Source organism: Pseudoalteromonas sp. A757 (assembly GCF_004103285.1).
Classification (GTDB): Bacteria; Pseudomonadota; Gammaproteobacteria; order Enterobacterales; family Alteromonadaceae; genus Pseudoalteromonas; species Pseudoalteromonas galatheae.
The window spans coordinates 57,672-114,873 of the sequence record NZ_QNQN01000059.1; the positions used below are offsets into that span (position 1 = coordinate 57,672).

Consider the following 57,202-nt stretch of genomic DNA (forward strand, 5'->3'; position numbering starts at 1 on the left):
CTTTCACAACAGTGGCATAAAGCGATGTTGCTGATCCACGCCATTGAAGCGCAGCTGGAGCCGCCTCAATCAAGTATTCAAAGCAGTGAACACAGCACCACAGCTTAACGCTGTGGTGTGATACTTTTAGTATTATTCGATAAAACTGAGTTCTTGAGATTCTAGCGAAAACTGTTCGCCGGTATCCAGTGAAATTTCAATATAAAATACATGGTTCTGCTTATAGGTGGGCTCACTATTCAGTGCAAACTGGATAAATTTGCTGGCTCTTTTCTCTTCAATATTTAAAAACTCGGATATTGAAAAGTAGTCTTTTTCGCCATTATCCAGCCCACGATAATCAACCTGATTTGAGTAATCAGAACCAATATAGACAATGTCAAACACCTCATTTAAGCTTGAACCTGCAGGTAACTCGTCACTAAACGCAGCGCTAGAGGTTATGTTTATATCCGTAATTTTTTCATCGGTATACGGAGGAACAGGTGAACAGGCATAAGCGGTGCTAATTAAAGAGAACTTAAAGCTCGGTGCGCTTAATTGCGCTACAGACTGCGTATCAGCTTTAAGTTGAAATACGAGTGTTTGATACGAAATAGGTTCAACGCCATCATACTCAGTGTCAACCCATTCATCCACCTTATCAGCGCTAAATTCGCCGAGGGTAAAGCCAGTTATATCAAACCTTGAGTTACCAACACCACCACATTGCCCCCCGCCATGTGGACCACTACTGTCGCTATTACACCCCACTAACCCTATCGCTAATACTGCGCTTACAAATATCAATTTTGTTTTCATTCTGGCTCCGTTTCCAGCGAGATAAAGTCTCTATTTTGAGTCCAAATCAGGGTAAAAATAAAGTCGATCATCTACTTTATTTGTTATTAAATGTTTTCGTAACAACGATTCAGTCTAAAGAGTTCGCTTTTCTTCAATATTTTATTGGGCAAGAAAATATAGTATAACCAACTGACAAGTATCTAGTACAGGGACAGCGAAATGCACAGTAACGCGCGCTTTCATTATATTGATAATATGCGAGGCTTAGCACTATTGCTTGGCGTTGTTTTTCATGCGGCCTTGGCGCACGGCCCTTATTTTCATAACCTTTGGATCAGTGTCGATCCAAACAAAAATGTCTTTTTTAACTACCTCGCCATGTGGACGCACCTATTCAGGATGCCACTATTTTTTATCATCGCCGGCTTTTGTGCCGCCCTGCTTATTCAAAAACGAGGTGGTAACGCTTATATTCAAAACAGGTTAAAACGGCTACTCATTCCCTTTATTATTTTTCTACCGCTCACCTTGTTGGTGTTATTACATGCGATGCATTGGGGCAGCAGCGTTGCCAGCGCCCCACCACCGTTATTTGATGTTATGCAGCAGATAAAAGAGCCTCAGGTGACAAGTATGCATCTATGGTTTTTATGGTATTTAAGCCAGTTCTGTGTGTTATTTTGGCTGCTACACAAGTTTCCACAGTTTTATCAACACATCCTTGATACCGTTGTTAAACCAATCTTTTTATGTGCCGTGTTACCGCTTATTGTCATCGTATCTATGGTCAATTTGATGGTGCCATTTCCAGCTCCTGATAAACTGCAACCTCATTGGTGGGCTTACGGGTTTTATGGCTCTTTGTTTTTGTTGGGTGCAGGACTATTTCATCATCATGGAGTGGTAACTCGCTACTCAAAGCAATTCAACTGGTTATTAATTATTGCCTGCACTTCATTGGTTGCATACTTTTACTTTTTGCCGCCACCACCGTCGCTTGAAAAAGTTATAATCGCGGTTAAAACAGGCGACGCAGCGCCTGAAAAAATCAATTTGATCAGCGTTGTAGTTCAAACCATCGCCATCCTCAGCTGGACAGCTGTCGCTTACTTAGCGGGGTTCAAATGGTTGAGTCGATTTAACAAACAAAGTCGCTATATCTCAGATGCCTCCTATTGGATTTATCTCATCCATATTCCTGTACTTATGTATATTCAATTTCCTCTTACGAACATGGAGGTATCTGCCTTCATCAAGTTTATTATTGCTTTATCTCTGACGGTGACGGTAGGCATTATTAGCTACCATTATTTGGTTAGAAATACGGTGATTGGTATTTTATTAAACGGCAGAAAAGCCAAGCCAAAAAATGAAAAAGCAGGCATATTGACGGAGTGATCTGTAGTAGAAGGAATCGTATGCAAAAGCCAGAGCAAAGCTCTGGCTTTTAAAAACGCTAACCATAGCTTCGTGCAGCTTGATATGCACCGCGAGCTTGCACTTTTTCAAGATAAGCTTTGATATTGCCACGCGTTGTGAGCAAACCGACTTTATCTGCAATTTCTAGCATCACCGTCATCATAATATCTGCGGCGGTAAAGTCGTTGCCAGCAAAATAGCTTTGCTTAGCAAGTGTGGCATCTATGTAAGAAAAGTCGACATTTACTTCTTTAGCAATATAGCCATCCATTGGTTTATCGCCTGTACGCTGCTCCATCTTCATCATCAAAGACGCGATCACCGGCAGCGCCAATGACCCCTCAGCAAAGTGCAACCATTCTTGATATTGATAGTACTCAGGTGTCCCCACATCTGGTCGCAAACTACTTTTTTCCGCCTTATCTAGCAGATATTCCATGATGGCTCCAGACTCACATAAGACTAGGCTGTCATCGACCAACACGGGGGCTTTTCCAAGTGGATGCACCTTTTTAAGACTTTCAGGCGCAAGGCGCGTTTCAGAGTTTCGCTCGTGCTCCACAAGCTCATAAGGCATGTTGAGTTCATGTAAAAGCCAAAGCACTCTTGTCGAGCGTGACTCGTTTAAGTGGTGAACAGTTAACATCGATTTATCCTTCCTAAAATTTAGTTATACCAGCTCGTCTGGACCTAAACGCACAACAAGCTTGCCAAAGTTTTTACCCTCTAGTAAGCCAATGAACGCCTCAACAGCATTATCCATACCCTCAACTAGATGCTCTTTGTATTTAATCTTGCCCGCGTTTAACCATGGTTGCATCGCTTCGCTAAACTCGTTGTATCTATGCCCATAATCATCGAATACAATAAAGCCTTGCATTTTCACTCGCTTAGTAAGCAGTGTCGCCATCAACATAGACATACGATCAGGTCCTGGTGGCAATTCAGTGGCATTATACTGAGAGATCAACCCACAAAGTGGGATCCGAGCACTTGAGTTAAGCAGTGGCATAACCGCATCGAACACCTTACCACCCACATTTTCAAAATAGACGTCGATACCAGATGGGCAAGCCTGAGCTAACTGCTCTGCGAGATCATCCTTACGATGATCAAGGCAGACATCAAAACCAAGTGCCTCAGTAGCGTAACTGCACTTTTCAGCGCCACCAGCAATACCTATTACTCTACAGCCTTGCAGTTTTGCTATTTGTCCAACAAGGCTCCCTACAGCACCTGTTGCTGCAGCAACCACTACAGTTTCTCCAGCTTTTGGCTGGCCGATATCCATCAATCCCATGTAGGCAGTAAGGCCTGGCATCCCTAAAACGCCCAAGCTATATGATGGGTTGGGTAAATTGTTATCTAACTTAAGTAAGCCCGTGCCATCCGAAACGCTATAGTCCTGCCAGCCACTCATCGCGAGTACCCAGTCACCTTGGGTAAATTTAGGGTTATTCGATTCTTCGACTCGGCATACCGTACCACCCACCATCACTTCGCCGATAGCAACCGGATCTGCATAGGATTTTGCGTCGCTCATACGGCCACGCATGTAAGGATCTAACGACAAAAAGACGGTACGAAGAAGCACCTCTCCCTCTTTTAGCGTTGGGATCTGTGCTTCTTCATAATTGAAATTTTCTTGCGTTGGTGCACCATGTGGGCGCGACGCCAAGGTAATGCGACGATTCGTTTGTGCGTTTTGAGCTTGGTTTATTGCGTTACTCATGATTTATTCCTTTTGATAAGCAGGTTACAGCTGGTTTAGGTACGTCAGCATTTTCTCAGCGACAAGTTCAGAGCTTGCTGGATTTTGTCCTGTAAACAGTAAGCCATCTCTAATGGCAAACACATTCCAGTCATCCACTTTTTGGAAATCTGCACCTCGTTTAACCAGCTCATCTTCTAATAAAAATGGCACGACATCAGTTAGCCCGACGGCCTCTTCTTCACTATTCGTAAAACCAGACACCACTTTACCTTTTACCAGATACTCACCCGATGTAGCTTTTACATCCATCAGCACAGCGGTTGCATGGCATACCGCACCAACTGGTTTATCTGCAGCTAAAAAGGAACTGATCAATTGGATTGAATTGGTATCTGTTGCTAAATCCCATAGAGGTCCGTGACCGCCTGGGTAAAATACGGCGTCAAAATCTGCCGCGTTCACCTCTGCTAGCGGCAGCGTATTTGCCACCAGTTCCTGCGTTTTTTGATCATCAAAATACCGTTTAGTACTGTCGGTTTGGAAATCAGGCTGTTCGCTTTTTGGGTCAATTGGCGGCTGACCACCTTTTGGTGAAGCAAGCGTTACTTCTACCCCTGCATCCACAAAGGCATAGTAAGGTGCAGCAAACTCTTCAATCCAAAACCCTGTCTTCTCACCTGTGTTGCCTAGTTCTGCATGTGACGTTAGCACCATTAAAATTTTCTTTGCTGTCATCAAAATTACCTCTCATTCTTTGTTCAAACTTCAGACTATTTAGCCTGCGGATAAATATAAAAGTATGAGCTTAAGACTAGTTAAACAATGCAGACAAAAGCTAACTCTTTGTTCAAACAATTGATACAATGAATTTATCAAAGTCGATGGAGTAGTGCGTGGATATTTCGTTTGAGCAACTCAAAAGCATGGTTGTCTTTGCCCAAGTTATCGAGCAAGGCACTTTAAGTGGTGCCGCTAGGCATTTAAATTTGTCTCGCGCAGTGGTGAGCTACCATGTTAAAAAACTGGAATCACAGTTAGGCATAAAATTGCTCAATCGCTCGACTCGCACCATTTCACTTACAGAGGCTGGTCGCGAATACTACCAGCGCTGCCGTGTGATTGCAGAGCAAGCCTTTGCCGCAAACCAGCAAATTGAGAATTTAAAGAAAGAGCCTATCGGTCTAATAAAGCTTACCTGCCCTGTTAATGTTGGCTTGCAAACCATAGTGCCTGCACTCAATGAATTTAGAGCTATGTATCCTAAGATCCAGCTCGATATCATGCTCACAGATGAAGTCGTCAATATCATCAAAGAAGGCATTGATCTGGCCATTCGAGGCGCCCCACTTCCCGATTCAGGTTTGCAAGCCAGTAAACTTTCGGTGCTAGAAACCTGTCTGTGCGCATCGCCAGATTATTTGCAAAAGTATGGCGTCCCCAAACACCCCACCGATCTCTACCAGCATCAATGGGTGATTTACAAGCTGACATCGGGGGCGCTCACATTGAGTAAAGGGGCTAGGGCCTATAGCATCACGATGAAAGGCGATATAAGCACCAACAATGCAGCGGCACGCACCGCTTTTGTGGAGGGTGGTCATGGTCTTGGACGAATTCCAACTTACGACGCGTTACCAAAAATACAAGCCGGAACTTTGGTTCCTGTATTAGAAGATTACACACTGCCAGACATACATGTTTATGGCGTTTTCCCTGAAGGCAATGCCAATTCTAAAAAAGTTCGCTTACTGCTCGATTTTTTAAAAGGGTATTTTCAGCGTCAATTGGTTGAAGCGTAAGCCTCAACCCATTGCATGTTTAGCCTAGTAACTTTCAGCGGGTTTAAGTCCGTAGCGCTTTCCCAATTTCGTGAGCCTGGGCTCTGCTACGCTTGGTTTTACCGTCAATACTTGGATAGGTAAATCATCTCCAACCTGCAACTTGTCATAAAAATCTTTGTTATCCAGAATAAACTCATCTTCACGGCTGCCCTGAAATTGATAGCTGTACTCAACGAAATAGAAAGTCTCCTGATGCTCCACTTCCCGGTCATACTCGTCTCGGTGAACATAAGTGTTAGATTCAATTCTTTTGTTAGTGATGGTGCCGAAAAGGTGTTTACCAAACTCTTTCGTCAATTCTTTTTCGTAGTAGTAGCGAATACTTGATGGCAGGGAAAAAGCGTACATTCCAAGAGGTATCAAGATAAATATAGCACCAAAAATAACAGCCCCAATACCTTCACCGTATTGCTCAGTTACCCCAATGTAAATGGCGAATCCACCAACAATACAAAACGGAATGCCAATGGAGATAAGGCCCAAATGCTTGCCAATTGCAGCAAACAAAAACTTCAGCTTTGTAGAAAGTGATAACGATTTTTCCTTGGTCATAACAGATTATGCTCCTTGCATAAGATTTACACAGCCATGATAATAAAATATTTAGCACTTATAGCAACGATCAGCATAAGTAATTTAGCGGCTGCACAAGGCGAAGTAGCAGCAAAGTGGCAACTGGGACAATACGCTGTATCCATTGGTGAAAAATGTGTCATTACCGTTTCAACCCCTGCCTCTAAGGAGATAATAGCAAACGGTTTCAATAACGATAAAGCCTGTAAAGTCGCCTATCTAGCCCAAACCAATATTCCCAACGCTTACGTGATAGGCGGTGGACATATTCTTATCGTCGAACAGCAAACTATCCAATCAAAAAGCTGCAGACGTGTATCAAAAGCGCTTTATTTACCAACCGATGGTCAAGCCGCATTGAGCACCGCTCAAATAGAAAGCGGCAACTGCGACGGCCATATAGAGCCAAACGGAGCGATGTATTTAATTTCATCTCTACAAAACCCAATTTAAAAGATCTACAGCACAGAAGTAATCCAACTACCGCTACCAAAACTTGCGCTGTCAGCACAGGAATTCGAAAAAAGCGGCTCAAAGTGAATTGAAAAAGCAATTCACTTTGAGCGTGCAACCACCAACAAAGTTGTTGATAGCCCAAAAGCTTGGGTATAATTAGGCTTTTGGCCTCTTACATCCATAGCATTATGAAAAAGCTCTCAAAAGTACAAGAAAAACAGCAAGCTTTGGTACTCACCATTGCAGACAAACTCGAAGAACAAGCTCGTGCAGAAATTCCCGGCATGGTGCAATGTTGGTTTGATGTGGAATATCACTTGTTCCCCGGCTCATTAATACTCTTTTTCCAATTTGAGAATGAACAGGCATTGGAAGTCGCAAAGCCGGATCTTCTAAAATGGCAAAAGCGTTTAAGCGCCGCCATGCTGAAAAAAGGAGTGATTTTAAAAGATATGCGTAAACATCTTACCTATACCCTACTCGGGCCTGAGGATTAGTTTATAAAGCAAAGATTTCAATAACTCACCAAAGCAGCTAACTTAATCTACTGCTGCGGTTTTTAGAACAATTGTATCGTGTTTTGGTTATTTTAATCTTGAAAAACCATGATTTGCCCTACATTATGGCGTACTTATTTTAGCTATTCGTTTTAGATACATGACACCACCAAACAACGTAATGTCAAAACTAACTGCACTCGTAGAGGCTAAACTGTTTCAGAACTTTCTGATTGCAGTAATTTTGTTTAATGCTGTGACACTGGGCCTAGAAACGACTCAGTTTGGCAAAAACAATGCAGCTCTACTGCACAAGATTGACTTTGTCATATTGATGATTTTTACCCTTGAACTCTTGTTGAAGCTGATTGTTTATCGTCTGAAATTTTTCAAGTCCGGTTGGAACATCTTTGACTTCGTTATTGTCGCTATCTCATGGGCACCTTCAACTGGAGCCTTGTCGGTGCTACGGGCGTTTAGAATTTTAAGGGTCTTAAGACTATTTTCTGTTGTTCCTCAGATGCGTCGGGTTATTGGTGCCCTTGGACACTCACTACCGGGTATGGCTTCAGTAATTGGCGTACTTGGCATTGTGTTTTATGTGTCTGCAGTACTCACAACAAAATTATTTGGCCAACACCCAGATCCCAACATGCAAGAGTGGTTTGGCTCCATTGGCGCCTCAGCTTACACACTGTTTCAGGTAATGACGCTAGAGAGCTGGTCAATGGGAATTGTCCGTCCGACTATGGAACTATTTCCGCAGTCTTGGTTGTTCTTTGTACCCTTTATCATTATCACCAGCTTTGCGGTACTTAATCTTTTTATCGGTATTATCGTCGATGCGATGCAAGTAATGCATGAAGAAGAGCAAGGCAAACCTGATCAAGTTTTAGCGACCAAAGAAGATATTTTGCGGGTTGAAGAGAAGCTCAATGAGCTTTTAAAAAGCAAAAACCGCTAGCGTCTAGAATAGCGCAGAAAACGCAGTTGATTTACGTTTTCTGCGCGCCTATTACATCAGAGCAGCCGTTTTGCTACAGCATCATTCAGGCATATATCCAATCCCACCTACAATGATCAACACACCATTAAGCCATTTGATAATATCGCTATGTATACTTCTAATAGTTGGAGAATTTACTCAATTGGTATAAGCTGCCAGAGTTCCAGATAAACCCGAAAAAGAGGAATATACCTTGGATAAAAGAATTGAGCCTGAGCTACCAAGTATTACGCCCGATTTAGATCAGGTTGAAGCGTTTAAAGACTCTCTCAATCAAGCGAATAATAAGGTATCTACGTCGAACACCTCCTCCGAATCAAAAGCAATAAAAACCCAAAAAACAGGTGTCATAAACTGGATAAGCATTGCTGCCATTATTGCTCTGGCCGCATCAGTATTTGGGCTATATGGGCAGCTTTCAGCAACACAAACGCAATTACTCGAATCAACAAAACGCATTGCCGAGCTTGAGCATACCCTCACTGCCACAGATGAAGAGATGGATTTGTCTGCAGGTGCAATGCAAGCAAAGTTGAACACACTTACCGAGCGCACAGACGAGCTTTGGTCACAGATGGATAAACTGTGGGCGTCAGCGTGGCGACGAAACCAATCAGAAATCAAAAAGCTTGAGGAACAAGCAAGTAATAATGCTAAAAGCCAAACCAGTACAACTACTAGGGTGGAAGCACTATCTCAGAGCCAAACGGAGCTTGCTTTAAAACTCTCGCTACTAGAAGAGCAACAGCAAGCAGCTAACGTACTCAAAAACCAAATTGCCGCAATTAATGATGACGTTGATCAGTTAAAGTCTCAAACGCAAAGCCGAGACTCAAAACAAATTGAGATCGGAGGAAGCCTTGCCCAAATAGAAATGACGCAAACTGCACTGGCAGAAAAGCTAGAGCGCTTGGAGCGTAGATTGGCGGCCACGACCGTAACGCAACCTAGCACGAATTAACCCGTCATAATCAACAACTACTTTAGTAATATGAGTTGGCTGCGAACTCACGCAACCAACTCAGCTTTTATTCTCTTCGGCATTCACAAAGTCCCTCGCCAGCTCATAAAATATAACGTAAAATACTCTACTACATTTCTGTATTTATTCGAGTGTAAGCTTTACGCTTAAATCAATACACATTACCTACTCAGGCATACTGTTTTGCCGATTGAGTATTTTTTGCTTGAAGGCAACTATGAAAAAGACATTTGAACTAATTCACCCGAAAATCAAACTTGAAAGACGCGTTGATGCGGTTAAGCATGAGCTTAAAAAATACCTAAAGCGCGAGCGCAACAAAACTCTGCCTGCAGGCGCTGATTATTGGGATTTTGATTGTAAGTTTGGTAATACAGAAGCAGAAGCCGAGCCGGTGCACCTATCACAACTAAACAAATTGATTGATAAAACGCAAACTGAAAACCTCACTTCCTTTTATGTTGAGATTTTAGCAAAGCCAGGCTATAGAAAATCAAACGATTTATCTGACGATGAGTTAGAAGACTACTAAACCCACTTCTGAAGGTCGAGCTTTAGCTCGACAACATCTGCTCTATCCCGAAAACGCAGATTGCTCGACCCCAGCAAAAACGTAGGTCGAGCTTTAGCCCGACAACACCAGCCCTACTCCTACAATACCAACTGGCACAAAATCAAGCACATGATATAATCGCTCGTCGAATTTTTGCTGGCACTACTGCCAGTATAGTGAGAATTAAAAAGTATGAGCGAGTCATTTATAGCAATCGGATTAGTAAACCCTAAATCACCAACCAACGTGGGTGGCGTATTACGGGCCGCAGGTTGTTATGATGCACAAGCCATCTACTTTAGCGGCAATCGTTACGCAAGGGCTGCAAAGTATCATACGGATACAAAAAACGTTGCCGACAATATTCCCATCAAACAAGTTGATGATTTCATCAGTTTAAAAGTAGCAGGCCGTGCGCTTGTCTGTGTTGAGCTGGTAGAGGGCGCAACCCCACTGCCACAGTTTACTCACCCCGACAATGCGTTATACATTTTTGGTCCTGAAGATGGCAGTCTGCCACAAGAAATCGTCGATGCCGCCGATGCCGTGGTGTATGTACCAACCATAGGCTGCATGAACTTAGCCGCGACAGTCAATGTGTTGTTATATGATCGCATGGCAAAACGTTCAACCGGGTTTGATGCCTCGCAGATACTCACCAGTCGCGATATCAATAACCGCCTAACGGTTGAATAAGCTTTTGCAGTAAACAGCTTTTTATTTTTGACTAACCTGTACTTTGACCGAGTAGTGATTTGCATTTTTTAAGCTTTGTAAGTCATCAAAATGCACGCCATGCTGGGCCATAACCGGACGTATTTTTTTACTTATTAATTGTCGAATATAAAATGGCTGATTAGGCACAAAGTGGTGGATCGTGTGCGTGCGGCCAAAATCAAAACAAAATAACTGAAATGGTAAAAACCAGCAACTGGTGATCACATGGGTCTGCTCTAACACATTATTCACCCCACCATAATAATGCATTGAAGATGTGACAAGGTTTAAAGATGCTGAACGGATCATATTAGGTATAATCAATACCACCATAAAGAACTCAGCAACCGCTAGTAACTCTGCTCCCCATTTAGGTAATTCAAATGGTTGTATAAATTGCAGCACGTAATAAGCAATCACACCATATAAAGTCGCAAAATAAGCCGTAGCAAGCGGAAAGCCAGCATTAAAGACCTGCAAAAACGTAAAACCCTTGATTTCTCGATTAAACCGCTTGGCATTCAATAATAAACCTAGCAATCCATCTGTAACCACCACAGCTCGCAACCAAGGAGATTGGATACCATTACCCACCAAGCGCTCTTCTAGGTCTTGTTCAGTGCCAGACACTTTATGATGATGTAAATGAATTTGCCTGCGATACCAAGGATTCACTGTATTAGGTCGCATCATCCACACTACTAACATCATAAAATGATATACGAATGGACGGTCACTAAAATACTGCTTGTGGATCAAATCGTGTTCAAGTTCATGAGAAATAGAGGTAATAAAAGCCGCCAACAGAATGCACAGCCATGCAGGAATAGCGGCAAAATAGTAAAGCAAGGCAACGCCAATTAACGCACTTAACGACAACAGCAATATCACCATCGCAATGCTGTTTTGCCAGTTTAAAATAGGATAACGCGTTCGAAGCGACTGCTCTTCGGCTTGGATAGCAGTCACTATCGCTTTGATATTCTGCCTAGCGGTTAATGTTGGCATTTGTCGCTTTACTCACCTTTTGGTATCAAAATCATCGCGCAATCTCGTATTAGCTTAGCAGCGGCTTTATGCCGCGACAGCTTTAAAACAGCAACGAAACACCCAAGCTCAGTGATTCTATTGACTATCGTCCATCTCGTATTGCTTCAATATAGCCAGCATATTCTCTGGAATTGGCGATTTTTTCCCTGTTTTCATATTAAACATCACCACATTCGCATACCCCGTTGTACATACTGCTTGTTGCGATTCACTAAAAGCCTCGTAGCGCATGGTAAAACGATCTTCTTTGATATCAGTGATATATGAACCAATATGCAAGGTATCTGGAAAAGTGATGGGTCGTTTATATTGCGCGTACGTATCACGCAAAACCGGACTATGGGTAGGCTCTGATAATACCGAAAGTAAGCCCGTTTGAGTCAAAAAATCGATTCGCGCAGTTTCAAAGTAGCGAAAATACGACACGTTATTCACATGCCCCAACGCATCCATTTCTCCCCATACCACATTCACTTTGGTGGTGATTGCAAACTTTTCTAAAAACTCCTGCATGATATTGCCTTTAATTTTGTTTATTGAACTTGAGAGTAACAACTCATCGTACCAGCAACAAGGTTAACGAGATAATTTAAAGACAACTTGTCAAAACAAAGAAAGCAAAGCCAACATTTCACAGCACAACCTTACGCCTCTCGCGTAGGTCGCCATTGATGCGACAAATAATACACCCACTCCCTTTGATTTCGACACAACGGTAAACATAAGCGCAACCCCTATCATTCAATCTCACAAAAAATTGACGCCTTTTGTGGGAGCAACACCCAAGACAAATCACTAATAATTTTTCTCAATACTTTCAATACATAAGAAAACAGCGGAGCGATATTTATTAGCTTGGTTTAAAAAATGCATATGAAATCAAAATCATAATTCAGCCAAAAAACATTACCAATATGAACAAAAGCACAAATACAGTTTATGTGTTGAGCGGTTACGCTAAATGCGCCATCACTCAGCAAGGAAAATACAAACTCGGCAATAAACACTCCATCGGCCTGCTGACTACAGATGAAAACTATGAAGATAACATCAGCAAGCTTAAGACCTTTATTAAAGATTTAGGTTGGGAGTCCATTACGTTTTGCATGGTCGAAACCGTTAACGACATCAGCACCCTACCCAACGATATTTTGGTAGCAAGCTTTCTTCGTGCTCAGCAAAATGGCCAATCATTAGTGGTAAACGATCTCCCTATTACCGTCCATTAAGGCGATAAGTACACGCCGCGATCTTTTATGGTTTCCGTCGGTGGCTACAAACAATTTGTAGCCGCGGCTCTATATCACAGCTTTTTTTTATCCAGTCTTCAACTTTGCTTTTATATCGCCTTGCCGACCAGAAGCAGCGGGCTATTCTACACTGACAAGAAGTAGATCGGGTAGGAGCGGCTTCACGCCGCGATCTTTTATGGTTTCGGTCTGTGGCTACAAACAACGTGCAGCTATGACTCTTTTAAATCCAATCTTCAACTTTGCCGAACTGCTCGTTAGCCAAGCTTTATACGAAAAAGCTCGTTGATAGGCTTATCTACAAAATACTCCCATACATGTTTAAACACTGCATGTTGCGCTGGAAAAGGTGCGAGCTTCAAAGCTTCTTCTAAATTGCACCATTCAAAGTCAGTATGTTCATCGTTTAGAATCACTTCTTGATTGGCTGGACACTTGACTACAAATACAGGAATAACCTCAATAACGTTGGAATAGGATGCATAAAACTGCTCTAAAAATTGGCCATTGTACAGGTCCGTTACTTCTATCTGAGTTTCTTCATAAAACTCTCGAACAATGGTTTGCCAAGGTAATTCACCTTCTTCCATTGAGCCTGCGACATGACACCAGAAGCTACCTTTCGTTCGCTTCATCAATAGCATTTTTGTTTCGCCATTTATTTCCGACAATGCTACTCCGGAAACAATTGAATTATTTATTGGAATCATTTTTACACCTTATAAATCGCGATACTCGCAAACACCACGCGCAATGTGAGAAAAGCCGACAATCTAACCTAAGCTTTTATGTCGCAGCAACTAATCTGAGCGCTAAGTGCTGAGAACTAGCCTTGAGAGTACCTTTTATCGCTACTTGCTTTCAACAGCGAGTCAAAACATTCAGCCCGCTTGAGTTTGTTATACAAAAATTCAATTATTTACCGTGGTTGCTATTTAAGGCTACGAACAATTCGTTGCAGCGACTTTATGTCGTGACTTGTTTTTGAATCCAGTTCTAAACTTTACCTCATGTCGCTTCGGCGATGACAAGCAACGGACTAATCTATTCAACGCCGAGCTGAATTTGATCGGGTGGGAGCGGCTTCACGCCGCGATCTTTAGATGATTACCATCTACAGCTACGAACAATTCGTAGCAGCGACTTTATGTCGCGAATTATTTTTTGAATCCAGTCTTCAACTTTGCCTGATATCACTTCACCAGCGAGGCAAAACCAAAGAGATACATTATTAGTCGCCATAAATGGCGACCTACGTAGAGATTTAGTGTGAAATCGCAGTTATGCGTCGTTATAAGAGATCGCGGCGTAAAGCCGCCCTTTTTACAAAGGGCGGCTTTTCAAAATTTGCTAAGTCGCGCTAAAGCGCGACCTACAAACCCTTACGCGTCGCGATAGGTATCAACCGCTGGGCAAGAACAAATTAGGTTACGGTCGCCGTATACGTCGTCGATACGGGTTACCGTTGGCCAGAACTTGTCTTTTGCTACGCTTGGTACTGGGAATGCAGCTGCGAGGCGATCATATGCACGGTTCCAGTCGTTGCTTAGTACGTCAGCTTGCGTGTGTGGTGCAAATACTAATGGGTTATCTTCGATAGACCACTCGCCTGATGCAATCTTGTCGATTTCACCTTTGATAGAAACCATAGCTTCGATAAAGCGGTCGATTTCTACCTTAGACTCAGATTCCGTTGGCTCAACCATAAGTGTGCCCGCTACTGGGAACGACATTGTTGGTGAGTGGAAGCCGTAGTCTTGTAGACGCTTAGCAACGTCCATTTCGGTAATGCCTGTCGCTTCTTTCAGTGGGCGAAGGTCAACAATACATTCGTGGGCAACACGGTCGTTACGGCCACGGTATAGAATTGGGAAGTGCTCGCTCAACTTAGCCGTTAGGTAGTTAGCGTTTACGATTGCCATTTCTGTTGCTTGTTTTAGACCTTCGCTGCCCATCATCGCGATGTATGCCCACGAGATAGGCAGGATAGCAGCAGAGCCGTAAGGTGCCGCAGAAACCGCGCCGTTACCTACGTTTGTGCCTTCTACGTTGATCACGCTGTGGTTAGGCATAAATGGCGCTAGGTGCGATTTAACACCGATAGGACCAACACCTGGGCCACCGCCACCGTGTGGAATACAGAATGTTTTGTGTAGGTTTAAGTGTGATACGTCAGAGCCGATTGAACCTGGGCTAGTTACCCCAACCTGCGCGTTCATGTTTGCGCCGTCCATGTATACTTGGCCGCCGTGCTGGTGCACGATGTCACATACTTCACGGATAGACTCTTCGTATACACCGTGTGTCGACGGGTAAGTGACCATGATGCACGATAGGTTTTCAGCTACGTCTGCGGCTTTCGCGCGTAGGTCTTCCATATCGATGTTACCGTTTTTATCACAGTCAACCACAACCACTTTCATGCTTGCCATTTGTGCAGACGCTGGGTTTGTACCGTGCGCTGAACTTGGGATCAAACAGATGTTACGGTGACCTTCACCGCGAGACTCATGGTACTTACGGATCGCGATAAGACCTGCGTATTCACCTTGTGCACCTGAGTTTGGCTGTAGTGATACTGCGTCGTAACCTGTGATGTTCACAAGCCAGTCGTGCAGCTCAGTCATCATGATCTTGTAACCCTCTGCTTGGTCGATTGGGCAGAACGGGTGTAGCTCTGCAAACTCAGGCCAAGTCACTGGGATCATTTCAGCGGTTGCGTTTAGCTTCATGGTACACGAGCCCAATGAGATCATTGAGTGGTTTAGTGCTAAATCTTTGTTTTCAAGACGCTTGATATAACGCAGCATCTCGGTTTCGCTGTGATAGCTGTTGAAGTTTGCGTGCGTTAAAATTTCGTCGTCGCGCACTAGGCTTGCAGGAATACCTGTGATGTTCTCGCCTGACACTTGTGCGTCTAGCGCATCTACATTTAGGCCGTGGTCGTCGCCTAAAATGATGTCGAATAGCTCAGCTACGTCTGCACGCGTTGTGGTTTCGTTTACTGCAATTGAGTATTCGCCGTTGTGGTTAAGGGCAAAGTTCACGCCTTTTGCTATTGCACGCGCCACAACCGCTTGCTTGTCAGCGTCGTCCGCTTTAACGGTAATGGTGTCAAACCACGTATCGTGCTTAAGTGCCACGCCTTTTGCTTTAAGACCCGTTGCGAGAATGCTTGCAAGACGGTTAATGCGCTCTGCGATGATCTTAAGACCTTGAGGACCATGGTAAACCGCGTAAAACGCAGCCATGTTCGCAAGTAGCACCTGTGCAGTACAAATGTTTGAGTTGGCTTTTTCACGGCGGATGTGCTGTTCACGAGTTTGCATCGCCATACGTAGCGCGTCGTTACCTAAACGGTCTTTAGACACACCAATAATACGGCCTGGTAGTGAACGCTTGTAAGCATCACGCGTGGCAAAGAATGCCGCGTGTGGACCGCCGTAACCCATTGGTACACCAAAACGCTGTGCAGAACCAAGCACTACGTCTGCGCCTAGTTTGCCTGGTGCTTTAAGCAGCATTAAGCTCATGATATCTGCAGCAACACAGGCAATCGCTTTTTTGTCTTGTACTTGTGCGATTAGGTCAGTAACGTCAACCACTTCACCTGATGTTGTTGGATACTGGAATAGCGCACCAAAAATCTCGTGGTTAGCAGCGTCGCTAGCAGGACCTACTACTACTTCAAAGCCAAACTGTTCAGCACGCGTAGATACTACGTCGATAGTTTGTACGTGTACGTCGTCTGCAATAAAGAAGATGTTTGCTTTTTTCGCTTTAGATACACGTTTTGCAAGCGCCATTGCTTCTGCCGCTGCGGTTGATTCGTCAAGTAGTGATGCACTGGCTAAGTCTAGGCCGGTAATGTCCATAGTCAGCGTTTGGAAGTTAAGTAGTGATTCCAAGCGACCTTGCGCAATCTCTGGCTGATAAGGGGTGTAAGCCGTGTACCAACCCGGATTCTCAAGTACGTTACGTAAAATAACATTAGGTACGTGAGTTGGGTGGTAGCCTTGACCGATGTAAGATTTGAAAACCTTGTTTTTGCTTGCTACTGATTTAAGGTAGCTTAGGGTTTCCACTTCTGTGCGGCTTTCACCGATCTGTAAGCCCTCTTCTAAACGAATTGAAGCAGGTACAGTTTGACCGATCAGCTCTTCAACACTAGATACTCCAAGAGCGCTTAGCATCTCGCTCACCTGTGCTGGGCTTGGCCCGATATGGCGGCGGATAAAATCTTGCTTTTGCTCTAACTGTTCAAGAGATTTGGCGTTTGACATTAGTCCAGGTTCCTATGATCCAAATGAAAAAGGTGAATACTGTTTTTATCTAAATGAGATACCTTGGTAACGGCAGTATTCTAAAAACGTTGGCATGAGCTCGTCATACCCTGAGCAAGCACCCTTGCCCAAAAAGCAACAATAAAAGCCCCTAAAAAGGGGCTTTTATTACTATCAACAAATTAGTCTTCGTCGATTGAATTTGCGTAGCCTTCAGCGTCTAGTAGGTTATCTAGCTCAGACTCATCAGACGCTTTAATACGGAACAACCAACCGTCACCGTAAGCATCGTTGTTTACAGTTTCAGGCGCATCTTCTAGGTCTTCGTTTACCGCAATGATAGTACCGCCGATTGGTGCGTAGATGTCTGATGCTGCTTTTACAGACTCAGCAACCGCGCAGTCTTCACCCGCGTCAACTTCATCGTCTACTTCTGGTAATTCAACAAATACCATGTCGCCTAGAAGTTCTTGTGCGTGCTCAGTGATACCTACTGTGTACTCGCCATTGCCTTCAGCGCGAACCCACTCGTGTGAAGTAGCGTACTTTAACTCGCTAGGAATGTTGCTCATTTTTTTGTTCCTTTGGTCGGTTGCGATGTCACCACGCGAGCGACATCAATGTTATTCTATTTATTATCTATAAAAACTAGATAATTGACTTGCCGTTACGAACGAAGCTTGGCTTAACTACTTTAACATCAACTAGCTTCTTACGCATTTCAACTTGTGCAGTCTCGCCAATTGAACGAGGTACACGCGCAAGCGCTACACTGAAGCCTAAAGTTGGTGAGAATGTACCAGAAGTAATAACACCTTCGCCACCTTCTACGATAACTTTAGAACCACCACGTAATACGCCTTTGCTTTCTAGGACTAAACCTACCAGCTTATCCGTGCTTTGCTCAGCACGTTGTTTAGTGATAGCTGCACGACCGATAAAGTCACGCTCCTCTGGCTCCCATGCAATTGTCCATGCCATGTTCGCTGCAAGTGGAGACACCGTCTCGTCCATGTCTGAGCCGTAAAGGTTCATGCCCGCTTCTAAACGTAGCGTATCACGTGCACCTAGGCCAGCAGGACGCACACCTGCGTCTAATAATTTTTGCCATAAGTCCGCCGCACCGTCGTTGTGTACTACGATCTCATAACCCTCTTCACCAGTGTAGCCAGTCGTTGCGATAAATAGGTCGCCAGCTTGCACACCAAAGAATGGCTTCATGCCTTCAACAGCCGCTTGTTGTTGTTCGTCTAGGATAGTTGCTGTTTTTGCTTTTGCATTTGGACCTTGTACCGCAATCATCGCGTACTCAGGACGCTCTGTTACTGCCACATCAAAATCTGCAGCTACTGCACCGATATGCGCAAGGTCTTTTTCGCGTGTTGCAGAGTTAACGACTAGGCGATATTGCGTTTCAGTGAAGAAGTAAATGATAAGGTCGTCAATTACACCGCCCTGCTCGTTTAGCATGCCTGTGTATAGCGCCTTACCAGCCACAGTAAGCTTAGCTACATCGTTTGCAACTAGCTTTTGTAAAAATGCCTTTGCGTCTACACCTTCGATATCAACAATCGTCATGTGTGAAACGTCAAACATGCCCGCATCTTGACGCACCGCATGGTGTTCTTCAATTTGTGAGCCATAATTGATTGGCATTTCCCAACCGTGGAAGTCTACCATTTTCGCGCCAGCTTCTAGGTGCTTCGCGTGTAGTACTGTTTTAGAAGTCATACTTATCCTTCACTTTTTTACTCAGCCGCCATCGGTTGGCGCTGAGGGGGTTATTGTTATCGCGCTTGCGATAACTGCACGGAATTTATGAAACGAGTTTAAAACCAGCGTCAGTGAGCGTCGTTTGCCACTTATCTAACACAGCAGCTTGCGCAATCAACTGATACTGTTGCTGTTCGTCCACCAGCAAGGTCGTAATAAATACTTCACCGCTTTGCTTGCCATAGCAGGCATTTTTATCTGAGATCCTAAGGCCAGGCGTTAACGTAAAGTCACTGACTAAACGCTCAAACGCAAGCTCACCGCTTATGGTGGCGGCAACTAAATCATGACGGCGAACCAGTTCAATATCGAACTCGTCGGCATGGCTATCAATCAGTGTTGCCAGCTCAGCGGCTGCGCTTTCACTTACAACAAAACGGTAAGCCGTTTCACTAAAATAGTACACGGCGAAATTTTCGCCACTGTCTAGTTTGCCTTGAAAACCTAAGCCAGGTGCCATTAACTTATTCAAGTTAAGTGCAAGAATTTGGCTTAAGAAAGGCGTGGTCTCAAAGCCGCTGAAATCGAGTACAACAACAGCATCAGTTGGCATGTAATGGTTTTGCGCCGGAACACTGCCCTGACGGTGCTTTGCAAAGATAATTGGCGTGACGCTCATGGCACTACCTTAGTGAAATTTCGATGAGCAAAAGTATAAGGATGCACAAACTCAACAACAAATTGTATTTACTTATCAATTGATAAATAATATTAATGTACTTGGGTTTTATAAATTGCATTTCCTTATATGAAAAACTTATCAATTGATGGATTAAGAACGCTGGTCACTGTGGTTGATGTCGGTGGCTTTGCCAAGGCCGGGGAGTTGCTTGGCTTATCTCAGCCAGCTGTTAGCTTGCAAATCAAACGTTTAGAAGACATGCTCGGTTGCAAGCTGTTTAAAAAGCAAGGCCAAAGGCAGGTGTTGAATCAATATGGTGAGCTACTTTTGCCCCTAGCCAAACAAATGCTGCAGCAGAACGATGCAATTATACAGCAATTTACCTCTGAGAGCGTGACGGGCCGAGTGCGTTTAGGCATTCCCAGCGAATTTGCAGCACGGATCTTACCCTCAATTATTGGCGATTTCGTTTCTTTATATCCTGATGTTGCATTAGAAGTTAAATCAAGACTGAGTAAACACTTACTTTCCGTGGTAAGGCAAGACCAGTTTGATTTGGTGCTAGCGCTTAATGAGGAGCTGAGCTCGTCCAAATACCCAGTGTTTATGCAAGACCAACTAGTTTGGGTTGGCGATTTATCGCTTGCGCAGCATTCTGTTGTCACTTTAGTCACCGCGCCGGAGGGCTGTATTTATCGCCGCCGTGCTATCGAAGCGCTGCAACAAGCTGGATTACAATACCGGATTGTATATAGCAACGCCGACTTAACCGGCCTTACCGCCGCTTTAAAAGAGGGACTCGGGATCACTGTGCTGGCCAAAAGCACTGTGCCAGCAGAGCTGCCTTATCAGACCCAAACTCAAATATTACCCGAACTCGGTCAAATCGGTATCAGCCTTGTCAAAAACACCCAAGAATCCGCCCACGCGGTTGATAAACTCGCTGAGTTTATTGCATTGAGATTAGGTTAAAAGATCGCGGGGTAAACCCGCTCCTACCAGTAACATAAAACCTCTGTGGGAGCCGCTTTACACGGTGAGATTGTTGAAATGATCGAGGGGTGAACCCTCTCCCACCAACAGCGCAAAACCTATGTGGGAGCCGCTTTACGCGGCGAGATTGTTGAAATGATCGCGGGGTGAACCCGCTCCTACCAGCAACATAAAACCTCCGTGGGAGCCGCTTTACGCGGCGAAATTGTTGAAATGATCGCGGGGTGAACCCGCTCCTACCAGCAACATAAAACCTCCGTGGGGGCCGCTTTACGCGACGATACTGATTTAGGAAAAGATCGCGGTGTAAAATCGCTCCTACCAGCAACATAAAACCTCTGTGGGAGGCGCTTTACGCAGCGATCTTGTCCTATACTTACATGAGCACTTATTAATGAACTCAAGGAGAGAGTCATGCCACATAGCTGCCGTTTAAGGAAGGGCCGAGTTTCATCGGCTGGTCAATATTATGCAATCACTATTTGCTGTAAAAACAAAACAGCTGTTTTTAATAACCTCGCAGTCAATCAAGTTGTTATTCGCGAAATTTACCACCTTGAGCAGGATAACTTTATCAAATTAATTGCCTACACACTGATGCCAGATCATTTACATCTCCTGTTTCAACTAAAGGATGTGTGTTCCTTGTCTGATGCCATTAAGTCTTTAAAGGGAAGAACGGCAACTAAGCTAAGAACAATGAACATTCGGCAGCTATGGCAAAGAGATTTTTATGACACCTGTATTTTGCATAATACCATGTTAAGAAACCAAGCAAGATACATAGTTGCAAGTCCGCTTCGGGCAGGGTTGGTAAAACAGATTGGTGATTATCCTTATTGGAATTGTATTTATTTAAGCAATGGGATTGGGGAGTTATAAAGTTGGTGATGCCTGTTTTAGGAAAAGATCGCGGGGTAAACCCGCTCCTACCAGCAGCATAAAATCTCTGTAGGAGCCGCTTTACGCGGCGATTTTTTTTATTTACCGCCTATCGCTTCTTTGGCGAACAGGTGCTTGATTAGGCCGAGGTTGTCGACCAAGCTCAGGCCCACACCACGTACTAGCTTTTTAAGCGGATGATTGCCTTCAAACAGCTCTTTAAGCCCTTGCATCATGGCAATATGCTTTTGAGCATCTGCTTTTCTGCTGCGCTCATATTGGCGCAGTATCCGAGTGCTGGCAAATTGCTCTTGCGGTGCTGATAACAAGGTGATCAAATAGGCAGCATCTTTTAGCCCTAAATTCATGCCAAGACCTGCAAGTGGGTGAATGGTATGTGCCGCATCGCCCATTAAAACGATCCGCCCTTGCACCCATTGTTTTGCATAACGCATGGTTAAAGGAAAAACATGTCTTTCGCTAATCAATTCACACACGCCACACTGCATATCAATTGCTGCACTTAGTACTTTATTAAACGCCTCGGCCGGCATGGCTTGTAGTTGCTTTGCTTTATCCGGTGCGGTAGACCATACAATTGAATGAGTATATGGGTCATCAAGCGGCAAAAAGGCCAGCGGTCCATCAGGGAGGAACACTTGCCTTGCCGTTGCATCATGAGGTGCTGCAGTTTTTATCGTTGCAACCAGCGCATGGTGGTCATAATCCCAATAAGTGATTGGCATATTAAACTGCTGACGAATCGCCGAACGTGCACCGTCAGCTGCTACCACCAGCTTTGCCATCACCGGCTCACCAGTAGCCAACGTTAGCAACACATCGGTGTCTGTTTGATGCAAGCTTTGGTACTTTGTGTTCCACATCAGTTTGGCCGATTGCTGTGCTTCGAGTGCTGTTAACAACGCATAGCGAATGGCATCGTTTTCAATGATGTGACCAAGCTCAGGTAAGTCTAGCGATTCGTTGTCAAAGGCGATTTTACCAAAGCTGTCTTTATCACGGACATCCATGCGAGTATATGCAGCGGCGCGCTGCGCTTTAATATCAGGCCAAACGCCCAAGCGCTCAAATAAAGCCTGACTTGCTGCGCTTATTGCGCTTACGCGTGCGCTGTATTCTTGTGCCAATGGCGTTGGTTTTTCACCACTGTCTAGCACTAATACCGAGATATTTTGCTGCGCAAGCCCTAGCGCCAGCGTTAAACCAACACATCCACCACCAACAATACAAACTTGAACTTGTTGCATGCCAACTCCTTTATCCTTTATATCCCATCAATTGCTTGGCCAGCGGCGCTCTTGCTGTTTTGGACAGCGCCATGGTGAGTAGACCTAAACTACGGCCTAAAGCTAAGGTTCTTGATGAGTTTGAAAATAGTCGAACGAGCGCATCGGTTAATGTCATCACCGTATTAATATCTTGCGCTCGCGCCAGTTGATAAGCACGCGTAAATTGAAAACTTCCCCACTCTTCAAGCCTATATGTCTGACATTGTGAGGCAAGTACTTGAATATCTCGTAGACCTAAATTAAAGCCTTGCCCTGCAATGGGATGAATAGCATGCGCCGCATTGCCAATCACCACCACCCGATGATGAGTGAGTTGCTCTACTCGCCCAAGCACCAGCGGATAACTTGCTCTCATACCCACTTGCACAAAGCGCCCAGCGCGATATCCAAAGGCTTGCTGCAATGCAGCTAAAAACTCATGTGCTGCCATCGCTTCAAACTCGCTAAGGTGCTCATTTGGCATACACCACACCAGCGAATAACGATTATCACTCATTGGCAGCAGCGCCATTGGTCCATGCTCAGTAAAGCGTTCAAATGCCTGACCACGATGTGCCGTGTCGATTTGCACATTGGCAATCAATGCACCTTGCTCGTAGCCTATGCTATCAAAGCCAATATTGAGCTTAGCCCGCGTAGGAGATTGTGCGCCATCCGCAACAACCAGTAATCGACTTTGTAATTGCTCACCATTATCAAGGGTCAGTTCAACCTGTTCTGGTTGTTGATGTATATGCGCCACTTGGTTTGGGCAAAACAGTGCAATATCAAGGCTGTTCAACTGCTCGTGTAAAAAGCTGCCATAGGGATTGACTTCAACCACATAGCCTAACGCTTTCTGGTTATAGTCTTGAGGGTTTATCCACGCTTTACCAAAGTGACCTCTGTCAGAAACATTCACTTGTGTGATTGGCTCAACGTATTGCCACTCGGGATTAAATAGATTTAGCGCGCCCAAAAATGCGACCGACTGCGCAGCAAGCGCAATACTACGGTCGTCAAAACTTGGATGCTGCTTGCCTTTTGGCGCAAAGGCTTCAATAACCGCAATCTTTGCCTGCGGAGAGACTTTTTTTATGGCGATGGCGGCGCTGGCTCCCGCCATACCCCCACCAACCACGACGACATCAAACTGTTGCACGCAAAGTGTCCACTAGTTATTCATTAATGCTTCTATTTCTGAGATGGTTTTTGGAACCAGTTCGGTTAAGTTTTCATAACCGGAGTCTGTAACCAACAAATCATCTTCGATACGAATGCCAATTCCTTTATACTCATCAGGAACTTGCGCATCTTCGTCAAAATACAGGCCCGGCTCAATGGTAAGTACCATACCTGGTTCAAATGGGCGATCTGCTTCATCTAACTTGTATTCACCGACATCGTGAACATCAAGACCCAGCCAATGACCTAAACCATGCATATAAAATGCTTTACATGCCTGCGCTTCTGCGAGTTCGTTAACGTCGCCCGCAAGAATGCCTAAATCCACTAGCCCTTGAGTCAATACAGTCATCGCCACTTGATTGGCTTTGACTAATGTACCACCCGGTTTTACTTCACCAAAGGCCGCATTTTGCGCCGCCAATACCAACTCATAAATCTTGCGCTGCGCATCAGTAAACTGGCCATTTACTGGGAAAGTACGAGTTATATCAGCCGCATAGCCTTCCAGTTCACAACCCGAATCAATCAGTACCAAGTCGCCGTCTTGTAGCGCGTCACAGTTGTCGGTGTAGTGTAAAATCGTTGCATTGATACCGCTACCAACAATGGTGCCGTAGGCTGGGTGACGCGCACCGTTCATTGCATAATGATGATGAATTTCGGCTTCAAGCTGATATTCAGTCGCGCCCGGCTTTGCAAACTGCATGGCCCGTTTGTGCGCCTCAGCACTAATTCTGCCCGCTTCGCGCATGATGGCGATTTCAGCATCCGACTTAAATAAGCGCATTTCATGGACGAGTGAACGAATATCTTTGATGATCTCAGGGGCACGATAGCCCTTTTTCGGTGCGCCACGTAATGTACTCAGTAACTGCCAAACCTTATCATCAAAGGCGCTGTACGTGCCTTGGCCGTAGAATAATACCTTGCGACCATTCACGAGATTTAATAGCTCGTCGTCTAAGTCACTCAGCGCAAAGGTCTGGTCGAGTTCAAGTTGCGACTTAGCTTGCTCATAGCCCATACGGCGACCATGCCAAATCTCAGCAACCTTATCTTTATTACGACAGAACAACGTAGACTGACCATTACCCTCACGGTCTTTTGTTAATACTAAAACCGCATCAGGCTCTTTAAAGCCGGTGAGATAAAAAAAGTCACTATCTTGACGAAACGGAAACTCGGTATCGCGGCTACGGGTTAATTCAACAGCCGCAGGAATAATTGCGACAGCATTATTATCAAGTGCCGCAATAAGACGCGCACGGCGTGCTACAAACTCGCTGTTTTTTATCATAATTAATGTATCGTCTTTGATGTGCTAACGGACTGGGGTTCTTTACCCATCTCGGCAAAGCATAACAGTGTAGAAACACGCACATATTCTACCACTTCGAGCAGTGCTTCTTTATCGTCATTGCTGTCTTCAAAACCAGTATCAAGCTTGGTTATTTCGCTAAAGTCGTTAATTACTTCTTTAACATCTGCAGATAACTTGCCATAGTCCTTTTGCTTTAAACCAAAGCCTAATAAAAAGCCGGATACCCAAGCAATCAGTGCGTTAGCTTGGTCGTGTAATGATTCGTCTTCCGGCGGTAAATATAATTCAAACTGGAACTCACCGTCGTTGAAGTGCTCGGCAACTTGCTTATATAAATCGATGCAAAACTCTCTAATTGGCGCTGAAAATTTTTGACCGTCGTTAAATACGTCGCTCAATAGACCCAAATACTCTGAATCTTCGATATTTAGACCACAGGCCAATAGCCCAGAAATGGTGCCGTGAACTTCGGCAGGGGCAATAAATAATTCGTGTTTTTCTAATAGCAATTGAGCTTGCTGGTAGTCTTTGAATTCGCTCATAAATACATTCCCAAGCAATTGATACTCCAATGCTACCACCGCAGCCTTTGCAACTCCAACGAATTGTATGATCAACCTCAAGGCTGCTTTAGATTTCACCAACTTGGTAAAAATAATATTGCGAATGAATGGGTTTATGAGAGATGGAGGGATTGAGGAGCAAGTCCACAACCCCGTTAAACTAGCTGGATTGACTTTATTTACCGCTCGCCTTGATTTCGATAAGTTCAGACAGTGTCTCTGGATTTTGCGCCATAGACATAGATAATTGCTGCCCCAGGGTCATCATACTTTGACTTTGTGGTACCGAAACAGATATCGCAAGTGACTCCACTCCATTAGCAAAGTCATTTACAGCCGTTTGAATTTCAGCAGGTAACATCATCATTTGCAGTTGCTGGGCAACAATCGCCTGAAAGTCAGCCTTGCTCATACCCTGCTGAGCAATTTCAGACTCAAGTAATTGAGGTAAGCCGCCTGCATTATCAATATTAATGCTAAGGGACTTTAACTCAAGAGACTGCATTGCCGTCATCATCTGCGACTGTGCTTGAAGCTCTTGCTCAAGATTCGGTGTATCACCTTGAATTTTTGATGCTGCCAATGAAGCATCCATAAAAGCCTTACTGTTTCCAAACGCAGCATTAAAAGAAGTCTTCACAATGCCTTCTGCAGAAGATGCGAATGTAAACTCACTGGCGCCAGATGCTTCATCATAGGCGAGACTTGTATTCAAATGGTACGTTGCATTCACCAGCTCCGGCGACATCCCTTGGGTAAACTCTTCAGCTTCTTTTGCTAATTTCAAACCAACTAGATCAAGCTCGGTATAAGGGCTAATTTTGTCCTGCTCGTAACCTACAACATTGAGCTTATCGATGGTAAATAGTGCTATATTTTCATCGGGTTGTGAAATTATTAAGTCGGTGATTTCTACTCCACGGGTAAATAAATCAACAGAGCTGTTTGCAAAACTCACCGTAAGGCCACTGTCTTGTTCGAAGCTTTCTATTTGCTTGGTGATTTCTTGTTTCACTTGCTCATTTACATAGTAGTTGGCACCAACATACCCTGCGCCCGCTAGTACCACAACGGCAACTGCTAATGTGGACTTATTCATATTTCACTCCATTATTTAAAAAAGTGCCTCAAGCGCTTCGCTGAGGCTAGAGACGGCAACAATTTCCATCCCCTCAATATTCTCTTTTGGTTTATTTGCTTTTGGTACAATCGCTCTTGTAAATCCATGTTTGGACGCTTCACGCAATCGCTCTTGCCCACTAGGCACCGGTCGGATCTCACCACCAAGACCCACCTCGCCAAATACCACCAGCTGCCTGTCTAAGGTTTGGTTTTTAAAGCTTGAAACCAGTGCAGCTATCAAGGCTAAATCGGCACTGGTTTCAGTCACTTTGACGCCACCTACAACGTTTACAAACACATCTTGATCCGACACCTGTAAACCGCCGTGACGATGCAATACCGCAAGTAGCATGGCCAAACGATTTTGCTCCAAACCAACAGTGACGCGACGCGGGTTAGCGAGCTGTGAATAGTCTACTAGCGCTTGGACTTCCACAAGGAGTGGCCGTGTGCCCTCCCAAATAACCATGACTAATGAGCCTGGTGTTTGCGCTTCGCCACGGTTTAAGAAAATAGCCGAAGGATTGTTTACTTCCTTTAAGCCTTGGCTTGTCATAGCAAACACACCCAATTCGTTTACAGCACCAAAACGGTTTTTATTGCCACGTAAGGTTCTAAAACGGCTGTCCGCACTGCCTTCTAGCAAAATAGAGCAATCTATACAGTGCTCCAGCACCTTAGGGCCGGCCAGTGTACCATCTTTAGTTACATGCCCCACCATAATAATGGCAACTTGGTTGGTTTTGGCAAAACGCGTCAAATAAGCAGCGCTTTCACGCACTTGAGAAACCGACCCCGGTGCCGATTGGATATCACTCATGTGCATAACTTGAATTGAATCAATAACCATGATGCTTGGCTTTTCACGAAGCGCGAGCTGGCAAATTGTTTCAACGTTGGTTTCTGCGAGTGTTTTAAGCTTATTTGTCGGTAGCCCCAATCGTGTGGCACGCATGGCAACTTGTTGCAGCGACTCCTCACCTGTGACATACAAAGTGTTCATGGTTTCAGCAAGGCGACACATGGTTTGCAGCAGCACCGTACTCTTACCAGCCCCGGGACTACCACCGATTAATATTGCACTTCCCGGCACAACACCGCCACCAAGGACACGGTCAAACTCTTTAAATCCCGTTGAAAATCGCGGTAACTGCTCTAGGTTAACTTCATCTAAGGTTTGTACTTTAGCTTCAACCAGCCCAGCATAACCTGACGTTGAACCACCTTGAGGAACTGACTTTGCTGACGGAACGCGAAATTCCGTTACCGTATTCCACGCCTTACACTCCGAACACTGACCTTGCCAACGCGCGAACTCGGCACCACAATCGCTACATACAAATGCTGTTTTCTTTTTTGCCATAAATTACAGGTATATATCTTGCTTAAACACAATAATAGGTTAAGAATAAACTAATAAAGCGCCAATGTTGACATAATATTGGCGGTGACCCAACTGGTCACATAAAATGAGCGCGTGTAAAACTGTTTATGCCTGAAGATAGATTACAAAAATATCAAAGCTTAATTGAGGATTTAAAACTGGATCTTGGCGATCCGGCTTTTGATCGCATATTTAAGCAACGAACTGCGGACTTATCTAAGCCAGACCAATTTCTGTTAAAAATGGAAATGTCGCGGCTGTCTCAGCCCGTGGCACGATTTATTGACCTCAGAGGACAAGTCGCAGGCCAAGTTAAGCCTTACGAATACGAAGGCAAACAGCACTTTATGGACGACTTGGCAATCGAAGTATTCGAACGGGAAGTCGCTAAACACGGGGGTTATACTCTTGCAGTTTACGAGTCTGTAATGAGTACCGACAATAATTATAAGGTCATGCAAAAGCAGGCCCAAGCGCGCGAAGAAGAGGTAGAGAAGGACGCGGAGAATCATAACTACACTAAACTCGTTCGTTTCGCGTCATACGAAAGTCGCTCCGAAGAGCGCATGAATTACTCCATTAAAATAACGGTGGAATTGGCAAAAAATCGCCCTAAGGTTTCCGCCACGACCTCCGATATTTCCCTCAGCGGCGCTAAAATAAAATTACCGACCAATCAGCAAGTCGACCCTGGACAAATTATTTCGATCCGCTTAGTGGGTCTCGAGCAAGACTTTGAGCTTGGCTTGAAAGAAGGTATTCAGTATGAAGTCGTCGCCGTAGAACCGGGTACGATTGAATATAATCAAGTTCGCTTAAAACGTACATTTATCGAGAAAAACCAAGGGTTTGATGACTTTTTGAATAGCTTTATTCACGGTAACAAGCGCCGTTATAAAATAAATCTCGACAACACTCTGGATGCCGTTGTTTGTAAGGGCTATGAACAATACTATCTACCACGGGTCTGCTCTTTGTTTGTTTTCATCAGTGAGAAACAAAAACAACTTTATCCAAGTATGGTGCTCACCAACGAAAATAACGCTTACATCAATTACTACTTTGAGGACGAAAGAAAGCAATCAAGCCTTTATTCCGTCTTCAACCAAAAACGAATTCAGCGACTGCTCGCGCTTTCTGGCGCGGTAAAAGAAGCGGTATGCCATGTGTTTACTCACTCTAGTCAAGGTAAAATGTACTTTTACTCAGCCTTTGACTTTGAACTGGAAGAAATGCAGCAACTAAACGATCTGTTTTTTGCCTTTGGCAGTCAAAAAGACAGCTGGCGCACGTTTAAAGTACAGCTGATGCCAAGCCATCATGAAGATGCGTTTATCCCGCTTTCGCTTCCTGCCAGTGCAGGAAAAAATATCGAGAAACTAAATAAGCGCCCGACACCAAGGGTTCAAGGCTTTATTCAAGATGTAAAATATCTCATGTTGCTAACAGATATTGGCAATCCATCTATTAATGAGCGATTTCAACGACTAAGTTATGAACAAAACTTAGTTAATCAATTAAAAAAGTTTGGCCACGGCAAGTCAGCTAGCCCCCCTCCCCTTGAAGTGGTTGCCTTAGAGTACGTTAACTTGCGTGCGCATAGGCGCTACCTTTATAAAACCAGTGCCGTCGTTCACATTGACGGTCAAGGGAGTTTCAACTGTGTAACCCGCGACTTTTCAGTAATGGGCTTACAAGTAGAGTGCGGCCAAGAAATGCCGCTGAATAAGGGCGACTCCATACACTTAGACTTGGTCGATTTACAAAAATTGACGAAACAGCATAATTTAACCAACTTACGCTATGAAGTGATGATGGTAAATAAAACCAAAACTATCATTAACCTAAAAGTACAAAAGATAGGTCAGTTGGACCACTCTGCAATGAACTTCTTCAAAGCGTTGATAGAAAACAACAAAGACAAGTTAGTCGCTTGTGATGAAACACCAAAGGTACCGGGATTGTCTCTTGCACTGCGTAATATGGTTACGAAATCGGTTTGTCAGTTCCCTCTTTATTTACACAAAGAAACCTCACATAATGCAGTTGGAGCGATTGGGCAAGGACTCTACCCAACATCCCTCCATCACTTATTGCACTCATTTAGCGATAACGATGACAATACTTTAGACGCTAAGGCTGTTTTCCCCGAGCGCTTTGTCGAAGAGAAGCTAACAGAAATTCTAAAAGCAAAATCAAGACAAGATAAACCACTTAAATATTTGGTGTTTATTAAATTTGACCCAAAGCAAAGCAGTCAACACGAAGCGGTAAGCGCGCAAGTTATTGCCCACGAAGAAGCGCTTGATAGCCTGTATTTATATGCTAAAAAGGCGCTACGCAACGACTTACTTTTTGTCTATCAGCTTTACGTGTCAAAAACCGGCCGCCCAGATATGGACTATCTGGCTAATGAGTTACGTTACGTAAGCCATTACGCAATCCACAAAGCAAAAGACCTTGAAGAGGCACTATGGTCCATCACAGGTGTCTGTGATTTGGTTGACGTCACTGATTATGTGGTTCGAAACATGGGCTTTGATGCGCCGCTTATTTCTAAGATGGAAGAGCTGAAAAAGCGCTGGTTAGAGGCCAACTTCAAGCACTGATGTCAACAGCTCCATATACACTGACGGTATATGGAGCATTGTTATATAAAGGTGTGCTTTGCAGCTTAGGTTACTTACTCAACCCACCCAAATAAAGTCAGCACAGCAATAATCACGAGATAAAACAGAATATTACGCTTCACAAGACGCATCATACAGCTTGCTTCAAAGGTACAGCCTAAAAACTGCTGTTCAATTTGCTCGGCCGCAAGTGCAGTGCTTGTGACAATTTGACGATTCGTGGTTTTAAAATCTAGCACATACTTCAACCAACTTGATGTACCTTTACTAAAGTTACCTATAATCAAAAAACCGAAGCTTGCGATCCGAGCAGGGATCCAATTTAACCAGTAAAATAACCGGCAAAACTGCTCAAACACGTGGTCTAGCGGTGGATTTTCTTGCTCATGATGCCAATGCACAATTTGTCTTACCATCGCATATAGCACAGCGCCCGGCGCGCCCAGTGCCACAAACCAAAAAATAACTCCGCAGTAGTGCTGAAAGTTGATCCACGAAAGCGTCTGACCAAACGTCTCTCCGCCTGGCTCGTCTTCTAATTTGTCTTGCCCCATTTGCAACGCATAAAGCGTAGCGGCTTCGTTATCACCTCTGGTCAGTGCATTCAAATAGCCCTTATAGAGCTTGCGATATTTAGCACAACCAAAACAGACCAAGAGCACACAGATATTGATTGCAAACTGCCAAAATACAAAGTCACTTAAGCTGTATATAAAAGCAACGACGCATGCAGGAATAACTAACCAAAGCATCACACCGAAATGCGAGCCCAACATGGCACTTGGCTGAGTCCAAGATTTGGTTTTCGCGTAGTAACTTTGCAGGTAATAGTCGACTTGCCAGTAATCCGCCCGCGCGCCAAGTCGTTCAATAATAAGCGCGATGATGATAGAAATTAAGATCATGCTTGCCTAGCTCTCTTGGTTATTTAACAAGGTAAAATAATGCTGCCAATCAAATGCAGCTCCCGGATCTGTCTTTCGTCCTGGAGCAATATCATTGTGCCCTACAATACGATCATTCGTCAGTTTTGGATAGTGCTGTTGCAGCCAACGCGTTGTTTTTACTAAACTCGCATATTGCGCTTCGGTATATGGCGTGGTGTCTGTTCCCTCCATTTCAATACCAATTGCAAAGTCATTGCAGCGAGTTCGACCTTGCCACTGCGACACGCCCGCATGCCATGCCCGCTCAACAAAGGGAACGTATTGGGTGACGCTACCGTCACGACGTATAACACAGTGCGCCGACACCCTAACTCCCTCTAAGTCAGAAAAAGTCGGATGCGCACCACAGTCCAGCGTACCCATAAATAAGTCTTCCACATACGGCGTGCCAAAGTCCCCTGCGGGCAGCGAGATATTATGAATAACCAGTAAATCTATCTCACACGCTTGCGGTCTTGCATCGTAATGTGGGGATTGCTTGTGTTTAGCAAAAGGTAGCCAATTCAAAGTATTAGTTCCAAGCCTTGGTTTAGATTCGATTATAAAGACAAAATAAGACAAAAGGTAGGGATGGACCTAGGTGTAATTTAACAATAGTGTCGCGATGTAAATTCACAGTAGCAAACAACGCATGACCGTAGCAGCGGATTTACCTCGCGAAATAAAAATCGCGCCGTCAAATTCCATGAATTCTTCTCCATCAATTGTACTCCTAGACAAACGCGCGTAAAATTCGGCCATTACAGAAAAATGAAAAGACAACCTATGATTGACCAAAATCTTATCAGCCAATTGGTAAAGCAGGCGCTAGACGAAGACCTTAATTATCAAACACCAAACCAAGGTGATATTACCGCAGCCCTTATCCCAGAAACACAGCAAGCAAATGCCTATGTGATCACGAGGGAAGATTGTGTGTTCGTTGGCAAGGCGTTAATCGAGGAGGTTTTTCAGCAAGTCGACCCAAGTGTTAGCGTCAATGTACTTGTGAACGACGGCGACCTTGTCACCGCTAATACCCGTTTGTTTACCGCAAGTGGTTCAGCAAGAGCGATCCTAACCGCAGAGCGCACGGCACTTAATTTTGTACAAACACTGTCGGGCACAGCAACTACCACAGCAAAATATGTTGAGATGCTGAGCGGTACGCAAACTAAACTGCTGGATACACGTAAAACCATCCCAGGATTAAGAGCACTACAAAAATACGCAGTTAAATGTGGTGGTGGAAAAAATCATAGAATCGGTCTATTTGATGCGTATCTTATTAAAGAAAACCACATTGCAGCCTGTGGTAGTATCACCAAAGCCGTTGCGACCGCGCGCAATAATCATCCGGACAAGCCAGTAGAAGTTGAAGTAGAAAATTTGGGCGAATTACAACAAGCCTTGGATGCGGGCAGCGATATTATTATGTTAGATAATTTCAGCGTAAGTGAGATTCAACAAGCAGTTGAAATCACACAAGGCAAAGCCAAGCTGGAAGTCTCTGGTAATATGACCATTGAAATTTTGACGACTTACGCACAAGCTGGTGTTGATTTTATTTCAAGCGGCGCACTGACCAAGCATGTACAAAGTATCGATCTTTCGATGCGCTTTGAATAACCAGCTTGCGCTAAATTTCAAAAAACATTCATACAGGGCTCATTGCTGGGCCCTATCCCCTTTTTATAGTGCTATCAAGTAACCTGTAGTTCGCTCACTGTAGCTGATTTTCCAACCCGTGTGAGCTCAGATTTTTCATTTTTAAAAGAATACCACTACGTAACAGCAAAGTGTGCACTCACCCTGTAATCCTGCGTAATAGGAAAAGTTTTCTATTTCGTTGACAAACCTACTTAAAACTCGTTAAATACGACAAAAGAACTAGAGTGTAACAAGATCTTAATGTTCGGTAACGATTGATTCCGCTTATTTTTTGAACCGATATTAGGAAAGTTTGCGCTACCGCAAGAGAATCAATAATTTATTATTAAAATTTGATTGTAGGGATCAGCGTTTACTATTAAAGTAAATGTTAATTGTGATCGCTGAAGCTAAATCGGTGCTACACTTCTAGTTGATTAGGGAACGGTCACAAACTTAACGGGTTTAGTTTTCAAGATGTTTGAATGATAAACTTGCTTCACCTTCTTGGGCGCCGTTAAGTCAATTTGAGCACACCAGTTTGTTGATTCGATGGATTGGTATTTATTGCAAAGGTTTTAATAAACGCTTAACTTAAACCTATTATGGTTAAGTCACTTAAAATTTAGGAGACACATCATGACTCAAAAACAACAGGGTGGTTTTACCCTAATCGAACTAATGATTGTAGTAGCAATCATCGGTATTCTAGCTGCAGTAGCTTTGCCTGCTTATCAAGATTATGTAATTCGTGCTAAGATTGCAGAGGGTTTCTCACTAGCTTCAGCTGCTAAAGTTGCAGTTGCAGAAAATGCAGTCAATGGAAGTGCGGATTTGAGCACTGGTTGGACAGCGCCTACAGCGACCGATGCTGTGGGAGGCGTTGCCGTAGCAGCGGCGACTGGTCAGATAACAATTACCTACACTGCTGCAGCTGGTGACGGTACTATAATTCTAGAGCCTACTTCAGGTGGTAATGCGCTTGCTGCGGGGGTTGTACCAACAGGTTCAATCGATTGGTCATGTGATGGTGGCACACTTGCTCAAGCATATAGACCTGCAGACTGCAGATAACTTCTAGTACTGCAGATAACTTCTAGTATTGTTAAAAGGGTCAACATTGACCCTTTGTAATTGTATGAAACAAGAAAACAATAAGCACGATACGTTTACCTGGAGTGGTGTAAACAGCCGAGGTAAAAAGCTACAAGGTGAAATGACGGGACAGAGCGTTGCTTTGGTTAAAGCTCAGCTCAGAAAGCAAGGGATCACCCCATCAAAAGTAAAGCGTAAACCAAAGCCTTTATTTGGATTATCGGCGGGTAAACAGAAAATTACCTCAGCCGATATAGCAACAACTACACGCCAAATAGCCACTATGCTAATGGCTGGTGTTTCTTTAGTACAAACATTAGATATGCTTGCTCGTGGCATCAAAAATAAAAGCTTATCTAAGCTAATTGCCCATATAGCTGATGAAGTAAAAGCAGGCCAACCTCTTGCGAAATCTTTAAGAGCTTACCCAAGATATTTTGATGAGCTTTATTGTGACCTTGTCCATTCAGGGGAACAGTCTGGTGCGCTTGATACCATATTTGACCGCATAGCACTTTATAAAGAAAAAACAGAAGCACTAAAGTCCAAAATCAAAAAGGCGCTTTTCTATCCTATTGCGGTAATTGTCGTCGCACTAATAGTAACCACTATCCTTTTGATATTTGTTGTACCTCAATTTCAAGATATCTTTGCCGGTTTTGGTGCTGAACTCCCTGCTTTTACGCTTATGGTTATCGCGATTTCCGAATTTATGCAGGAATACTGGTGGGTATTTGTGCTTGGTATTGGCCTTTTTGCCTACACCTATAAAGAAATGCTGATCCGCAGCCCTGCAGTAAAGCACTTTAACGACCGTATGATTTTACGTATTCCAGTGATTGGCGAAATCCTTAAAAAAGCTGCGGTAGCCCGTTATGCCCGCACGCTTTCGACTACCTTTGCAGCAGGTGTACCGCTTGGTGATGCACTCGATTCTGCTGCAGGTGCTTCTGGTAATATTATTTATAAAAATGCAATTACTGAGATTAAGGCTGAGGTTAACTCGGGTAACCAAATGCACTGGGCAATGCATAACACCAAGGTCTTCCCTGATATGGTGGTGCAAATGGTGTCTATTGGTGAAGAATCAGGTTCGCTGGACGGTATGCTAGCAAAAGTTGCGAACATTTATGAGCAAGAAGTCGATGATGCGGTAGATGGTCTTTCTAGCCTATTAGAACCACTCATTATGGTGGTACTCGGCGTACTGATCGGAGGCCTTATCATTGCCATGTATTTACCGATATTCCAACTAGGCTCTGTTATTTAATTTTGTTCACAAAATTACACCATTTAGAGGTGCAGTGTTGTGCCTCTAAATAGTGCTGTGTGGTAAACTGCAAAAACCGATACCGAGCATGCCTCGAAAATTTAAACAAAAAATATAAGCAAGCGCACAACCTATGCAAGATATTATCAACTTGATGCAAACCCAGTTATGGTATTGGTTACTTACAGTCGGACTCGTTAGTCTTTGCATCGGAAGCTTTCTCAATGTGGTTATTCTTCGCTTACCTAAAATGATGAAGCAGAGCTGGCAGTCAGAATGTCGCGTATTGCTCGCTGATGAGCTACCAAAACAAACCGCTGAAGCCCCAGTGTTTAATCTAGTAAAACCAAACTCTCATTGCCCAAGCTGCAAAACACCAATTAAAGCGTGGCAAAACATTCCCCTGATCAGCTGGCTGTTATTAAAAGGCAAATGTAACCACTGCAACGCGTCAATCTCGGTACGCTATCCTTTGATAGAGCTAACAACCGCCCTACTTTCCACATGGGTTGCGTGGCATTTTGGTGCCACTTTAGAAGCCACTCTGTACATTTTGATTACTTGGGTATTAGTTGCACTTACCGTCATTGATATCGACGAAATGTTGCTGCCCGATCAACTGACGCTACCTACTTTATGGTTAGTACTGGTTGCCAGTTGTTTTGGCGTTGGCATCGAACCCAATAGCGCCATTATTGGTGCAGCAGTTGGATATTTAAGTTTATGGAGTGTGTATTGGCTCTTTAAATTACTCACAGGTAAAGAAGGCATGGGCTATGGCGACTTTAAACTGTTAGCTATATTTGGTGCATTGATGGGCTGGGAAGCAATTCTAACTATAGTGCTACTTTCAAGCCTAGTCGGCTCAATTATTGGTAGCATCCAATTAAGTGTTCAAGGCCGAGATAAAGCTACACCTATTCCGTTTGGTCCTTACTTAGCCATTGCAGGCTGGATCACCCTAATGTATGGCGAGCAGCTGCAGCTGTGGTACGTAAACCTAATAACGTAAAGTAAGACAATGCTAAAAACGAAGAATTGGATTTTAGGAGTAACTGGCGGTATTGGAGCGGGTAAAACGGCGATCACTAATCACTTACAGCAAAAAGGGGTAGTGGTTGTTGACGCAGATATCGTTGCACGAGAAGTAGTCGCGCTAGGCAGCACTGGGCTGCAAGCGATTGCTGATGAGTTTGGCAGTGCCATTTTACAGCCTGACGGCAATTTAGACAGGGCCAAGTTAAGAGCCATTATTTTTGCTGATGCAGCTAAAAAACAGTGGCTTAATGACCTACTTCACCCGTTAATCCGTAACGAAATACTCGCGCAGTTAAACTCAGCACAAAGCGATTACGTGGTTTTAGCGGCGCCTTTGCTGTTCGAAAATGGCTTAGAGCGCTATTGCGATGCCACTTTACTTGTCGATGTCGCTGTTGATACGCAAATCGCGAGAACAACCAGCCGAGATTCGGTAGATGCCGCGCAAGTAAGCCGTATTATCGAGTCGCAGTTACCGCGCTCAGAAAAACAAGCAAAGGCGGATTACATACTAGACAACGACCGGCCACTACTTGAAAGCCTGCAACAGGTAGATAGGTTACACAACGAATTTCTTAAACTAGCACAAGTGAAAATAAGTCTAAATAATTAGGCTAGACTTGGCTGTAAAACTTAATCTACACTCATTGTGAAAACTTGGCATTTTTCCAACTTAATGATAAATATTGAATATGCATTCAATGTGAAGGCAAAGAGGTACTATGGAACATCATTCCCCGCTACTGCGTAAATTTATTACCCTAGGGCGAGTCACTGCTGAGCAAATAAAGTCTCGCCAGTCAGAAGCAAACACCACTGCCGAGTTGATTTGCTTAAGTTCAGGAATGAGCTCCAAAGAGCTAGCTGAAGAATGCCTAGACTTATTCAAGGTGCCATTTTTTAATCTTGATCACTTTAACGTTAGTGAAATTCCGCCGGCGCTAGTCAAAGAAAAGCTGATCCGTAAGCACCATATTTTACCACTGGTACAAAAAGGTAGAAAACTCTACGTAGCGGCTTCCGATCCGACTGATTTTGGCGCATTTGAAAATTTTGAGTTTAGTACTGGATTACAGTGTGAAGTACTGGTAGCCGACTACAAAAAACTCGAAGCAAAGATTGATCAGCTGTTTGATGCAACGGGCGGCCTCTCGATTTCTGAAGAGGAGTTTAAAGAATTTGCCGATTTAGAAGTCGATGACGAGCCTAAACAGCAAACCACCAACGAAGATAAAGACGATGCGCCAATCATCGTTTATATCAATAAAATTTTAATGGATGCGATAAAAAAAGGTGCGTCGGATCTGCACTTTGAGCCTTACGAAAAAAAATACCGCGTGCGCTTTCGTATCGACGGCCTATTGCATGAAATGGCAAGCCCACCAAACACACTCGCGACGCGCCTCGCCGCCCGTATTAAAGTGATGGCGCACTTAGACATAGCGGAAAAACGTAAACCACAAGATGGTCGCATTAAACTAAAAATTTCCGAACGCAAAAGTATCGATTTCCGTGTGAGTACACTGCCTACCATGTGGGGCGAGAAGATCGTAATGCGTATTCTAGATTCGTCCAGTGCCATGCTCGGCATTGACGTGCTAGGTTATGAGCCTGAGCAAAAGCAACTTTACCTCGACGCACTAGAGCAGCCTCAAGGCATGATTTTGGTAACCGGCCCAACGGGCTCTGGTAAAACCGTGTCACTTTACACTGGCTTGAATATTCTTAATCAGCCAGAGCGCAATATCAGCACCGCGGAAGACCCTGTAGAAATAAACCTTGAGGGTATTAACCAAGTACAAATCAATACCAAAGCGGATATGACTTTCGCCAATGCCTTGAGAGCATTCTTGCGTCAGGATCCGGATGTAGTGATGGTTGGTGAGATCCGTGACCTTGAAACTGCTGAGATCTCAATAAAAGCTGCCCAAACCGGTCACTTAGTATTGAGTACGCTGCACACCAACTCTGCCCCTGAAACGCTTACTCGTCTATTAAACATGGGCGTGCCAGCGTACAACGTAGCAAGCTCGGTGAGTCTGATTATCGCCCAGCGTCTTGCAAGACGCCTTTGCCCTAAGTGTAAAACACCCGAAACGCTGCCGGAAGAAGCCTTGTTAGGGCAAGGCTTTACTGCCGAGCAAATTAAAGAGATTACCCTTTTTGCGCCTAAAGGCTGTGAACACTGCACCGATGGTTACAAAGGCCGTGTGGGTATTTATGAAGTGGTAAAAATCACGCCGGAGCTTTCGCATCTGATCATGGAAGGGGGTAATTCTCTTGAGATTGCCGAAAAAGCGGAGCAGTTAGGTTTTGATAACCTACGTAAGTCTGGCCTGAAAAAAGCCGCCGCAGGGGTGACATCGCTTACAGAAATCAACCGTGTAACGAGTTATTAAGACAGATTGATTAAAACAAAAAGATCGCGATGTGAAATCGCTCCTACAACTGAGCTAGCCACTGTGTAGGTACCCTTTACGCGGCGAGCTTGATAAAAAATATCGCGATGTGAAACCGCTCCTATAAATAAGCGAACATCTGTGTGGGAGCCACTTTATACGGCGAGCTTGATAAAAAAGATCGCGATGTGAAACCGCTCCTACAACTAAGCTAACCCCTGTGTGGGAGCCGCTTTATGCGGCGAGCTTGATGAAAAAATCGCGATGTGAAACCGCTCCTACAAAAAGCTCCCCCCAGTGTGGGAGCCGCTTTACGCGGCGAGCTTGATGAAAAAGATCGCGATGTGAAATCGCTCCTACAACTGAGCTAACTCCCGTGTGGGAGCCGCTTTACGCGGCGAGCTTTATAAAAAGATCGCGATGTAAAACCGCTCCTATAAATAAGCGAACATCTGTGTAGGAGCCGCTTTATGCGGCGAGCTTGATGAAAAAGATCGCAATGTGAAATCGCTCATACAACTAAGCTCCCCCGTGTGGGAGCCGCTTTACGCGGCGAAGTTGATAAAAAATATCGCGATGTAAAATCGCTCCTACAACTAAGCTAACACCCGTGTGGGAGCCGCTTTACGCGGCGATCTTAATAAAAAAGATCGCGATGTGAAATCGCTCCTACAACTAAGCTAACTCCCGTGTGGGAGCCGCTTTACGCGGCGAGCTTGATGAAAAACTCGCGATGTAAAATCACTCCTACAACTAAGCTAACCACCGTGTGGGAGCCGCTTTATGCGGCGAGCTTGATGAAAAATATCGCGATGTGAAATCGCTCCTACAACTAAGCTAACTCCCGTGTAAGAATCGCTTTATGCGGCGAGCTTGATGAAAAATATCGCGATGTGAAATCGCTCCTACAAATCAGCTGTACAAATTTTGCGGCACTTTAAGCACATTAATATGTACCGTGACTTCCTCACGGTCATGATATAGGTGCTTTGCTTGGATCTCATAATCTACATTGTACTTTTGCAGCTCTTCATGGATAAGCGTAAGACATTCATACACACTGTCGAAGCGTTTTTTCATCGGTAGCTTTAAGTTAAAGATCAGCTCTCGAGCAAACGCATTCACCACCCAGTCCACCATTAAATCAGCAACACGCGTTGGCTTTTCGACCATATCACACACCAACCAATCAATATTGCGTTTTTCTGGGCGGTACTTGAATCCATCTTCACGATAGTGCTTCACTTGTCCCGTTTCCATCAGGTCATCATTCATCGGGCCATTATCGATTGAGGCTACGAACATGCCACGGCGTACGAGTTGGTATGTCCAACCACCTGGGCAAGCACCTAAATCAACGGCTCGCATCCCCGCACGTACACGTGTCTCTTGCTGGTCTTTAGGTACAAAGACATGGAATGCCTCGTCTAATTTTAGCGTCGAGCGACTTGGTGCGTCCGACGGCATTCTCAGACGCGGGATCCCCATAAAAAATGGCGAATTGTTATCACTAAACGAATAACCAACATAAGCGGTGTTATTAGCAAGGAACAATACATGTAATACAGGCTTGGCAGGTTTTACCTCACGAGTCAGCTTGTTTTGCTTCTCGAGTGCCTTAGACAATGGCGTTGAAAACTTTTTACAGAATTTAGAAAGTTCTTTTCCTTCATTAGTATCTGGCGTTTCAACGCGCAGCTCACCACACAAAGGAAAGCCTTCCACAGCCGCTTTTATCACGCTCACCCTGTCTTCAATCGGCATATGGGTATGTAAAGTGCCAACAAACCACTGCCTTGCAAACACCAGTTTCTTAAAGTCGATTTTCTTCGCTAAGGTCTCAGCATCATTTGGCGAAAAGCACTCAAATGTTACAAAAGCAGTATTCGGCTTAGCCTTTACGTAGCCAGCAATTCCATGCTTTGCAGCATAGTGATTAATTTCGGCTGCGGCGTCACTTTCAAAACCACCGCGACAATAGATAACGATACTCGACATTAGATTCTCTAGATTAAAAGGAAGATTTAGCAGCTTGAACTATCAATAAAATCCAAGCAATTAAAAAACAGGTACCACCGATTGGGGTGATTGGCCCTAGCCATTTCATGCCCGTTAAAGCTAGTAAGTACAGACTACCACTAAATAGCAGTACACCAGCAATAAAGAAACCACCAGCAATTTGCACCTTGAGGCCCCATTTGATTAAAAACGCGGTGGCAATAATGGCAAGGCCGTGAGTCATTTGGTACTGTGCAGCCGTATTAAAAATACCAATGGCATAGTCGCTCAAACGTCCTTTGAGACCGTGAGCGGCAAACGCGCCGAGTGCCACAGACAATAAACAAAACACGCTGCCAATAATCAAGTAGAGCTTAGCCATGACAGCGCTCCTTAATAAAATTCGCCGCTATCGCGGCGGCATTCGCGCGGCTCTCTGATTCGCTTACACCACTCACCTTACGTGGTTTGAGTGAATGGTCACCATCTTTGAGCCACTTCACCATAACTTGTTCGGGAAAGCACATGGCATCAACCTCTGTGCGATTGCCAAAGGTATCGCGTTCGCCTTGTAAAATGAGCAGCGGGCATTTCAACTCAGGAAAATGATCCACTCTGAGCTTTTCCGGCTTACCAGGCGGATGGAATGGATAGCCAAACGCAAGTACTCCTTCCACCTTTACAGTGGTTTCACAGGCCAGCATAGATGCCATACGCCCGCCCATTGATTTACCACCAATAAAGAGCGGTAGACTTGGTTCTACTGCTGCCAGTACTTGTTGAAAATACGCGAGTAGCTTAGGAGCACGCTCAGGTGGGCGTTTTTTCCCTTCTTGTTTGGCTTGCTGCATATATTCAAAATCAAAGAGCCCAACTTGAACGCCCTTAGAAACAAGCAATTTAGCCATTTCTTGCATAAAATCACTATCGCTTCCTGCACCTGCACCATGGGCAAAAATAAACTGCGCAACTGGGTTTTCAGCATAGTGCCATTCGATATTTACTGCGCTCATAAACTATTTAACTCTTGTTCGTGTTCTACCATATCAAGCATCCATTCTTTGAATGAAACTATTTTACCCAGCTCTGACTGTGACTCTCTAAATACCAAGTAATAGGCATTTTTACTTTCGAGGTGGTGACTAAATGGAATAACCAGTCGCCCTGCATCTATATCCGGTCTTGCCAGTACGCTATTGCCCAGCGCCACGCCTTGGCCGTGAATTGCTGCCTGTAACACCATAGAAGAGTGGCTAAAGATAGGCCCGGTATTTACTGCCACATTTCTGACCCCAGCGGTTTTCATCCATGCTTTCCAAGCACGACGCGTGGTGTCATGAAGCAAAGTATGCTGGGCCAAATCGCTTGGCTGATTAAGCGGTTTGGGGCCAGTTAACAAAAACGGGCTACACAATGGCACGAAGTACTCGGTATGTAGCTTATGGGTTTGCACCCCATTCCAGTTACCACGACCGTAGTAAATCGCGACATCAACGTCGTCCGTTAACGAGTTGTCGTCGTGATCTTGGGCTTTGATCCGTACGTCGATTTCAGGGTGCAACTCGTTAAAGTTACTCAGCCTTGGTACCAACCATTGAATTGCAAAACTCGGCGTCAAACTCACCGTTAACGACCCTTTTGCGCCTCGCGCTAGGAGCTTTTCAGTCGCATCGATTAATTGTGAAAAAATATCTTTAATATCGAGGTAATAGCCCTGCCCCTCCTCAGTTAATAGTAAGGAGCGATTTTTGCGCAAAAACAGCTTTAAACCTAGATGTTCTTCTAAGATTTTAATTTGATGACTAACCGCAGCTTGAGTGACGTATAACTCCTCTGCTGCTTTGGTAAAGCTCAGGTGTCGTGCCGCCGCCTCAAAGGCTTTTAATGCATTTAATGGTGGAACTCGTCGTGACATTCATTCATGCCTATAAAAAACCCGCTAACCGCGGGCAAGTAAAATCCCCAAACAACATCTAATTATGAGGTCGCTTGGGTATAGATTATAAATCAGCTGCGCTGGTGTCCAGTGGCGCAAAACTCTTAACTAGCTCATCTACCGCTTTCATCTGTTGTAGATAGCCTTCAAGTTTAGCCAATGGCAATGCACAAGGACCATCACACTTAGCTTCATTTGGATTCGGATGCGCTTCAATAAAGAGTCCAGCTAACCCAAGTGCCATACCGCTACGAGCAAGCTCAGCAGCCTGAGCACGGCGGCCATCTGCAGAGTCGCTACGACCACCCGGACGCTGTAGCGCATGTGTCGCATCAAAAATAACAGGAGCCATACGCTTCATGTCATCCATGCCCAACATATCCACGATCAGGTTATTATAGCCAAAGCTACTGCCGCGCTCACAGAGGATAACTTTGTCATTACCCGCTTCATTGATCTTCTTAATGATATGGCGCATTTCATGTGGCGCTAAAAACTGTGGTTTTTTCACGTTAATCACCGCACCAGTTTCTGCCATAGCGACAACTAAGTCAGTTTGACGGGCAAGGAACGCAGGTAACTGGATCACATCAGCAACTTCCGCAACGGGCTTTGCTTGGAATGGCTCATGTACATCGGTGATCACCGGTACATTAAAGGTCTTTTTGATTTCTTCAAAAATCTTTAAGCCTTCTTCCATACCGGGGCCACGGTAAGAATTGATTGACGAGCGATTGGCTTTATCAAATGACGCTTTAAATACGTATGGGATCCCAAGTTTACTCGTCACTTCAACGTAATGCTCTGCGATTTGCATTGCCAAGTCACGAGACTCAAGCACATTCATTCCACCGAACAGCACGAACGGTTTATCGTTTGCAACTTCTCGTCCCGCAACGTTAATAATATCTGTATTCATTTTTTATCCTTTAGCTGCCTATCACACGAAGCAATTGTCCGCATAACCAAGCCATATAAGTACCAAGGGCATAACCAAGCACCGCCAGTAACACACCGACCGGAGCAAGCGCTGGGTGGAACGCCGAGGCCACCACCGGCGCAGATGCCGCACCACCAATATTTGCTTTACTGCCAACGGCAACATAAAACACGGGTGCTTTAATTAATTTAGCAACAATAAATAACAAACCAACATGCACGGCCATCCAAATAACACCAATAACGACGTATTTAGGCGCCTCAACAATTTTGGTGATATCCATGTGTAGACCAATGGTTGCTACTAAAATATATAAAAAGCTCGAGCCAATTTTTGACGCGCCAACCGCTTCATATTGACGTACTTTGGTAAACGAAAGTGCCAGACCTATGGTCGTAACGAGGACAATAATCCAAAACAGTTTGCTATGAAGAGAAAACTTCTTCAGCTCTGGGTAATTGCTACTAAAAAATGGCACCAGTAAGTCTGCAGCAAAATGCGCAAAACCCGTTGCACCAAAAGCAAAACCAACTAGGATCATCAAGTCTTTGAGTTCGGGTTTTCTTGCGTGCTCGGCTTCAAATGCTTGTACTTTGTCAATTAGGCAGTTGATTGAAGATGTATCCGCCCCTGTTCGCGCATCGATTTCTTTATTGCGCGCCGCCATGTAGAGCAAACACGCCATCCACAAGTTTGCGACAACAATATCAACCGTTACCATGATGGTGAAGATTTCTCCGCCTGCGCCGTAAATCTCTTTCATCGCGACCATATTGGCACCACCACCAATCCAGCTTCCTGCAAGCGCGGCCATGCCACGCCATACGGCTTCTGAGCCAGTTACACCAAGTAGCTCAGGCATAAAGGTAGCAGTAAGTAAAAGCGCAATTGGGCCACCAATCACCACACCCACCGTTCCTGTCAGGAACATGATAATTGCCTTTTTACCCAAAGCCGCTATCGATTTTAGGTCAATACTTAGTGTCAATAACACCAAACAAGCGGGTAATAGATAATATTTTGCTACCGTGTAAACATCATTATTGTTGCCATCAACGATACCAAAGGTATTTAATAGAGATGGTAAGAAATAACACATCAACAGCGCTGGCACGTACTTGTAAAACTTAGCCCAAACTCCGCTTTTTTGACTTGATGTGTAAAAAACAAATCCCAGTATAACGGCCAAAAGGCCCATAATTACCGCGTTATTGGTAACGAGCGCAGCGCTTTGCTCCATAAATCCTCGCTGTTATTATTTTTTATATAACTATGTTTAATGCAAAATATTATTATGATCAGCCAACTCTTTGATCTGATGCTGGATCACTTCAATGGTTGGGTCGTCCGGACATTCATCAACGAAAAACTGTAAGTCGTCTTTTGCCATCTTCGGACAATTTAACTGGTTGAGTAGATAGCCTCTATCACGACGCTCATAAGGATCATCGCCTAAGATATCCATCAATTGCTCGACGCAACTTAACGCATGACCAAACTTTTCTGCTGCAATAAACGCCCACTTTTGCTGAGACAAATAAAGCTTCAACGACTCTTCGTTAAAAATAAGCTCCATCGGCTCTTGGTCTTTTTCTTGCTCTTTGTCTTGGTTGTTTTCGTTTTCTGGAATTATGTACCAGCTCTGATGACCTGAGCTTGGCTCAATGACATAACCCTCTTCTTCGCTAAATGCGACATGCACGATAATCTCCCCTTGACTTAGAGCAAGGCTTGCCTCTAACTTCGCTCGTTCAAGCAGGTGCACTAAAATAAGACCCAACGCAGTATTAGTACCACTGCGCATAGAAAGAGCGTAGCAAACACTGTTGAGCTTGTATTCTGGTACCTTTTGACTGCTACCACTGAATAGCCACAGGGTATAAAAAGCGTCCAAGATTTCATCTAAACATTTATGTTTGCTTGCGTGCTTATGGCGAATTTCATCCACGGCAAATTCAAGCTCTGCTAACTGACACAAAGTTTCATTGGTATCAGCTTGTGCATCCCAACTTTGCTCAGCCTTGATACAGCGGATCAATGGCGGATAGGAAAATGCATCTGAATTGTCATCGAGAGATAAGTCATTCTCATCTAACCAGATATCATTCTTCATAAAATTCGGTTTCTCTTGAATTGCTTTCATTTAGAACGACTAGTTTACCACTTTTTGTCATATTCCCAAGGGGGGAAATTTAGTAATACCAATCTATCGTTCACTGAAATAGTAAAAATGTTTACTTATTATGGAGATATAGAAGCGCTCGGTGATAAGCCAAGCGCCAATTGAAATGCTTAAGCAAAGAAGCCTTGTTTGCTTACGGCGAGATGCGCGATGGCCATTAGTACTAATGTTGCAGCGCCTAGCGCCAAGTATTTGGTCTTTTTAACACTTGCTTTTGCAATTACAAAACCCAGCGCAATATAACCAAACACTAAAACGATTTTTTGTAGTAGCCAAGGTTGTTGCGCAGGATTCAGCCCCGCCGTTACCGCCAAAATAACAGCCGTAACTAGCAATAAAGTGTCTACACTGTGGCTGGTAATAAACACACCTTTGTTTGTTGCTAACTTACCAGAGCCCAAACGCGAAAACGCGCGAGTGTAAAATAGTACAATACTCAATACCACAAATAATAAGTGCGTATGTTTTAACGCCATGTAATCCATATCATTCTCTAATCAGGGAAACGTTGTAGGATCAATTCTAACTCATTAATACAACGGTTGAATACATCTACGAGTTTAGGGTCAAAGTGTTTTCCCTTTTGCGCAGTAATCTCTTTTTGCGCATCTTCTTGGCTCCATGCCTCTTTGTAGCAACGTTTATGGCGTAAGGCGTCATACACATCGGCTAGTGCCACTATACGACCATAAAGGTGTATTTCATCGCCTTTTTTGCCTTTCGGATAACCGCTACCATCCCATTTTTCATGGTGGTCTCGAGCGATTAACGCGCCCGCACTGACAATCTCACGACGAGAATCTTTTAATAAGTCAAAGCCTTTGTCTGTATGAGTTTGCATGACTTTCCATTCTTCATCATCCAGCTTGCTAGGCTTATTTAAAATCGTGTCGGGAATACCAACTTTACCCACATCGTGCAGTGGTGAAGCCATTTTCACCAGCTCAGCCTCTTTATCAGAAAGTCCCATTTCTTTGGCAAGCGTATGACAAAGATATGCCACCCGCTTCACATGATTGCCAGTATTGGTTGAATGAAGTTCAAGTGCTTCACTTAAACGGATCACCAACTCTTGCTGGGTATCTTCAATTTCGGCTTGTAGCTGTACATTTTCGTAAGCAAGCTGCATATTCTGGGCAAAAATATCAATTAAATGACGCTGGGTTTCAGTTAAGAACTCAGGGATCCCAGACACAAACAGCATTGAGGCGTGATTGTAGTCACTGGAGCAATACGCAAATAGATAATTGTCTTTGTATACAATGTCTTTATCTTGTAGTGCTTTTAAGCAAGCATCCATTTGATCGCTGCTGAGCACTTCCGAAATTGGCTTACCCTCGCTACTTTCAAACTCTCCACGCCCTGCAAATACAACCAGTTGATCGTTCGTTTGACCAGCTTCTTTACCCGCTGCAAGCGATGTTGCATACATAGCTTGGTCGACCGTGCCTATCAGCGAAGTAAGTTGCTGTAGCACGCCCTCAATAAAGCTCTCAATGGAGTGAGTTGCGAAAATATCACGAGAGGCTTTAATGATTTTCTCAAGCCCTTGTCTTGATTGGTCTATGGCAAGAATGTCACGATATGAACGCAAACTCGACATCACCACAGTAAAGAGTTTTTGCGCGGTGAGTTCTGTTTTCGACTTATAATCATTGATATCATAGTTAACGATAACTTGACGCTCTGGTGCTTGACCTGGCTGGCCGGTTCTTAAAATAATACGGATATGGTTATTTTTGGCAGTTTCACGAATGTATTTTGCGACCTGCAAACCCGCATCGTCGGTTTCCATAACCACATCCAGCAACACCACCGCAGCATCGGGATTGGCATCAACGATTTTCTTTGCTTCTTCACCGGAATAAGCGCTAATAAATTCCAGACGCTTCTTTTGAAACTCAAAGTCACTCAGTGCCAATTTTGTCACTGCATGCACTTCGGGCTCATCATCGACAATAATGACCTTCCAAGTGCCTACTTTTTCAGGTTCAACTACGTCAGCGGGTTCGTCTGAAAACAAAAAATCATCCATATTGCGGATCCTATTGAAGCGCCTAACTTTCGTGTGAGTTCGTAACTTTACGGTAACACTGCCAAAGTCACTCTATCACACCCTGCCATATCTTTTATTGTAAGTATATTAATATACGCCATTTCTGCAAAAAACTGTTGGATCTTATCTGCTTGCTCAAAGCCATGTTCAAGTAGCAAATATCCCCCCGAGTTCAGGTGTAGCTTGGCCGTCCTGATGATATGAAAAATATCAGCATAGCCATTGTCATCCGCAACCAGCGCGCTGAGCGGCTCAAATCTCACATCACCTTCTGACAAGTGATGATCGGCTCTATCAATATAGGGTGGATTACTCACAATCAAATCAAACTTTTGCTCTGCAATTGCGCTAAACCAATCACTTTGCAAAATCGACACGTTATCGAAGCCCAACTGAGTTTGGTTAGACTTCGCAAGCGCCACGGCGTCTGCTGAAGCATCTAGCGCAGTGATCTGCCAAGCGGGATATTCACTCGCCAACGCCAGAGCAATCGCACCTGTACCTGTGCCTAAGTCTAGCACCTGAGCGTCATTTGGCATATTGAGTGTTAAAACATGCTCGACCAGAGTTTCAGTATCTGGCCTTGGGATAAGCGTACTGTTGTTGACTTTTAAAGGCAGGCTCCAGAACTCCCTTTGACCTGTAATGTGTGCCACGGGCTCTCCCGAAACACGGCGTGCGATACATTCTTCGAATCGCTGCAGCTCTATTGCAGAAAGCTCCGCTTCGGGCCAAGTAAAGAGATAAGTGCGGTTTTTATCGATAACATGGAGCAATAACACTTCGCTATCGAGCTTTGCTGACTCGGAATGTGGTAGCAGCTCAGAGGTTGCCCAAGTAACGGCTTGGGCAATGTTAAATGTTGACATTAATCGCTTTCGCTCATTGCTGCTAGCAGATCAGCCTGATATTCAATAACCAGCGGGTCGATAACAGCACCCAACTCACCAGAGATCACTTCATTAAGGCGATAAAGTGTCAGGTTGATACGGTGATCGGTTATACGGCCCTGTGGGAAGTTGTAAGTACGAATGCGCTCAGAGCGGTCACCGCTACCTACTAGATTACGACGTTCAGAAGCTTCTGCTGCCGCACGTTTTTCATCTTCAGCTTGCTGTAAACGCGCACTTAGTACAGACAGTGCTTTCGCCCTATTTTTATGTTGTGAACGTTCGTCCTGACATTCAACCACAACGCCTGTCGGCAAGTGAGTGATACGAATAGCAGAATCGGTTTTGTTGACGTGCTGACCACCGGCACCTGACGCACGGAAAGTATCCACTTTTAGATCCGATGGATTAATTTCAATGGCTTCTGCCTCTGGGATCTCTGCCATCACGGCAACCGTACACGCAGAGGTATGAACACGGCCTTGAGATTCGGTTTCAGGAACTCGTTGCACACGGTGAGCGCCGGATTCAAACTTTAGTTTGCCATAAACTCCATCGCCGCTTATGTTAGCGATCACTTCTTTGTAGCCACCGTGCTCGCCTTCGTTAGCGCTCACGATTTCAACGCGCCACTTTTGCGTTTCTGCGTAACGGCTATACATGCGGAATAAATCACCAGCGAAAATCGCCGCCTCATCACCGCCCGTTCCCGCGCGCACTTCCAAGAATACATTGTTATCATCTTTTGGATCTTTTGGTAGCATCAATACTTGAAGGTCATCTTCAAGCGCAGCAATGGCAGCTTTTGCTTCTTTATACTCTTCCTGTGCCATTTCACGCATGTCAGGATCCGAGTCTTTTAGCATTTCTTCAGCAGTTGCAACGTCTTCCTGAGCCTGTTGATAGGCTGTAAACGCTTTAACTACGTCTTCTAATTCTGAAAACTCTTTTGACAAGGCGCGAAAGCGGTTCTGATCGCTAATCACCTCAGGCGAGCTTAGCATCGCTTGAACTTCTTCATAGCGCTCTACTAAGGTTTCTAACTTACGATATACAGACTCTTTCATTTACTCGTTATTCCTGCTCAATACCTAATGTTTGCTTGAGTTGCGCTAACTTATCTATATCGCCTTCTTTCGCAGCCTCTTGAATGGCGCGTGTTGGAGCGTGTGTTAGTCGATTACTCAGCTTATTTGCTAATTCAATAATAATTTTATCTGCTTCTTTGCCCGATTGTAGCTGATTTAGTGCTTTGTCCACGAGCTCATTTTTAATTTCTTGCGCGCTTTGTCGATACTGCCTAATGACATCCACTGAATGCAGCGAACGTTGCCACTCGGAAAACTCTTGCGTGCGTGTATCAATGATTTGCTGCGCTTCGATGGCCGCTTGTTCACGGCTGGCCAAGTTTTCATTGACTATTGCCTGAAGGTCATCGACTGAATAAAGATAAGCGGCATCCAACTCTGACACTTGGCTTTCGATATCGCGAGGCACCGCAATATCGATAAATAACATTGGCTTATGACGACGCTTTTTAAGCGCTTGTTCGACTACTCCCTTACCTATTATTGGCAAGGTGCTCGCAGTAGAACTGATAACAATGTCTGCGCTTGGCAGCGCATCAGGCAACTGCGCCAGAGAAATAACACTACCGCCAACTTCTGTTGCTAGGTTTTGTGCACGCTCAATTGTGCGGTTAGCTACGGTGATTGACTTTGGATTGTGCTGTGATAAGTGCTTAGCGACTAACTCAATTGTCTCACCAGCACCGATAAGTAACACCTGAGTTTTATCCAATTGACCGTAAATATGCTTTGCCAAATTAACAGCGGCATACGCCACTGAGACAGCACTTGCACCAATATCAGTTTCGGTACGCACTTGCTTCGCCACCGAAAAAGTTTTTTGGAATAAGCGTTCAAATGTTGGCTGAATTGCATGGTGCTGTTTGGCTGTACTAAAAGCTTGTTTAATTTGGCCAAGAATTTGTGGCTCACCTAAAACCAATGAATCAAGACCGCAGGCAACTCGCATTAAATGGTTCACCGCATCCTGATTCATATGCACATAGACATTTTCTGTTAAGTCTCGTTGCTCTATGTTATGAAAATCTGACAACCAACCGAGTAGTGCTTGGGGATCAGCAGACTCAAGGCTACAATAGATCTCGGTTCGATTGCAGGTCGACACAATCACAGATTCTTTAAACTGCGAAGAATGTTGGAGTTGGTGCAATGCTTCTGTAAGCTGTTCTGGAGAAAACGCCACTTTTTCACGTAATTCTACAGACGCGGTTTTGTGATTGATACCAAGTGCGATGATGGTCATAGATGCCAGTATTGCTCGAGCCCTGCTTTAAAGCTGGCAATTTTACCAAAAATCAATCGAATATGGAAAGTAAGGAAAGACCTTTGAGACAACTTCATTTGATTTTACTCATATTTTTATTAATTTTAACCGGTTGTGCGCAACAATTACCTCAGCAAAACGTAGCACAAGACTGGCAATCTAAGCTAAAACATCAAAAGAATTGGCAAGCGAGAGGTAAACTTGCATTTATTGCCCCAGACAATCGTCAATCAGCTAACTTTAATTGGTATTTAAAAGAAGAGAAACAAAATCTGATTTTAACCAGCTTTGTTGGCACCCGCATATTCGAACTAGAAGAGTTAGACACGCACTCAGAGCTGACCTTTGAAGACAATGTCCATAAAGGCATGGACAGTAGCGACTTGGTTAAGCGGTTAAGTGGCCTCTCTCTTCCGGTCAATCAAGCCCCTCAATGGCTAACAGGCTTAGTCGAAGCACCAGCCAGCACACTTGATGACCTTGGCAGAATAAGCAATGCACAGTGGCAGAGCCCATCAGGCCGAGTGTGGCAAATCACCTATCAACAATATAAAATGCAAGATGGAATGTGGCTACCTAGCCGTATGAAACTCTCATCGACCAATATTGAGGTCAAAGTATTAATCACTTCATGGCAGTTTAAATGAAGACATTGACGCTAAGCGCTCCGGCAAAATTAAATCTTTTTTTGCATATCAATGGCCGTCGAGAAGACGGCTACCATGAACTAGAAACTTTATTTACTTTCTTAGATTTTGGTGATGAATTAGCATTTACGCTAACCAGTAACCAGCAAGAAATCGTCATTTGTGGTGACACCGCAGGTATTCCACTCGAAGATAACCTCATTTATAAAGCCGCCAAAATTCTTGAGCCCTATAAAAAAATTGCGGCTGGTGTCGACATCCACTTAAATAAACAGCTTCCTATGGGTGGAGGTGTTGGTGGTGGTTCATCCGATGCTGCCACGACTTTATTGGCACTCAATATGCTGTGGCAATGTCAGCTTACTATCCCAGAACTTGCAAAACTCGGTCTCCAACTAGGCGCCGATGTGCCTGTTTTTGTTGAAGGTAAAACAGCCGTAGCCCACGGTGTTGGTGAGCAACTTGAGCCCATTGACATCGCTCAAAAATGGTATTTGGTGGTTGCCCCACCCGTTCATGTCAGCACCGCATTAGTTTTTACTCACCCAGACTTACCACGCAATACACCAAAGCTAAAAAGCGGCTGGAAACTCTCGGATACGGGCAACGACTGTCAAACTCTTGTCAAAAAGCTTTACCCCGAGGTTGAAAAGACCCTCGCGTGGTTGCTAAAATATGCACCAACCAAAATGACTGGTACTGGAGCTTGTTGTTTCGCGGAGTTTGAAAATCGTGAGGCAGCGCTGCGTGTGCTCGAAATCCTACCTTCATCTTGGCAGGGCTTTATTGCCCAAAATACAAGTGAGTCAATTTGTCATCGACAATTGCGCGCTTGGCAAAACTAGAAGTAAATTGTTTAAGTTAGCTTGTTTTGACTTTTTTATTTCATGGTCATTGCATGTTAGTCCAAAAAATTCAGTGCCTGAGGAACCCTACCGTGCCCGACATGAAGCTCTTCGCTGGTAACGCAACACCTGAGCTAGCTCAAAAAGTTGCAAAACGTTTGTTTATTGAGTTAGGTGATGCCGTTGTTGGCCGTTTTAGCGACGGTGAAATTAGCGTTCAAATCAACGAAAACGTTCGTGGTTCAGATGTATTCATCATCCAATCAACATGTGCTCCTACAAATGATAATTTAATGGAGTTAATCGTCATGGTTGATGCGCTACGTCGTGCATCTGCTGGTCGTATCACAGCCGTTATTCCTTATTTCGGTTACGCACGTCAAGACCGCCGAGTGCGTTCTGCTCGTGTTCCAATTACTGCTAAAGTTGTTGCAGACTTCCTTTCAAGCGTAGGTGTCGACCGTGTTCTTACCGTTGACCTACACGCAGAACAAATCCAAGGCTTCTTCGACGTACCTGTTGACAATGTATTCGGTAGCCCAGTGCTAATCGAAGACATGAAAGAGCGTAAGTTCGAAGATGTAGTAGTAGTTTCACCTGATATCGGTGGTGTGGTTCGTGCTCGTGCGATTGCAAAACTGTTAGATGATAAAGACCTAGCGATCATTGATAAGCGTCGTCCACAGGCTAACGTTTCTCAAGTTATGCACATCATTGGTGATGTTGCTGGTCGTGACTGTATCATTGTCGATGACATGATAGATACAGGCGGTACTTTATGTAAAGCAGCCGCAGCACTTAAAGAGCACGGTGCAAAGCGCGTATTCGCTTACGCAACTCACCCAGTACTTTCGGGCAATGCAGCGGAAAATCTACGTAACTCTGTTATCGATGAAGTTATTGTGACTGATTCAATTCCACTTTCTGATGAATTGAAAGCGCTTGATAACATCAAAGTATTGACACTTGCGGATATGATGGCTGAAACAATCCGCCGTATCAGCAACGAAGAATCAATCTCTGCGATGTTTCAACATTAATCAGCAGCAAAACTGATTAGCCAAAAAGCACCTCTGGTGCTTTTTTTGTTTTATAGGTTTCATTGCAAGTGCGTTAGTGGTATATTGGCGCGCCTTTTTTAGGCAGGGAGCTTGGTCGCGAGCTCTCTGATACATTAACTTAATTATTTTGGAGACATCCATGTCTGACTACAAATTTGACGCTGAAGTACGTTCTGACCTAGGTACTGGTGCGAGCCGCCGCCTACGTCGCGCAGATAAAGTTCCTGCAATCCTATACGGTGCTGGTAAAGATGCGGTTTCACTAACTTTTGATCACAACAAAATTTTGAAAGCGCAAGAAGACGAAGGTTTCTACACTCACATCCTAACGCTTAACATTGGCGGTGAGTCTGTTGAAGCAATTCTTAAAGATATCCAACGTCACCCGTACAAGCCTAAGATCACTCACTTAGACTTCCAACGCGTTGATGCTTCTCAAAAGCTTCACACTAAAGTTCCTGTTCACTTCATCAACGAAGAGAAAGCGACTAAAGGTGGTAACACTATCGTTCACCAACTAACTGAAATTGAAATCACTTGTCTTCCAGCAAGACTTCCTGAGTTCATTGAAGTTGACGTAGCGACTCTAGCTGTTGGCGAAACTCTACACCTTTCTGACATCAACCTTCCAGCTGGTGTTGTTTCAGTTGAACTTGCTAAAGGTGCAGATCACGACCAAGCAGTTGTTTCAGTAAACGCTCCTAAAGCAGCTCCTGCTGAAGAGTCTGCTGAAGACGCAGCTGAGTAATTATTCAGGTGTTAACACCTTGAATAATATTCAAATGCTTGTGGGCCTGGCTAATCCAGGCCCCGAATACGCAAACACCCGTCATAACGCTGGCGCTTGGTTTATCGAAGAACTAGCCAGAAGATACAACTGCCTCCTAAAACCAGACACTAAGCATCACGGCCTCACAGGCAAAGTGCTCATCAATAACCAAGAGTTTAAGTTGCTGATCCCTACTACTTATATGAACTTAAGTGGTAAAGCGGTTGCGAGCCTTGCCAATTTTTATAAGATCCCCGTCGAGAGTATTCTAGTTGCTCACGATGAAATGGATTTAGAACCCGGTATCGCCAAACTCAAAAAAGGCGGTGGTCACGGCGGCCACAATGGCTTAAAAGACATTATCGCTAAAATGGCAAATAACAAAGAATTCATGCGATTGCGCGTTGGTATTGGTCACCCAGGACACAGAGACAAAGTCACAGGGTGGGTTCTAGGCAAAGCACCACAAGCTGATCAAGAAAAAATTGATGCCGCTGTGGATGAAGCAGTTCGATGTATGGAAATACTCGCAAAAGACGGTGTGTTAAAAGCGCAAAATCGACTACATTCATTTAAACCGTAACAGTTCACTGCTGCGATTGATTGAGTAATACCTAAGCTTCTCGTTCGCCATGATGCGGGCTTGAGATAATACGGTAGAAATTTAGGAATAAACACTATGGGTTTTAAATGTGGCATTGTTGGTTTACCTAACGTAGGTAAATCTACTTTATTTAATGCGTTGACTAAAGCGGGCATTGAGGCCGCGAACTTTCCTTTTTGTACTATCGAACCGAATACCGGTGTAGTACCAGTACCAGATGCTCGTCTTGACCAGCTAGCTGAAATTGTAAATCCTCAGCGTACTATCCCAACTTCAATGGAGTTTGTAGATATTGCCGGTTTGGTAAAAGGCGCATCAAAAGGTGAAGGTTTAGGTAACCAGTTTTTGGCAAACATCCGTGAAACGGATGCTATCGGTCATGTAGTTCGCTGTTTTGAAAATGAAAATATCGTTCACGTAGCGGGTCAAATCGATCCTGCTGAAGACATTGATGTCATTAACACTGAGCTGGTACTTGCAGACATGGATACTGCAGATCGCGCAGTTTTACGTAACGCAAAGAAAGCGAAAGGCGGCGATAAAGACGCGAAATTTGAACTGGTTGTACTTGAAAAAGTAAAAGCGCACTTGGACGAAGGTTTAACGCTTCGCTCACTTGAGCTAAATAAAGAAGAAGCTGCAGCAATAAGCTACCTAAACTTTTTAACGATCAAGCCAACTATGTACATCGCCAATGTTAACGAAGATGGCTTTGAAAATAACCCATTCCTAGACAAAGTGCGTGAAATTGCGGCTGCAGAAGACGCGGTTGTGATCCCAGTATGTGCAGCAATTGAGGCTGAACTTTCTGAACTTGAAGACGAAGATAAGAAAGAGTTTATGGATGACTTAGGCTTAGAAGAGCCGGGCCTGAACCGCGTAATACGTGGTGGCTATGAGTTGTTGAAACTGCAAACTTACTTTACAGCTGGCGTAAAAGAAGTACGAGCATGGACTATCCCTGTTGGCGCGACAGCACCTCAAGCTGCTGGTAAAATCCACACAGACTTTGAGCGTGGTTTTATTCGAGCGCAGACTATTGGCTTTGATGATTATATCGAGTTCCGTGGTGAATCAGGTGCGAAAGATGCGGGTAAAATGCGTCAAGAAGGTAAAGAATACATCGTAAAAGATGGCGATGTGATGAACTTCTTATTTAATGTGTAACCATAGTTACTACACGCTATCGCAATAAAAGGAGCTTCGGCTCCTTTTTAGTTTTATCAACTCTGCTTTTTAATCAAATAGCGCCTTTTCTTCAAAGCAAGTTATAGACTCTAAAGGAATAAAAATTCACAGGCATTGTTAAACATTTGCAATTGCCCTGCATGATTTGATATAAAAACAAGCCGTTTCGCTTAATTTATCTGCAAACAAACTGTATTAGCAGATTTTTTGCAAAAAAGGTGTTGACGGCTTGGGGGCATATACGCATAATACGCCCCGCATCAGCGATGATGAGAAGTTAAATAGATGGCTATGTAGCTCAGCTGGTTAGAGCACATCACTCATAATGATGGGGTCCCCTGTTCAAATCAGGGCATAGCCACCATTTACAAATGCGGAAGTGGCGGAATTGGTAGACGCGCTGGATTTAGGTTCCAGTATCTTCGGATGTGAGAGTTCAAGTCTCTCTTTCCGCACCATGTTCTT

Annotated in this window: 57 protein-coding genes and 2 tRNA genes (1 of these 59 running past the window's edge); 27 read left to right on the top strand and 32 right to left on the bottom strand. The window is 44.2% G+C overall.

Annotated elements, in window-relative coordinates; all coding sequences use genetic code 11:
* Positions 1 to 108, top strand: partial view of a Na/Pi symporter gene (locus DRB05_RS04885; RefSeq protein WP_128725931.1) — the 3' portion only. The gene continues 1,548 nt to the left of window position 1, outside the view; the window shows 108 of its 1,656 coding nt (coding positions 1,549-1,656); its start codon lies beyond the left edge, outside the window; it ends in the stop codon at positions 106 to 108.
* A 24-nt stretch (positions 109 to 132) separates the two neighbouring features.
* On the opposite strand, the gene DRB05_RS04890 is transcribed toward DRB05_RS04885, so the two are convergent.
* Positions 133 to 801 carry a hypothetical protein gene (locus DRB05_RS04890; protein WP_162847781.1) on the bottom strand — a complete coding sequence of 223 codons (669 nt, stop codon included), beginning with the start codon at positions 799 to 801 and terminating at the stop codon, positions 133 to 135.
* A 201-nt stretch (positions 802 to 1,002) separates the two neighbouring features.
* On the opposite strand from DRB05_RS04890, the gene DRB05_RS04895 reads away from it, so the two are divergent.
* Positions 1,003 to 2,181 carry an acyltransferase family protein gene (locus tag DRB05_RS04895; protein ID WP_128725932.1) on the top strand — a complete coding sequence of 393 codons (1,179 nt, stop codon included), beginning with the start codon at positions 1,003 to 1,005 and terminating at the stop codon, positions 2,179 to 2,181.
* Between the two features lie 58 nt (positions 2,182 to 2,239).
* Here the strand turns inward: DRB05_RS04895 and DRB05_RS04900 are convergent, their stop codons facing one another.
* Genes DRB05_RS04900 through DRB05_RS04910 form a run of 3 tightly spaced genes read right to left on the bottom strand, consistent with a single transcriptional unit; the run spans position 2,240 to position 4,651 of the window.
* Entirely contained in the window at positions 2,240 to 2,848 is a 609-nt protein-coding gene (locus DRB05_RS04900; RefSeq protein ID WP_128725933.1) for a glutathione S-transferase family protein, read from the bottom strand.
* A 24-nt stretch (positions 2,849 to 2,872) separates the two neighbouring features.
* The gene (locus tag DRB05_RS04905) at positions 2,873 to 3,934 is read right to left on the bottom strand and encodes an NADP-dependent oxidoreductase (protein ID WP_128725934.1); all 1,062 of its coding nucleotides are present in this window, start codon (positions 3,932 to 3,934) and stop codon (positions 2,873 to 2,875) included.
* 24 nt (positions 3,935 to 3,958) lie between these two features.
* The gene (locus DRB05_RS04910) at positions 3,959 to 4,651 is read right to left on the bottom strand and encodes a type 1 glutamine amidotransferase domain-containing protein (protein WP_128725935.1); all 693 of its coding nucleotides are present in this window, start codon (positions 4,649 to 4,651) and stop codon (positions 3,959 to 3,961) included.
* A 158-nt stretch (positions 4,652 to 4,809) separates the two neighbouring features.
* Here DRB05_RS04910 and DRB05_RS04915 point away from each other — a divergent pair, with 158 nt between their 5' ends.
* Positions 4,810 to 5,715, top strand: coding sequence for a LysR family transcriptional regulator (locus tag DRB05_RS04915; RefSeq protein WP_128725936.1), 906 nt, complete (start codon positions 4,810 to 4,812; stop codon positions 5,713 to 5,715).
* Between the two features lie 24 nt (positions 5,716 to 5,739).
* Here DRB05_RS04915 and DRB05_RS04920 read toward each other — a convergent pair whose 3' ends face one another.
* Complete coding sequence (locus tag DRB05_RS04920) at positions 5,740 to 6,309, bottom strand: hypothetical protein (RefSeq protein WP_128725937.1); 570 nt, start codon at positions 6,307 to 6,309, stop codon at positions 5,740 to 5,742.
* Between the two features lie 36 nt (positions 6,310 to 6,345).
* Here DRB05_RS04920 and DRB05_RS04925 point away from each other — a divergent pair, with 36 nt between their 5' ends.
* The 6 genes from DRB05_RS04925 (at position 6,346) to DRB05_RS04950 (ending at position 10,520) form a co-directional block, all read left to right on the top strand.
* Entirely contained in the window at positions 6,346 to 6,783 is a 438-nt protein-coding gene (locus DRB05_RS04925) for a hypothetical protein (protein WP_240036205.1), read from the top strand.
* Positions 6,784 to 6,974: 191 nt separating this feature from the next.
* Positions 6,975 to 7,283, top strand: coding sequence for a hypothetical protein (locus tag DRB05_RS04930; protein WP_128725938.1), 309 nt, complete (start codon positions 6,975 to 6,977; stop codon positions 7,281 to 7,283).
* Between the two features lie 181 nt (positions 7,284 to 7,464).
* Entirely contained in the window at positions 7,465 to 8,247 is a 783-nt protein-coding gene (locus DRB05_RS04935; protein WP_128725939.1) for an ion transporter, read from the top strand.
* 235 nt (positions 8,248 to 8,482) lie between these two features.
* The gene (locus DRB05_RS04940; protein WP_128725940.1) at positions 8,483 to 9,250 is read left to right on the top strand and encodes a hypothetical protein; all 768 of its coding nucleotides are present in this window, start codon (positions 8,483 to 8,485) and stop codon (positions 9,248 to 9,250) included.
* A 238-nt stretch (positions 9,251 to 9,488) separates the two neighbouring features.
* Positions 9,489 to 9,803, top strand: coding sequence for a DUF6172 family protein (locus DRB05_RS04945; protein WP_010370561.1), 315 nt, complete (start codon positions 9,489 to 9,491; stop codon positions 9,801 to 9,803).
* Positions 9,804 to 10,016: 213 nt separating this feature from the next.
* A complete protein-coding gene (locus DRB05_RS04950; RefSeq protein ID WP_128725941.1) occupies positions 10,017 to 10,520 on the top strand; it encodes an RNA methyltransferase in 504 nt (167 codons plus the stop codon).
* Between the two features lie 21 nt (positions 10,521 to 10,541).
* On the opposite strand, the gene DRB05_RS04955 is transcribed toward DRB05_RS04950, so the two are convergent.
* Positions 10,542 to 11,549, bottom strand: a complete 1,008-nt coding sequence (locus tag DRB05_RS04955; protein WP_128725942.1) for a fatty acid desaturase — start codon at positions 11,547 to 11,549, stop codon at positions 10,542 to 10,544.
* Between the two features lie 117 nt (positions 11,550 to 11,666).
* A complete protein-coding gene (locus tag DRB05_RS04960; RefSeq protein ID WP_128725943.1) occupies positions 11,667 to 12,104 on the bottom strand; it encodes a thioesterase family protein in 438 nt (145 codons plus the stop codon).
* A gap of 401 nt (positions 12,105 to 12,505) precedes the next feature.
* Here DRB05_RS04960 and DRB05_RS04965 point away from each other — a divergent pair, with 401 nt between their 5' ends.
* The gene (locus tag DRB05_RS04965) at positions 12,506 to 12,820 is read left to right on the top strand and encodes a hypothetical protein (protein WP_128725944.1); all 315 of its coding nucleotides are present in this window, start codon (positions 12,506 to 12,508) and stop codon (positions 12,818 to 12,820) included.
* Positions 12,821 to 13,098: 278 nt separating this feature from the next.
* On the opposite strand, the gene DRB05_RS04970 is transcribed toward DRB05_RS04965, so the two are convergent.
* The 5 genes from DRB05_RS04970 to DRB05_RS04990 all read right to left on the bottom strand — a co-directional run bounded on the left by DRB05_RS04970 (position 13,099) and on the right by DRB05_RS04990 (position 19,516).
* Positions 13,099 to 13,551 (bottom strand): NUDIX domain-containing protein, encoded by a 453-nt coding sequence (locus DRB05_RS04970; protein ID WP_128725945.1) that lies wholly within the window; start codon positions 13,549 to 13,551, stop codon positions 13,099 to 13,101.
* Positions 13,552 to 14,223: 672 nt separating this feature from the next.
* On the bottom strand, positions 14,224 to 17,124 hold the full coding sequence (gene gcvP / locus DRB05_RS04975; RefSeq protein ID WP_128725946.1) for an aminomethyl-transferring glycine dehydrogenase: 2,901 nt from the start codon (positions 17,122 to 17,124) through the stop codon (positions 14,224 to 14,226).
* Between the two features lie 182 nt (positions 17,125 to 17,306).
* Positions 17,307 to 17,696 (bottom strand): glycine cleavage system protein GcvH, encoded by a 390-nt coding sequence (gene gcvH, locus DRB05_RS04980; protein ID WP_095727220.1) that lies wholly within the window; start codon positions 17,694 to 17,696, stop codon positions 17,307 to 17,309.
* A 76-nt stretch (positions 17,697 to 17,772) separates the two neighbouring features.
* Positions 17,773 to 18,855, bottom strand: a complete 1,083-nt coding sequence (gene gcvT, locus DRB05_RS04985) for a glycine cleavage system aminomethyltransferase GcvT (RefSeq protein ID WP_045990156.1) — start codon at positions 18,853 to 18,855, stop codon at positions 17,773 to 17,775.
* Positions 18,856 to 18,940: 85 nt separating this feature from the next.
* Entirely contained in the window at positions 18,941 to 19,516 is a 576-nt protein-coding gene (locus tag DRB05_RS04990) for a hypothetical protein (protein ID WP_010370535.1), read from the bottom strand.
* A 129-nt stretch (positions 19,517 to 19,645) separates the two neighbouring features.
* Between DRB05_RS04990 and DRB05_RS04995 the strand changes: the two genes are divergently transcribed.
* Both DRB05_RS04995 and DRB05_RS05000 read left to right on the top strand, forming a co-directional pair.
* Complete coding sequence (locus tag DRB05_RS04995) at positions 19,646 to 20,491, top strand: LysR family transcriptional regulator (protein WP_010370532.1); 846 nt, start codon at positions 19,646 to 19,648, stop codon at positions 20,489 to 20,491.
* Positions 20,492 to 20,926: 435 nt separating this feature from the next.
* Positions 20,927 to 21,394 (top strand): transposase, encoded by a 468-nt coding sequence (locus tag DRB05_RS05000; protein WP_128725947.1) that lies wholly within the window; start codon positions 20,927 to 20,929, stop codon positions 21,392 to 21,394.
* Between the two features lie 98 nt (positions 21,395 to 21,492).
* On the opposite strand, the gene DRB05_RS05005 is transcribed toward DRB05_RS05000, so the two are convergent.
* From DRB05_RS05005 to radA, 6 genes are all read right to left on the bottom strand, one after another.
* Positions 21,493 to 22,662, bottom strand: coding sequence for an FAD-dependent monooxygenase (locus DRB05_RS05005; protein ID WP_128725948.1), 1,170 nt, complete (start codon positions 22,660 to 22,662; stop codon positions 21,493 to 21,495).
* Between the two features lie 10 nt (positions 22,663 to 22,672).
* Entirely contained in the window at positions 22,673 to 23,845 is a 1,173-nt protein-coding gene (ubiH, locus tag DRB05_RS05010; RefSeq protein WP_128725949.1) for a 2-octaprenyl-6-methoxyphenyl hydroxylase, read from the bottom strand.
* A 12-nt stretch (positions 23,846 to 23,857) separates the two neighbouring features.
* Complete coding sequence (pepP, locus tag DRB05_RS05015; RefSeq protein WP_128725950.1) at positions 23,858 to 25,168, bottom strand: Xaa-Pro aminopeptidase; 1,311 nt, start codon at positions 25,166 to 25,168, stop codon at positions 23,858 to 23,860.
* A 2-nt stretch (positions 25,169 to 25,170) separates the two neighbouring features.
* Positions 25,171 to 25,734, bottom strand: a complete 564-nt coding sequence (locus tag DRB05_RS05020; RefSeq protein WP_026000986.1) for a UPF0149 family protein — start codon at positions 25,732 to 25,734, stop codon at positions 25,171 to 25,173.
* A 196-nt stretch (positions 25,735 to 25,930) separates the two neighbouring features.
* Complete coding sequence (locus DRB05_RS05025; protein ID WP_128725951.1) at positions 25,931 to 26,854, bottom strand: DUF945 family protein; 924 nt, start codon at positions 26,852 to 26,854, stop codon at positions 25,931 to 25,933.
* Between the two features lie 15 nt (positions 26,855 to 26,869).
* A complete protein-coding gene (gene radA / locus DRB05_RS05030) occupies positions 26,870 to 28,240 on the bottom strand; it encodes a DNA repair protein RadA (RefSeq protein WP_010370516.1) in 1,371 nt (456 codons plus the stop codon).
* 128 nt (positions 28,241 to 28,368) lie between these two features.
* Here radA and DRB05_RS05035 point away from each other — a divergent pair, with 128 nt between their 5' ends.
* The gene (locus tag DRB05_RS05035; RefSeq protein ID WP_128725952.1) at positions 28,369 to 30,870 is read left to right on the top strand and encodes a PilZ domain-containing protein; all 2,502 of its coding nucleotides are present in this window, start codon (positions 28,369 to 28,371) and stop codon (positions 30,868 to 30,870) included.
* A 74-nt stretch (positions 30,871 to 30,944) separates the two neighbouring features.
* Here DRB05_RS05035 and ampE read toward each other — a convergent pair whose 3' ends face one another.
* Both ampE and ampD read right to left on the bottom strand, forming a co-directional pair.
* Positions 30,945 to 31,796 carry a beta-lactamase regulator AmpE gene (gene ampE, locus DRB05_RS05040; RefSeq protein ID WP_128725953.1) on the bottom strand — a complete coding sequence of 284 codons (852 nt, stop codon included), beginning with the start codon at positions 31,794 to 31,796 and terminating at the stop codon, positions 30,945 to 30,947.
* Between the two features lie 6 nt (positions 31,797 to 31,802).
* Entirely contained in the window at positions 31,803 to 32,345 is a 543-nt protein-coding gene (ampD, locus tag DRB05_RS05045) for a 1,6-anhydro-N-acetylmuramyl-L-alanine amidase AmpD (protein WP_128725954.1), read from the bottom strand.
* A gap of 258 nt (positions 32,346 to 32,603) precedes the next feature.
* Here ampD and nadC point away from each other — a divergent pair, with 258 nt between their 5' ends.
* The 6 genes from nadC to pilB all read left to right on the top strand — a co-directional run bounded on the left by nadC (position 32,604) and on the right by pilB (position 39,269).
* Positions 32,604 to 33,446 carry a carboxylating nicotinate-nucleotide diphosphorylase gene (nadC, locus tag DRB05_RS05050; protein ID WP_128725955.1) on the top strand — a complete coding sequence of 281 codons (843 nt, stop codon included), beginning with the start codon at positions 32,604 to 32,606 and terminating at the stop codon, positions 33,444 to 33,446.
* 660 nt (positions 33,447 to 34,106) lie between these two features.
* Positions 34,107 to 34,541 (top strand): pilin, encoded by a 435-nt coding sequence (locus tag DRB05_RS05055; protein ID WP_128725956.1) that lies wholly within the window; start codon positions 34,107 to 34,109, stop codon positions 34,539 to 34,541.
* Positions 34,542 to 34,605: 64 nt separating this feature from the next.
* The gene (locus DRB05_RS05060; protein WP_128725957.1) at positions 34,606 to 35,832 is read left to right on the top strand and encodes a type II secretion system F family protein; all 1,227 of its coding nucleotides are present in this window, start codon (positions 34,606 to 34,608) and stop codon (positions 35,830 to 35,832) included.
* A 133-nt stretch (positions 35,833 to 35,965) separates the two neighbouring features.
* The gene (locus tag DRB05_RS05065) at positions 35,966 to 36,844 is read left to right on the top strand and encodes an A24 family peptidase (protein ID WP_128725958.1); all 879 of its coding nucleotides are present in this window, start codon (positions 35,966 to 35,968) and stop codon (positions 36,842 to 36,844) included.
* Positions 36,845 to 36,853: 9 nt separating this feature from the next.
* Positions 36,854 to 37,483: a dephospho-CoA kinase gene (coaE, locus tag DRB05_RS05070; RefSeq protein ID WP_128725959.1), complete on the top strand. Its 630-nt coding sequence runs from the start codon at positions 36,854 to 36,856 to the stop codon at positions 37,481 to 37,483.
* A gap of 109 nt (positions 37,484 to 37,592) precedes the next feature.
* Complete coding sequence (gene pilB / locus DRB05_RS05075; protein ID WP_128725960.1) at positions 37,593 to 39,269, top strand: type IV-A pilus assembly ATPase PilB; 1,677 nt, start codon at positions 37,593 to 37,595, stop codon at positions 39,267 to 39,269.
* 912 nt (positions 39,270 to 40,181) lie between these two features.
* Here pilB and rlmM read toward each other — a convergent pair.
* The 12 genes from rlmM to hemA all read right to left on the bottom strand — a co-directional run bounded on the left by rlmM (position 40,182) and on the right by hemA (position 51,602).
* The gene (gene rlmM / locus DRB05_RS05080) at positions 40,182 to 41,267 is read right to left on the bottom strand and encodes a 23S rRNA (cytidine(2498)-2'-O)-methyltransferase RlmM (protein ID WP_045961995.1); all 1,086 of its coding nucleotides are present in this window, start codon (positions 41,265 to 41,267) and stop codon (positions 40,182 to 40,184) included.
* 13 nt (positions 41,268 to 41,280) lie between these two features.
* On the bottom strand, positions 41,281 to 41,649 hold the full coding sequence (locus DRB05_RS05085) for a DUF423 domain-containing protein (protein WP_128725961.1): 369 nt from the start codon (positions 41,647 to 41,649) through the stop codon (positions 41,281 to 41,283).
* Positions 41,642 to 42,280: an alpha/beta family hydrolase gene (locus tag DRB05_RS05090; protein WP_128725962.1), complete on the bottom strand. Its 639-nt coding sequence runs from the start codon at positions 42,278 to 42,280 to the stop codon at positions 41,642 to 41,644. Before DRB05_RS05090 ends, DRB05_RS05085 begins: the two co-directional genes overlap by 8 nt.
* Positions 42,277 to 43,182 carry a transcriptional regulator GcvA gene (locus DRB05_RS05095; RefSeq protein ID WP_128725963.1) on the bottom strand — a complete coding sequence of 302 codons (906 nt, stop codon included), beginning with the start codon at positions 43,180 to 43,182 and terminating at the stop codon, positions 42,277 to 42,279. The genes DRB05_RS05090 and DRB05_RS05095 overlap by 4 nt, the downstream gene beginning before the upstream one ends.
* Positions 43,183 to 43,267: 85 nt before the next feature.
* Complete coding sequence (kdsA, locus tag DRB05_RS05100; protein WP_010370475.1) at positions 43,268 to 44,122, bottom strand: 3-deoxy-8-phosphooctulonate synthase; 855 nt, start codon at positions 44,120 to 44,122, stop codon at positions 43,268 to 43,270.
* A 10-nt stretch (positions 44,123 to 44,132) separates the two neighbouring features.
* On the bottom strand, positions 44,133 to 45,383 hold the full coding sequence (locus DRB05_RS05105; protein WP_128725964.1) for a DUF819 family protein: 1,251 nt from the start codon (positions 45,381 to 45,383) through the stop codon (positions 44,133 to 44,135).
* A 36-nt stretch (positions 45,384 to 45,419) separates the two neighbouring features.
* Positions 45,420 to 46,256 (bottom strand): tetratricopeptide repeat protein, encoded by an 837-nt coding sequence (locus DRB05_RS05110; RefSeq protein ID WP_240036206.1) that lies wholly within the window; start codon positions 46,254 to 46,256, stop codon positions 45,420 to 45,422.
* 179 nt (positions 46,257 to 46,435) lie between these two features.
* Positions 46,436 to 46,810, bottom strand: a complete 375-nt coding sequence (locus DRB05_RS05115; protein WP_029215915.1) for a SirB2 family protein — start codon at positions 46,808 to 46,810, stop codon at positions 46,436 to 46,438.
* An 8-nt stretch (positions 46,811 to 46,818) separates the two neighbouring features.
* Entirely contained in the window at positions 46,819 to 48,360 is a 1,542-nt protein-coding gene (locus DRB05_RS05120; RefSeq protein ID WP_128725966.1) for a response regulator, read from the bottom strand.
* A gap of 47 nt (positions 48,361 to 48,407) precedes the next feature.
* Positions 48,408 to 49,250, bottom strand: a complete 843-nt coding sequence (gene prmC / locus DRB05_RS05125; RefSeq protein ID WP_128725967.1) for a peptide chain release factor N(5)-glutamine methyltransferase — start codon at positions 49,248 to 49,250, stop codon at positions 48,408 to 48,410.
* A complete protein-coding gene (gene prfA, locus DRB05_RS05130) occupies positions 49,250 to 50,338 on the bottom strand; it encodes a peptide chain release factor 1 (RefSeq protein ID WP_128725968.1) in 1,089 nt (362 codons plus the stop codon). The genes prmC and prfA overlap by 1 nt, the downstream gene beginning before the upstream one ends.
* Before the next feature lie 7 nt (positions 50,339 to 50,345).
* Positions 50,346 to 51,602, bottom strand: a complete 1,257-nt coding sequence (gene hemA, locus DRB05_RS05135; RefSeq protein WP_128725969.1) for a glutamyl-tRNA reductase — start codon at positions 51,600 to 51,602, stop codon at positions 50,346 to 50,348.
* 83 nt (positions 51,603 to 51,685) lie between these two features.
* Between hemA and lolB the strand changes: the two genes are divergently transcribed.
* The 8 genes from lolB (at position 51,686) to DRB05_RS05175 (ending at position 57,195) form a co-directional block, all read left to right on the top strand.
* Complete coding sequence (gene lolB / locus DRB05_RS05140) at positions 51,686 to 52,270, top strand: lipoprotein insertase outer membrane protein LolB (RefSeq protein ID WP_161568673.1); 585 nt, start codon at positions 51,686 to 51,688, stop codon at positions 52,268 to 52,270.
* Positions 52,267 to 53,115: a 4-(cytidine 5'-diphospho)-2-C-methyl-D-erythritol kinase gene (gene ispE / locus DRB05_RS05145; RefSeq protein ID WP_128725971.1), complete on the top strand. Its 849-nt coding sequence runs from the start codon at positions 52,267 to 52,269 to the stop codon at positions 53,113 to 53,115. Before lolB ends, ispE begins: the two co-directional genes overlap by 4 nt.
* Positions 53,116 to 53,207: 92 nt before the next feature.
* Positions 53,208 to 54,155, top strand: a complete 948-nt coding sequence (locus DRB05_RS05150; RefSeq protein WP_010370444.1) for a ribose-phosphate pyrophosphokinase — start codon at positions 53,208 to 53,210, stop codon at positions 54,153 to 54,155.
* 160 nt (positions 54,156 to 54,315) lie between these two features.
* Complete coding sequence (locus DRB05_RS05155; RefSeq protein WP_128725972.1) at positions 54,316 to 54,924, top strand: 50S ribosomal protein L25/general stress protein Ctc; 609 nt, start codon at positions 54,316 to 54,318, stop codon at positions 54,922 to 54,924.
* Between the two features lie 19 nt (positions 54,925 to 54,943).
* Positions 54,944 to 55,528 (top strand): aminoacyl-tRNA hydrolase, encoded by a 585-nt coding sequence (pth, locus tag DRB05_RS05160; protein ID WP_128725973.1) that lies wholly within the window; start codon positions 54,944 to 54,946, stop codon positions 55,526 to 55,528.
* A 96-nt stretch (positions 55,529 to 55,624) separates the two neighbouring features.
* Positions 55,625 to 56,716 carry a redox-regulated ATPase YchF gene (ychF, locus tag DRB05_RS05165; RefSeq protein ID WP_128725974.1) on the top strand — a complete coding sequence of 364 codons (1,092 nt, stop codon included), beginning with the start codon at positions 55,625 to 55,627 and terminating at the stop codon, positions 56,714 to 56,716.
* A 308-nt stretch (positions 56,717 to 57,024) separates the two neighbouring features.
* A tRNA-Met gene (locus DRB05_RS05170) sits at positions 57,025 to 57,101 on the top strand.
* A 9-nt stretch (positions 57,102 to 57,110) separates the two neighbouring features.
* Positions 57,111 to 57,195: transfer RNA gene (locus tag DRB05_RS05175), tRNA-Leu, on the top strand.
* Positions 57,196 to 57,202: the final 7 nt, after the last annotated feature.

Coding starts and splice junctions, on each gene's coding strand:
- DRB05_RS04990 (WP_010370535.1), bottom strand. CDS start 19,516: ATGAGCGTCACGCCAATTATCTTTGCAAAGCACCGTCAGGGCAGTGTT.
- hemA (WP_128725969.1), bottom strand. CDS start 51,602: ATGACCATCATCGCACTTGGTATCAATCACAAAACCGCGTCTGTAGAA.
- DRB05_RS04920 (WP_128725937.1), bottom strand. CDS start 6,309: ATGACCAAGGAAAAATCGTTATCACTTTCTACAAAGCTGAAGTTTTTG.
- DRB05_RS04905 (WP_128725934.1), bottom strand. CDS start 3,934: ATGAGTAACGCAATAAACCAAGCTCAAAACGCACAAACGAATCGTCGC.
- DRB05_RS05105 (WP_128725964.1), bottom strand. CDS start 45,383: ATGGAGCAAAGCGCTGCGCTCGTTACCAATAACGCGGTAATTATGGGC.
- DRB05_RS05000 (WP_128725947.1), top strand. CDS start 20,927: ATGCCACATAGCTGCCGTTTAAGGAAGGGCCGAGTTTCATCGGCTGGT.
- DRB05_RS05120 (WP_128725966.1), bottom strand. CDS start 48,360: ATGGATGATTTTTTGTTTTCAGACGAACCCGCTGACGTAGTTGAACCT.
- rlmM (WP_045961995.1), bottom strand. CDS start 41,267: ATGTCGAGTATCGTTATCTATTGTCGCGGTGGTTTTGAAAGTGACGCC.
- DRB05_RS04945 (WP_010370561.1), top strand. CDS start 9,489: ATGAAAAAGACATTTGAACTAATTCACCCGAAAATCAAACTTGAAAGA.
- prfA (WP_128725968.1), bottom strand. CDS start 50,338: ATGAAAGAGTCTGTATATCGTAAGTTAGAAACCTTAGTAGAGCGCTAT.
- coaE (WP_128725959.1), top strand. CDS start 36,854: ATGCTAAAAACGAAGAATTGGATTTTAGGAGTAACTGGCGGTATTGGA.
- ispE (WP_128725971.1), top strand. CDS start 52,267: ATGAAGACATTGACGCTAAGCGCTCCGGCAAAATTAAATCTTTTTTTG.
- DRB05_RS04935 (WP_128725939.1), top strand. CDS start 7,465: ATGTCAAAACTAACTGCACTCGTAGAGGCTAAACTGTTTCAGAACTTT.
- DRB05_RS04970 (WP_128725945.1), bottom strand. CDS start 13,551: ATGATTCCAATAAATAATTCAATTGTTTCCGGAGTAGCATTGTCGGAA.
- DRB05_RS04900 (WP_128725933.1), bottom strand. CDS start 2,848: ATGTTAACTGTTCACCACTTAAACGAGTCACGCTCGACAAGAGTGCTT.
- DRB05_RS05110 (WP_240036206.1), bottom strand. CDS start 46,256: ATGAAGAATGATATCTGGTTAGATGAGAATGACTTATCTCTCGATGAC.
- DRB05_RS04925 (WP_240036205.1), top strand. CDS start 6,346: ATGATAATAAAATATTTAGCACTTATAGCAACGATCAGCATAAGTAAT.
- DRB05_RS04995 (WP_010370532.1), top strand. CDS start 19,646: ATGAAAAACTTATCAATTGATGGATTAAGAACGCTGGTCACTGTGGTT.
- DRB05_RS04960 (WP_128725943.1), bottom strand. CDS start 12,104: ATGCAGGAGTTTTTAGAAAAGTTTGCAATCACCACCAAAGTGAATGTG.
- pepP (WP_128725950.1), bottom strand. CDS start 25,168: ATGATAAAAAACAGCGAGTTTGTAGCACGCCGTGCGCGTCTTATTGCG.
- DRB05_RS05055 (WP_128725956.1), top strand. CDS start 34,107: ATGACTCAAAAACAACAGGGTGGTTTTACCCTAATCGAACTAATGATT.
- DRB05_RS05085 (WP_128725961.1), bottom strand. CDS start 41,649: ATGGCTAAGCTCTACTTGATTATTGGCAGCGTGTTTTGTTTATTGTCT.
- gcvH (WP_095727220.1), bottom strand. CDS start 17,696: ATGAGCAACATTCCTAGCGAGTTAAAGTACGCTACTTCACACGAGTGG.
- ychF (WP_128725974.1), top strand. CDS start 55,625: ATGGGTTTTAAATGTGGCATTGTTGGTTTACCTAACGTAGGTAAATCT.
- prmC (WP_128725967.1), bottom strand. CDS start 49,250: ATGTCAACATTTAACATTGCCCAAGCCGTTACTTGGGCAACCTCTGAG.
- gcvP (WP_128725946.1), bottom strand. CDS start 17,124: ATGTCAAACGCCAAATCTCTTGAACAGTTAGAGCAAAAGCAAGATTTT.
- DRB05_RS05090 (WP_128725962.1), bottom strand. CDS start 42,280: ATGAGCGCAGTAAATATCGAATGGCACTATGCTGAAAACCCAGTTGCG.
- DRB05_RS04910 (WP_128725935.1), bottom strand. CDS start 4,651: ATGACAGCAAAGAAAATTTTAATGGTGCTAACGTCACATGCAGAACTA.
- DRB05_RS04895 (WP_128725932.1), top strand. CDS start 1,003: ATGCACAGTAACGCGCGCTTTCATTATATTGATAATATGCGAGGCTTA.
- DRB05_RS05035 (WP_128725952.1), top strand. CDS start 28,369: ATGCCTGAAGATAGATTACAAAAATATCAAAGCTTAATTGAGGATTTA.
- DRB05_RS05065 (WP_128725958.1), top strand. CDS start 35,966: ATGCAAGATATTATCAACTTGATGCAAACCCAGTTATGGTATTGGTTA.
- DRB05_RS05025 (WP_128725951.1), bottom strand. CDS start 26,854: ATGAATAAGTCCACATTAGCAGTTGCCGTTGTGGTACTAGCGGGCGCA.
- DRB05_RS04930 (WP_128725938.1), top strand. CDS start 6,975: ATGAAAAAGCTCTCAAAAGTACAAGAAAAACAGCAAGCTTTGGTACTC.
- DRB05_RS05005 (WP_128725948.1), bottom strand. CDS start 22,662: ATGCAACAAGTTCAAGTTTGTATTGTTGGTGGTGGATGTGTTGGTTTA.
- gcvT (WP_045990156.1), bottom strand. CDS start 18,855: ATGACTTCTAAAACAGTACTACACGCGAAGCACCTAGAAGCTGGCGCG.
- nadC (WP_128725955.1), top strand. CDS start 32,604: ATGATTGACCAAAATCTTATCAGCCAATTGGTAAAGCAGGCGCTAGAC.
- DRB05_RS04965 (WP_128725944.1), top strand. CDS start 12,506: ATGAACAAAAGCACAAATACAGTTTATGTGTTGAGCGGTTACGCTAAA.
- DRB05_RS04950 (WP_128725941.1), top strand. CDS start 10,017: ATGAGCGAGTCATTTATAGCAATCGGATTAGTAAACCCTAAATCACCA.
- DRB05_RS05020 (WP_026000986.1), bottom strand. CDS start 25,734: ATGAGCGAATTCAAAGACTACCAGCAAGCTCAATTGCTATTAGAAAAA.
- DRB05_RS04955 (WP_128725942.1), bottom strand. CDS start 11,549: ATGCCAACATTAACCGCTAGGCAGAATATCAAAGCGATAGTGACTGCT.
- DRB05_RS05060 (WP_128725957.1), top strand. CDS start 34,606: ATGAAACAAGAAAACAATAAGCACGATACGTTTACCTGGAGTGGTGTA.
- DRB05_RS05115 (WP_029215915.1), bottom strand. CDS start 46,810: ATGGATTACATGGCGTTAAAACATACGCACTTATTATTTGTGGTATTG.
- pilB (WP_128725960.1), top strand. CDS start 37,593: ATGGAACATCATTCCCCGCTACTGCGTAAATTTATTACCCTAGGGCGA.
- DRB05_RS05095 (WP_128725963.1), bottom strand. CDS start 43,182: ATGTCACGACGAGTTCCACCATTAAATGCATTAAAAGCCTTTGAGGCG.
- radA (WP_010370516.1), bottom strand. CDS start 28,240: ATGGCAAAAAAGAAAACAGCATTTGTATGTAGCGATTGTGGTGCCGAG.
- ampE (WP_128725953.1), bottom strand. CDS start 31,796: ATGATCTTAATTTCTATCATCATCGCGCTTATTATTGAACGACTTGGC.
- DRB05_RS04890 (WP_162847781.1), bottom strand. CDS start 801: ATGAAAACAAAATTGATATTTGTAAGCGCAGTATTAGCGATAGGGTTA.
- kdsA (WP_010370475.1), bottom strand. CDS start 44,122: ATGAATACAGATATTATTAACGTTGCGGGACGAGAAGTTGCAAACGAT.
- DRB05_RS05155 (WP_128725972.1), top strand. CDS start 54,316: ATGTCTGACTACAAATTTGACGCTGAAGTACGTTCTGACCTAGGTACT.